This is a genomic window from Streptomyces sp. NPDC107538 (assembly GCF_055657445.1).
Genome location: NZ_JBVKAY010000009.1, coordinates 171,053 through 227,333, shown reverse-complemented (window position 1 = coordinate 227,333; position 56,281 = coordinate 171,053). Strand labels below are relative to the sequence as shown.

The following is a 56,281-nucleotide window of genomic DNA, read 5'->3' as shown; positions in this document are numbered from 1 at the left end:
CCTGTCAGCGCCCGTAAGCGCCTCCCCCGGCCCGCCTCCACCACCGGGCGGCGGTCACAGCAGAGACGGCACCTCCGTCGCCGAGACCTCTCGGGCCGCGCGGTCGAGGGCGCTGGCCAGCAGGGCCAGGTCCGTGGGGCCGTTGCCCAGTTCGCGGACGGGGCGGCGGGCGGGTGGGTCGCCCATGCGGGCCCAGTCGAGCGGGACGACGGTCGGCCGGAGGGTGGCCGTGCGCGGGATGCGCCCCGTGACCCGCCCCGCCTGGAACGCGGTCGTACGGTCCCCCTCGCCCAGCAACTCTCCCCGCCCGGGGGCCGGTTCGTCCGGCCCCGGCACGGGCGCGCTGAGCACGACGCGCCCTCCGGCCGCCCGCCCCAGCTCACCCTCGCCCGCACGCCCCCCGACGCCGGTCGTGGCGACGAGATGCACCCCGAGCCGCTCGCCCTCCCGGGCCACCGCCTCCAGGGCCCGTACGACCGACCCGGCGGCCGGCCGCCCGGTGGAACCCAGCGGCGGTGACAGCAGGGCGTCGAGGTCGTCGACGATGACGACGAGCCGGGGCAGCTCCGAGGCGGGGTTCTTCCCGGCCGCCCCCCTGCCGCCCTGCTCGGTGCCCCTGCGGCTCGCCGCCGGCCGCAGCCGCAGCGTGGAACTGGACGACGAGTCGAGATCGGCGGCCCCGGACCCCGAGGTCGCCGAACGCTGCGGGACGATGCGGCCCGACACCGCACGCCCCGTGTGCCACTCCACGAACCCCAGCCCGCCCAGCAGTTCGTACCGCCGCTTCAGCTCGGAGATCAGGGACTGGGCGAACTCCCGCATCCGGACGGGGTCGTTGGCCGTGAGATACGTCCCCACATGGGGCAGATCCGTACAGACCCCGAGTCCCTCCCCGGCCCGCCCCCCACCGGCTCCGCCGTCCCGCCCGTCCACCAGGGCGATGCCCAGCCGGTCGGGCCGCTCGGCGGCGGCGAGCGACGCGGCCACGGACCGCAGCAGCTCCGTACGGCCGCTGCCGGCCGGCCCCTCGATCAGCAGATGGGGGCCCTCGGCGACGAGGTCCACGGAGACCGGCCCGCGCGGCCCGGCGCCGAGCACGGCCCAGGCGCGCCCGCCGAGCGCCGTCGTGTCGTCGGCCGCGTCCGCCCACCGGGCCATCAGCGACGCCGGGGTGGCCCGCGCGAGACCCAGCTCGTCCAGCAGCCGCGCCGACTGCGGCAGCGGCGCCGACACCCGCGCCTGCCGGTCCCCGGCCGACCCGTCCGTCCGCAGCGGCGCCAGCGCCCGGGCGAACCGCTCCGCCCACGCCGCCGACACCGCGTCCAGCGTGGCCACGGTGCCGTGGTTCAGCAGGCCGGGTGCGTCGTCCGCGTCCAGCGTGGGGATGTTCCGCGTACCGGGGTGCGTCCGCTCGTCGGCGCCGGAGCGTCCGCCCCGCGCGAGGTCGATGTGGGTGTGCGTACGGCTCGACGAGGCGCCTGTGTCCGCCCCGCGCGCGTGGTCGGCGGAGGGGGCGGGGGAAGTGGCGCGCGCGGCCCCCGTACGGGCGGAGCCCGCCCGGCCCGGGGCCCCGGGGCCGCTTCCCGTGCCGTGTCCGGCGGAGGTGACCCGCAGCAGTCGTAGCGCCGTGGCGACGTCACCGCTGAGCAGGGCGACGGCCCCGCAGGCGCGGAACGCCGGCGAGACCTCGCAGGCCGCCGTGTACGTCTCCGTCACCGGCGAGGCGGGTGACGCGGACTCCGTCTCGGCGAGGCACACGACATGGATCCCGGCGAGCGGCCCCTCCTGCGCAAGCCGCACCACGGCCTCCCGCACATCGGCGCCCCCGGGGTCCCCGTCCACGATCACCACCGTGTACGGCCCCTCGAAGCCCCCACCCGCCGACTCGTCCTCCCGGGCCCACGAAGGCCGCCGCCCGGCCCGCCGCCCCGAGGCTCCGCCTTCACCCCCGGCCCCAGTCACAGAGAGGCCCCCGGCCCCGGCCACAGACCCACCCCCGCGCCCCGCCACGTCCCCGGCCCGCTGGCCCGCCACGTCTCCTGGCCGGTGGCCCGTCGCGTCCCCGGCCCGGTGGCCCGTCGCGTCCCCGGCCCGGTGGGCCGTCGCGTCGTCCGTCCGGCGCCCGGCCACGCCTGCGGCCCCGGCGCCCGACGCGTGACCGCCGTCGGCGCCCGCCGCGCGACTTCCGCCCGGCGTACGCCCGCCGCCCGCGCCCGGCGCATGTCCGCTGTCGGCGCCCGCCGTACGACTTCCGCCGCCCGCGCCCGGTGCATGCCCGCCCTCGGCGTACGCCGTACGACTGTCACCCGCCGCACGCCCGCCGCCCGCGCCCGCCGCGTGACCGCCGTCGGCGCCCGCCGCGCGATTGCCGCCCGGTGTACGCCCGCCGCCCGCGCCCGGCGCGTGTCCGCCCTCGGTGTACGCCGTACGACTTCCGCCCGCGCCCGGGGCGTGGTCGCCGTCCACGCCCGCCGTATGCCCGGCCCCTGGCGTTCGCGTGCCGCCCGGCGGGCGCCCGCTGCCCGTACCCGGTGTGCTCCCGGGGGCGTGGCCTGCCGTGTCCGCCGCGTGGTCCTCGACGCGGCGGAGCAGTTCGTCCAGGCGGGCCGTCGTCTGTTCGCGGTCGTAGGCGAGGAGGAGTCGGCAGTCCTGGCCGTGGGACGGGCGGAGGTGGGGGAGCCAGCCGAGCCAGGACCAGTCGGCGGCGCGCTCCTCGGCGGAGCGGGAGCGGTCCGCGCTGATCAGGACCAGTTCCAGGGCGTCGGGGGAGTGCAGCGCGGCGAGCTGGGCCACGACCGCGCGGGTCAGCCCCGTCAGCCGGGGGCGCGGTCCGGCCAGCCCCAGCGCGCCGACCTCGCGCAGCCCGGTGGTCACCGGCACCGCCGGCAGCAGCCCCGAGCCGTCCGGCGCCGCCCGGTCGGCCGTGCCCAGCCGCACCGTCAGCGCCTCCGGGTGCCCCGGCCCCCGCTCCCACAGCCGGGCGCCCGGCCCGAGCGCGGTGAGCAGCAGCGCCGCCGGATCCGGCCAGGTCTCCGGCAGCCGCTCGCCACCGGCCGGGAGCACCGAGGCGATCGCCCCGCGCTCGTCCTCGTCGTCCTCCGCGTCGTACTCGTACGGGTCGTACTCGGCCCCCGCCTGCCCCCGCCCCCCGGCCAGCCGCCGGGCCCAGGCCCCGAACCCACCCCGTTTACGCACCCCACGCGGTACCTCGGTCCCCCGGAGGGGCGTGCCCTTGCGGGTGCCGGAGTCGGCGGCCTCCCCGCCGTCTCCGGCATGGCCGTCACCGGGCAGGCCGTTCCCGGAACCGCTGGGGCCGCCGGGGCCGCGGACCTCACCCGTGCGCGCGGCCTCCGGATCGCCGTGGCCGCCGTCGCGCTGGTCACCGAACCCGTGCGCGGTGTCGGCGGCGCGGGAACCCTGGGCACCGCCGAGCGGGTCGTGGGCGTCGCGGGCACGGCCATGGGCCTCCGCTCCGGCCCCGCCGCCCGTCCCCCCGGCCGGGCCGGACCCCGCGCTCCCCGTCGTCCGCTCGATGCCGGGCACCCCGCCCTGCCCCGGCACCGTCCGCCGCTCGGCCCGCCCGGGCCCGGAACCTCCGGCCCCCGGCGCTCCCGTACCCCCGCGAGCCACTCCACCGGAACCCACACCGGAGCCGGTGCCGGAGCCCGAGCCGCTGTCACCCCCTGCTGCCCCGCCCCCCGCCGCGACCCGGACATGGCCCTCCCCGTCCGGTGCCGTCGTGATCCCCCGGGCCCCGGAGGAGGAGGCCAGGCGGAGGGTGGACTCGCCGATGCGGAGGAGGGCGCCCGGGGCCAGGCGGACCGGGCGGTCGCCGACGCGGGTGCCGTCGAGGGTGGTGCCGTTGGTGGAGCCGAGGTCGACGACGGAGACCCGGCCGTCGGCGGCGAGGGTGACCGCGCAGTGGAGGCGGGAGACGTCCGGGTCGTCGAGCGGGACGTCGGCGTCGGCGGAGCGGCCGATGTGGATCTTGCCGCCGTGCAGCAGATGGACACCGCCCGCGTCGGGGCCGGCCACGACATGCAGCTGCGCGGCGGCCTCGTCGACCTCGGGGCCCGCTTCGGAGGGGGCGCCCAGGGAGAGCACGGCGCCGTCGATGAGGGGCGGCTCGCCCAGGGTGCAGCGCTGGGCGTCGAGGCGCTCGGCACCGGCGTACAGCACGACCTGCCCGCCGCCGACCTCCCGGCTGCGTTCGAGACGCTCCGCGCCGCCGTCGCCGACGGCGGAGGCGAGGCCCGAGGCCACGGCCGCCAGCGCCGTACCGGCGGGCGCCGTGACCAGCACGTCGCAGGCCGTGGCTCGTCCTCGCTGCTCCGAGGGCGGTCCCAGCGGGTCTACGACGGTCAGCCGGATCTGCATCGCCGTCAGCGATCCCTTCCGCGCGGGCACCCGCGACGACGAGGACGAGACCGCGCGGTCCCCACCGCGGACTTCCCCCACCACGCACGGGCACGTCGGCCAGTAGCTGGAGGCATCCTCGCACCTGCCACTGACAACACGCCCGCCGCCCACCGTCAAGTGATCTTGATTGGTCGGCTCTGCCCCCAAAAGTGCCTGACCAGTGCCCGGTAGTTGATCACTTGAGATCGGTCACGTCCGTATCGCGGTCGCATTCGGGATCGGTCACGTCCGCATCCGGAACCCCGCCCACCCCCGCGCGGCAACCAACCGCCCACGGGTGAGCGTCTTTCCATCGAACGCGCATGGGTACCCGTACGTACTCGAGCCACAGCAAGCGGACAGAGTGGACAGGAAGAGTCAGGAAGACGAACAGCCCGGTCCTGCGGACGCCCGCACTACAGTGGTCGAAACGTCCGCAGAACCCCAGGGCGTGACCGGGCAAGCAAGCAGCAGGGAGCGCATGACGTGCGGCCGGTAGGCAGTAAGTACCTCCTTGAGGAGCCGATTGGACGCGGCGCCACAGGCACTGTCTGGCGCGCCCGCCAGCGGGAGACCGCGGGAGCGGAGGCGGCCGTACCGGGCCACCCCGGCGAGACCGTGGCGATCAAGGTCCTCAAGGAAGAACTCGCGAGCGACGCGGACATCGTGATGCGGTTCCTGCGGGAGCGCTCCGTGCTGCTCCGGCTCACCCACCCGAACGTCGTGCGGGTGCGGGACCTCGTCGTCGAGGGCGATCTGCTCGCCCTGGTCATGGACCTGGTCGAGGGCCCCGACCTGCACCGCTACCTCCGGGAGAACGGCCCCCTCTCGCCGGTCGGCGCGGCCCTGATGACCGCCCAGATCGCCGACGCGCTCGCCGCCAGCCACGCCGACGGCGTCGTCCACCGCGACCTGAAGCCCGCGAACGTGCTGCTCAAGCAGGACGGCGGCGAGATGCACCCGATGCTGACCGACTTCGGCATCGCCCGCCTCGCCGACTCCCCGGGCCTGACCCGGACCAGCGAGTTCGTCGGCACGCCCGCGTACGTCGCCCCCGAGTCCGCCGAGGGTCAGCCGCAGACCTCCGCCGTCGACATCTACGGCGCCGGCATCCTGATGTACGAACTGGTCACCGGACGCCCGCCGTTCAACGGCCAGTCCGCGCTGGAGGTGCTGCACCAGCACCTCAGCGCCGAGCCGCGCCGCCCCTCCACCGTCCCCGACCCGCTGTGGACGGTCATCGAGCGCTGTCTGCGCAAGAACCCGCGCGAGCGGCCCAGCGCCGTCAACCTCGCCCGCGCGCTGCGCATCGTCGCCGAGGGCATCGGGGTGCACGCGAACTCCATGCAGATCGCCGCCGCCGAGGGCGTGGGCCACATCCTCGCCCCCGACCCGGCGCCCGCGCAGGTGCCGGGCGCCCCGGAGCCGTTCGGCTCGGCCGACCCGACGCAGGTGCTGCCGCACGGCGCGGGCTCGTACGACCCGAACGGCGCGACCAGCGTGCTCCCGCACACCTCGGGCCCGGCGGGCGCGGGCGACCCCACGACCGTGCTCCCGCACACCTCCGGCGCCGACCCGACGTCCGTCATGCCGCCGGTGCCGTCGCACGACCCCGGCGGTCAGCCGCCCGAGCAGCCGCACCCCTGGCAGAACCAGCTCCGCGCGGCCCGCGACCGCAACGAGCAGACGCAGGTCCAGTACCTCGACCCGAACGAGGACCCGCTGCGCCGGCGTCCCCAGCGGCAGGTCAACCGGCCGCAGCAGGCTCCGCAGCCGCCGTCGCGCCAGCCGCAGCAGCAGCCGCGCCGGCAGCAGCGGGCGCCTCAGGGCGGCGGGCCCGGCGCCGGGTACGGCCAGCCGCAGCAGCAACAGCCGTACGCGCCCGCGCCGCAGCAGCCTCAGCGGCGGCAGCCGGAGCGGTATGCGCCCGCGCCGCAGCCGCAGCAGCCCGCGCCGCGGCCTCAGCGGGAGCCGCGGCCGCCGCGGGAGCCGCGGCAGCGCAGTGCGAATCCGATGCGGATTCCTGGGCTCGGGTGCCTCAAGGGGTGCCTGTTCATGATCGTCCTGCTCTTCGTGGGTGGTTGGCTCATCTGGGAGTTCACGCCGCTGCAGGGGTGGGTCGGTACGGGGAAGAGCTGGTGGGGTCAGCTTTCCGACTGGTTCGGCGAAGTGAGCAAGTGGGTGGGCGAATTGGGCAACGGCTCCGGTTCGGGGGGCTCGGGGCAGTAGGCGCCTGATAGCTCGGGGGGCGTGGGTTCGTCGGCGGGTGCGGCTCCGGTGGGGCTTCTCGCGCAGTTCCCCGCGCCCCTGGGTGACCCGGGCTCACCCCATGGCTTTTAAGGGGCGCGGGGAACTGCGCGATCAACCCCCACCGGGCCGGCGCCCGAAAACGCACCCCCAGCCACCCCCAACCCCGTCCGCGCGCCAAGGCGGAGCCCCACGTTGGGGACTTGTCGACATCTGAGGGGTGATTTCCGCCTCGGCGGTGAAGGTTGGGGCCCGGGGCGCGTAGCTTTGTCGCCAACACGCGGCCTGTAGGAGCAGTCTTGGGACGGAAGATCGGAAGCCGGTACACCGCGAACCAGATTCTGGGGCGGGGCAGCGCCGGCACGGTGTGGCTGGGTGAGGGCCCGGAGGGTCCCGTCGCCATCAAGCTGCTGCGCGAGGACCTCTCGTCCGACCAGGAACTCGTCAGCCGCTTCGTCCAGGAGCGCACCGCGCTGCTGGGCCTCGACCACCCGAACGTGGTCTCCGTCCGCGATCTCGTCGTCGACGGCAACGACCTCGCCCTCGTCATGGACCTCGTCCGGGGCACCGACCTGCGCACCCGCCTCGACCGGGAGCGGCGCATGGCCCCCGAAGCGGCGGTCGCCATAGTGGCCGACATCGCCGACGGCCTGGCGGCGGCGCACGCGGCCGGCGTCGTCCACCGGGACGTCAAGCCGGAGAACGTGCTGCTGGACATGCAGGGCCCGCTGGGCCCCGGCGGCGCCCACCCGGCCCTCCTCACCGACTTCGGCGTCGCCAAGCTGATCGACTCCCCGCGCCGCACCCGCGCCACGAAGATCATCGGTACGCCGGACTATCTCGCCCCCGAGATCGTCGAGGGCCTGCCGCCCCGCGCGGCCGTGGACATCTACGCCCTCGCGACCGTGCTCTACGAGCTGCTCGCCGGGTTCACGCCGTTCGGCGGGGGGCACCCCGGGGCCGTCCTGCGCCGCCATGTCACCGAGACCGTCGTCCCGCTGCCCGGTATCCCCGAGGAGCTGTGGCAGCTGCTCGTGCAGTGCCTCGCCAAGGCGCCGGCCTCCCGGCTGCGCGCGTCCGAGCTGGCGGCCCGGCTGCGGGAGCAGCTGCCGCTGCTGGCCGGGATGCCGCCGCTGGACGTCGACGAGCCCGGGACCGAGTCCGGCGACGGGTACGAGGAGGAGCCCGCCGAGGCGGCGGCCGCTCCGCGCGAGCGGGTACGGCGGGGGGCGGTGCCGCTGGTGCCGGGGGCCAAGCCGGACTCCAACCGGGACACCCACACGTCGATGCGGGTGCCGGGGCCCGATGAGCTGGCCGGGGGTGCGCGCGGGACCGCGCGGGTGCCGCGTGCCTCGGGGGCGCCGCGGCCCGGTTCCGCGCGGAACCGGGGGAGCGCGGTGCGGCGCCGCCGGATCACGTTGGGGGCGGCGGCGGTCGCGTTGATCGCCGCGGTGGGAGTGGGGACCTGGGCGGCGACCTCGGGGGACGACGATGGTGGGGCGCCGTCCGACACGAAGAATTCGGCCCCGGGGAATCCTTGAGGGGCGCCTCATAGCTCGGGGGGCGTGGGTTCGTCGGCGGGTGCGGGTGCGTCGTGGTTGCTCGCGCAGTTCCCCGCGCCCCTTAAAAACCTGGGGTGAGCCCGGGTTGCCAAGGGGCGCGGGGAACTGCGCGAGAAGCCCCACTCACCCGCGGCCGAAGAACCCACCCGGCGGAGCCGTTACGCTGGGGGCGTGGCAGTCGTCGATGTATCCGAAGAGCTGAAGTCCCTCTCCTCGACCATGGAGTCGATCGAGGCCGTTTTGGACCTCGACAAGCTGAGGGCAGACATCGCCGTGCTCGAGGAGCAGGCGGCCGCGCCGTCCCTGTGGGACGACCCGGACGAGGCGCAGAAGATCACCAGCAAGCTCTCCCACCTCCAGGCCGAGGTCAGGAAGGCGGAGGCGCTGCGCGGTCGCATCGACGACCTCGGTGTCCTCTTCGAGATGGCCGAGGAGGAGGACGACCCCGACACCCGCGCCGAGGCCGAGTCGGAGCTGACCTCCGTCAAGAAGGCGCTGGACGAGATGGAGGTCCGTACCCTCCTGTCCGGCGAGTACGACTCCCGTGAGGCCCTGGTCAACATCCGCGCCGAGGCCGGTGGCGTCGACGCCGCTGACTTCGCCGAGAAGCTGCAGCGGATGTATCTGCGCTGGGCCGAGCAGAAGGGCTACAAGACCGAGGTGTACGAGACCTCGTACGCGGAGGAGGCGGGCATCAAGTCCACCACCTTCGCCGTGCAGGTGCCGTACGCCTACGGCACGCTCTCCGTCGAGCAGGGCACCCACCGGCTCGTGCGTATCTCGCCGTTCGACAACCAGGGGCGCCGTCAGACGTCCTTCGCCGGTGTCGAGGTGCTCCCCGTGGTCGAGCGGACCGACCACATCGAGATCGACGAGTCCGAGCTGCGCGTGGACGTCTACCGGTCCTCAGGCCCCGGCGGCCAGGGCGTCAACACCACGGACTCCGCGGTCCGGTTGACCCACCTCCCCACCGGCATCGTCGTCTCCTGCCAGAACGAGCGCTCGCAGATCCAGAACAAGGCCACCGCCATGAACGTCCTCCAGGCGAAGCTGCTGGAGCGGCAGCGCCAGGAGGAGCGGGCCAAGATGGACGCCCTGAAGGACGGCGGCAGTTCCTGGGGCAACCAGATGCGTTCGTACGTCCTGCACCCGTACCAGATGGTCAAGGACCTCCGCACCGAGTACGAAGTCGGCAACCCCGAGGCCGTGTTCAATGGCGAGATCCAGGGCTTCCTGGAGGCCGGAATTCGCTGGCGCAAGCAGCAGGAGAAGTAGGGCCGCGGCGTCCGCCGCGTTGGGCGCTTTGTCGACAAGGCAACTGCCTTCCACTGGGAGGCAGTTGCCTTTGTTGTGTGGGACGTCTGGGGCTTACGTCACACTCACATGTCGGTGACGAGGTCAAATACGGTGAACGGGACATCGCGTACGCAACGACCTTGACGTTGCTGCGAAAACTGGGAAGGGTGGCGCGTGGCATGCGCATTACTGGGGCGCATGTGAACCGGGGGACTTCGACCCAACCGACTGCTCCCGTTGATCGCGGCCCCGGGCGCTCTGCTCCATTTACTGATGAGCTACTGGGGGTAGCAGCCAGATGACGAAGAAGACGCGGATCCGCGTGGCGCGAATAGCCGCGGGTGCCGTGATCGCCGCCGGTGCTTCGCTGACCGCCGCGGGCGCCGCTTCCGCGCTGGACCTCGGCGTCGGCGTCGGTGTCAGCACCGACGACGGCGGTTCGGTCGAGGCCGGTGTCTCGGTCCAGACCGGCAACGACACCGAGGGCAACACCATCATCGGTGCGACCACCGGCGAGACGACCGGTGAGACCACGGGCGAGACGACCGGTGAGACCACCACCACCAGCACGACCGGTGAGACCACCACTACGAGCACGACCGGGGACCCCACCACCACCAGCACCACGGGTGACCCGACCACCACGAGCACGACCGGGGACCCCACCACCACCAGCACCACGGGTGACCCGACCACCACCAGCACCACCGGTGACCCCACCACCACTACGACCACCAGCACCAGCACGACCGGTGACCCGGGCACCAGTGGCACCACCAGCACCACGGGTGACCCCAGCACCAGCACGACCAGCACCAGCACCACCGGCAACCCGGGCACCAGCGGCACCAGCACCACCGGTGACTCCAGCAGCACGGGCGGCGGCAGCTCCACCGACGGCGGCTCCACCTCCGGTGGTGCCGACCCCGACGGCGGCAACGACGAGAGCGTCCAGCAGGAGGGCTCCTCGGCCCTCACGGACACCGGCTCGGAGACCGAGGCCCAGGGCGCCGGCAGCGGCGAGCTGGCCGAGACGGGTGCCGCCGAGACCACGTTCCTGCTGGTCGGCGCGGCCACGATGATCGTCGGCGGTATCGGCTTCCGGCTGCTTCCCCGCCTGATGGTGGGCCGCGGCGCCACCGCCTGACCGTTCGCGGTGAGGCACAGCCACACGTAGTCACGACGAAGGCCCGGGGCAGCCAGCCCCGGGCCTTCGCTTCGTCGTACGTCCGCGCCGCTTATGCCGTCTGGTGCGCCAGCAGGGCCACCGCCGCTATCAGGATCGCCAGGAGGGCGATCAGCGTCATGGGGCTCAGGCCCGCGAAGGGGTTCTCCTGCTGGAGTCGCTCGCGGCTGGCCCGGCACACATGGCAGCGGCCCTCGGCTACGGGGGACGCGCAGTTCGCGCACACCAACCGGTCGTACGTCATGCGCCTCGCCCTCCTTGCAATGGCCTCACACATACCTCAACGTCTCGCGGAACCGGACCGTTCCTCTACACCACTGTGCCAGGTTCCTCCGGAGGTTGCGCGGGGGCCTCGGAAAGGGGTGGGTGCGGTTGTCGGAGGGCTGCGGGTGGGTGGGGGCTGGTCGCGCAGTTCCCCGCGCCCCTTGTTCGGGCTGCGCCCTCACCGGACCGCGGCCTCGTACGGCTCCATGGCCCTGCAGCGCGGTACAGTCTCGTCCATCCATTCCCGACGGCTTGTGGTGTATCCGTGATCCGATTCGACAACGTGTCCAAGGTCTACCCCAAGCAGACCCGCCCCGCACTCAGGGATGTGTCCCTGGAGGTCGAGAAGGGCGAGTTCGTGTTCCTCGTGGGGTCCTCCGGCTCCGGAAAGTCCACGTTTCTGCGGCTGATCCTGCGGGAGGAGCGGTGCAGCCAGGGGCAGGTGCACGTCCTCGGCAAGGATCTCGCGCGTCTGTCCAACTGGAAGGTGCCGCAGATGCGCCGCCAGCTCGGGACGGTGTTCCAGGACTTCCGGCTGCTGCCCAACAAGACGGTCGGCGAGAACGTCGCCTTCGCCCAGGAGGTCATCGGCAAGTCGCGCGGCGAGATCCGCAAGTCCGTGCCGCAGGTGCTGGAACTGGTCGGCCTCGGCGGCAAGGAGGAGCGCATGCCGGGCGAACTGTCCGGTGGTGAGCAGCAGCGCGTGGCCATCGCGCGGGCCTTCGTGAACCGGCCCAGGCTGCTGATCGCGGACGAGCCCACCGGCAACCTCGACCCGCAGACCTCCGTCGGCATCATGAAGCTGCTCGACCGGATCAACCGGACGGGCACCACCGTGGTGATGGCGACCCACGACCAGAACATCGTGGACCAGATGCGCAAGCGCGTCATCGAGCTGGAGAAGGGCCGCCTCGTCCGCGACCAGGCACGCGGCGTCTACGGCTACCAGCACTGACCGCCCCCGTCCACGAAAGGCTCAGCGAGACGCCATGCAGGCCCAGTTCGTCCTGTCGGAGATCGGTGTCGGTCTCCGCCGCAACCTCACGATGACCTTCGCGGTCGTCGTCTCCGTCGCCCTCTCCCTCGCCCTGTTCGGCGGATCGCTGTTGATGAGCGACCAGGTCAGCCAGATGAAGGGCTACTGGTACGACAAGGTCAACGTCTCGATCTTCCTCTGCAACAAGAGCGACGCGGAGTCCGACCCCAACTGCGCCAAGGGCGCCGTCACGACCGAGCAGAAGAACCAGATCAAGTCCGACCTGGGCAAGATGGCGGTCGTCGAGAACGTCGCCCACGAGTCCCAGGACGAGGCGTACAAGCACTACAAGGAGCAGTTCGGCGACTCGCCGCTGGCCAGCAGCCTCACCCCGGACCAGATGCAGGAGTCGTACCGCATCAAGCTGAAGGACCCGGAGAAGTACCAGGTCATCGCGAGCGCCTTCAACGGGCGTGACGGTGTGCAGTCCGTGCAGGACCAGAAGGGCATCCTGGACAACCTCTTCCGGCTCCTCGGGTACCTGAACCTCGCGGCGCGCGGTGTGATGGCCGTCATGCTCGTCGTCGCGCTGCTGCTGATCGTCAACACGGTGCGTGTGTCGGCGTTCAGCCGTCGTCGTGAGATCGGGATCATGCGGCTGGTGGGCGCCTCGGGCTTCTACATCCAGGCGCCGTTCATCATGGAGGCGGCGGTCGCCGGTGTCATCGGCGGGGTGATCGCCTGCGCCTTCCTCGCGCTCGGCCAGTACTTCGTGATCGACAACGGCGTAGCGCTGTCCCAGAACCTGCCGTTGATCAATTTCGTCGGCTGGGACGCGGTCCTCGTCAAGCTCCCGCTCATCCTCACCGTGAGCTTCCTGATGCCGGCGTTGGCCGCTTTTGTCGCGCTGCGCAAGTACCTGAAGGTGTGACGCATGCCCCTGGGGCCGTACCGGCAAGGGCCGGTACGGCCCTTCGCGTTGTCCTAGACTCGCCGACATGTCAGGCCGCGACCTGTTCTCACCGCCCCGCCGCATCCGCCGCGGGGCCGCCCTGACATTGGTCTTCGCGAGCGTCCTCGCCACCGGCGCCGCGACCGGCTCCTTCGACGCGCCGCGCGGCACGACCGCCGCCGCGAAGCCGTCCCGCTCCGCCCCTGCCTCCGCCTCAGCCGACAAGGAACAGGACGTCGCCGACGCCGCCGCCGAGGCCATGGCCGAGGGCGAGTCCCCCGTGGAGGCCGCCGAGCGCGCCGTCAGCCGCAGCGGCGACCGCTGGGGCGCGGTCTACTCCGAGGGCGAGTACGAGCAGTTCGAGGAGGCCCTCGACGGCGAGTACACCGGCGTCGGCCTCTGGGCCCGGCTGCGCCGCGACGGCCATGTCGAGGTGACCCGGGTGCAGGACGGCTCGCCCGCCGCCGGTGCCGGGATCCGCGCGGGCGACCGGCTCGTCGGTGTCGACGGCGAGAAGGTCGACGGCCGCCCGGTCACCGAGGTCGTCTCCTTACTCCGCGGCGACGCGATCGACGAGGGCACCGGGGACACCGGCACCCCCGAGAGCGCGGCCGCCGGTACGAAGGTGTCGCTGGAGCTGCGCCGCGGCTCCCGGACCTGGCACCAGACCCTGCGCCGGGCCCGCCTCTCCACCGAGGACGTGACCGTGAGCCGTACCGCGAGCGGGGTCGGCGTCATCACGGTCGACGCGTTCACCAAGGGCTCCGGCGATCTCGTACGCGCCGCCGTCGAGCAGTCCGCCGACGCCGCCGGCTTCGTCCTCGACCTGCGGGGCAACTCCGGCGGTCTGGTCTCCGAGGCCGTCACCGCCGCCTCCGCCTTCCTCGACGGCGGCCTCGTCGCCACGTACGACGTCAAGGGCGAGCAGCGGGCGCTGCACGCGGAACCCGGCGGCGACACCACCAGACCCCTGGTCGCGCTCGTCGACGGCGGCACGATGAGCGCGGCCGAGCTGCTCACCGGGGCCCTCCAGGACCGGGGGCGCGCGGTGGTCGTGGGCTCCCGCACCTTCGGCAAGGGCTCGGTGCAGATGCCGAGCCGGCTGCCCGGCGGTTCCGTCGCCGAACTGACCGTCGGCCACTACCGCACCCCCTCCGGCCGGGGCGTCGACGGCCGTGGCATCACCCCCGACCTCGAAGCCGACGAGGACGCCCTGAGCCGGGCCGAGACGGTGCTGACCGGCCTCGGGCGGTGACCGGGCCCCGGCCCCCTTCGCCGCACCCGTTAATCGGCTTCCCCCGCACCCCCTCCGTAGTGCGAAAATGGACGGCACTATGAGCAAGGGAATGTACGTACCGAAGGAGTCCCAGCCCAAGCAGGGCGGGGCGGCCGCCAAGGCCAGGGACGGCGAGAAGGGCGGCAGGAAGAAGATCGTCGCCCAGAACAAGAAGGCCCGGCACGACTACGCGATCATCGACACCTTTGAGGCCGGGCTCGTCCTCATGGGGACCGAGGTCAAGTCGCTGCGTGAGGGACGGACCTCGCTGACCGACGGCTTCGTCCAGATCGACCGGGGTGAGGCGTGGCTGCACAACGCCCACATCCCCGAGTACCACCAGGGCAGCTGGACCAACCACTCCGCGCGCCGCAAGCGGAAGCTGCTGCTGCACCGCGAGGAGATCGACAAGCTGGAGGCCAAGGCGCAGGAGACGGGTCACACGATCGTGCCCCTCGCCCTGTACTTCAAGGACGGCCGGGCCAAGGCGGAGATCGCCCTCGCACGCGGCAAGAAGGAGTTCGACAAGCGGCAGACGCTGCGGGAGCAGCAGGACCGGAGGGAGTCGGACCGCGCGATCGCGGCGGCCAAGCGGAAGCAGCGCGCGTAGCCGCGCGTGACCTCCGGCCCGGCCGGGAGGAATACGGTGGCATGCGCTCGCGTTGGTCCCGTACGATGGCTCTGCACCTCACAGCGGGTGCGCGACCCCCTCTTCGGAGGGATTGAAAACACAACATGGGGATGATCGGTTTCGACAGCGGATGTCGAGGCAGGGGAAGCGTGTCGAGGAAGCGGCCATGATCTCGTAAACCACAGGCCGAAAAAAATAATCGCCACTATCAAGAGCGATTCTCCGCAGCAGCAGTTCTCCCTCGCCGCCTGATCTCAGGTAGCTAAGAGACTGCTCCTGCACTAAGGAGTGTCAGCCCGGGGCTGTTCCCGACCCGGATCCTGGCATCAGCTAGGGGACTAAACCTTGATCCCGGTCACGGGGTGAAGAGGGAAATCAAACAGTGACTGAGCCCGTCGGCGACTTGTTCGCGTGATCGCCGGGGCTGAGAAAATCACAGCGAACTGCACACGGAGAAGCCCTGGTTCCGCACCGTTGGACGCGGGTTCGATTCCCGCCATCTCCACAATTCCCATGTGGGCGAAGGCCCCGCTGCCGTACGGCAGCGGGGCCTTCGTCATGTCTCACCCGGCGGCCCGGCGGGCCGTGCTCGCGCGGACCGTCAGTCGCGGTGGGAGGAGGGTGGACCCGGGTACGGGGGCGCCGTCCAGTTTCCTCATCAGGAGCGCGACCGCCTGGTCGCCGATCTCCGTCGCCGGGATGGCGATCGAGGTGAGGGGGACGCGCAGGCCCGTGGCGTGGGTGTCCGGGCAGAGGGCCGTGAGGGAGAGGTCGGCCGGGACGCGCAGGCCCAGCTGTTCGAAGGCGTCGACCAGGGGGCCCAGGATCGCCTCGTTGTGGATCACCACACCGGTCAGGGCCGGCTGTTCGCGCAGCAGGCGTTCCGCCACGGCGCGGGCCGCCGCCGGGGTGGCCTCGCAGGGGTGGACCGTGGAGGACATGCCGTTGCGGGTGGCGGCGGAGGTGAAGCCCTGGACGACCCGCTGGGCGAAGGAGGTCCGGCGGACGTAGACCTCGGGCGGGGAGCCGATCAGCCCCACCACACGGTGGCCCAGACCGGCGAGATGCTCCACGCACAGCTCGCCCGCCGTCCTGAAGTCCAGGTCGATGCAGGTCAGACCGGTGGGGTCGGCCGGGAAACCGATCAGCACCGAGGGCCGGTCCAGGGCGCGCAGCAACGGCAGCCTGGGGTCGTGGAGTTGGACGTCCATCACGATCAGCGCGTCCACCAGGGCCGAGTCGACCACCCGCCGCAGCCCCTCCTCGCCCTCCTCCTGCGTCAACAGCAGGACATCGTGGTCGTGTTCACGGGCCGAGGTGACCGCCGAGACCGCGAACTGCATCACCACCGGCACCTCGATGCCCGGTCGTAAGGGCACGACCATCGCCAGCACGTTCGATTTGCGGCCGGCCAGGGCGCGGGCGCCCGCGTGCGGACGGTAGCCCAGCTCTCGGATGGACGCCTCGACCCGGGCCCGCGTCTCCGCCGAGATCGGCCGCTTGCCGCTCAGCGCGTAGGAGACGGTGCTCGGGGAGACACCCGCGTGCCGGGCCACATCCGTGATCTTGACCGTCACACCGACCTCATTCCCGGGGGATCCGACTCCCCGTCCAGGTTCATCGTGAGAAAGCCCGTGCCCGCCGCCGCGCGGACCTCCCGCCCGTCGGCCGCCAGGCCCCACGGCGCCCTCGGGGCGTCGCACGAGGCCCGCAGTACGTTCCCCTCCCGGACGACCGTGAAGGTCACGTCGGCCACCGGTACCGTCACCCGGTCGCCGTGGGCGAGGCGGTACGCGTGCAGGGTGACGTCGTCGGCGTGGTCGTAGTCCGGGCGGTCCGTGACCGCGCCGACCGGGACGACCGCGCCGGGGCGGACCAGCAGGGGCACGCTGTGGAAGTCGTGGCGCTCACGGACCCAGCGGGGGCCGGTGACCGTACCGCCGTCACCGTTCCCGTCACCGTTGCCGTCGCCGCCGTCCGGGAAGCGGGTCCAGGTTCCCTCGGGGACGTAGTACGTGACGTCGCCCTCGTCGCTGAGGACGGGGGCCACGAGGAGGTCCGGGCCGAGCATGTACTGCCGTTCCAGATGCGCGCAGCCGGGGTCGTCCGGGAACTCCAGCACCATCGCCCGCATCACCGGCACGCCCTCGGTGTGCGCCGTGCGCGCGGCCCCGTACAGGTAGGGCATCAGGCTCAGCTTGAGCCGGGTGAACCTCCGCAGGACGTCCACCGATTCGTCGTCGAAGAGCCAGGGGACCCGGTACGACGACGAGCCGTGCAGGCGGCTGTGGGAGGAGAGCAGACCGAAGGCGATCCACCGTTTGAAGAGTGCGGGCGTCGGGGTGCCCTCGAAGCCGCCGATGTCATGGCTCCAGAACCCGAAGCCCGACAGCCCCAGGGAGAGCCCGCCGCGCAGCGACTCGGCCATCGCCTCGTACGTCGACTCGCAGTCGCCGCCCCAGTGCACGGGGAAGCGCTGCCCGCCGGCCGTCGCCGAGCGGGCGAAGAGCACCGCCTCGCCCTCGCCCCGGTGTTTGCGCAGGACGTCGAAGACCGTGCGGTTGTAGAGGTGGGTGTAGTAGTTGTGCATCCGCTCCGGGTCCGTGCCGTCGGACCAGGCCACGTCCAGGGGCACCCGCTCCCCGAAGTCGGTCTTGAAGCAGTCGACGCCCTGGGCGAGCAGCGCCTCCAGCTTCGACGCGTACCACTCGCGGGCCGCCGGGCTGGTGAAGTCGACCAGCGCCATACCGGGCTGCCACAGGTCCCACTGCCACACGTCGCCGCCCGGCCGGCGCAGCAGATGACCGAGGGCCTTCCCCTCCGCGAAGAGCGGGGAGCGCTGGGCGATGTACGGGTTGATCCACACGGAGATCCGCAGGCCCCGGCGTTTGAGGCGGGCCAGCATGCCTTCCGGGTCCGGGAAGACACGGGCGTCCCAGGTGAAGTCGCACCACTGGAACTCGCGCATCCAGAAGCAGTCGAAGTGGAAGACGGAGAGGGGCAGCCGGCGTTCCCGCATGCCCTCGATGAAGGAGGTCACCGTCTCCTCGTCGTAGGAGGTGGTGAAGGAGGTCGACAGCCACAGGCCGAACGACCAGGCGGGCGGCAGCGCCGGGCGGCCGGTGAGGGCCGTGTACTTGCGGAGGATCTCCTTCGGGGTGGGGCCGTAGACGACGTAGTACGTCAACCGCTGGGTCTCCGCGCTGAACTGGACCTTCGACACGGCCTCCGAGCCGACCTCGAAGGAGACCTTGCCGGGGTGGTCGACGAAGACGCCGTAGCCCGCGTCGGTGAGATAGAACGGCACGTTCTTGTAGGCCTGTTCGGTGGCCGTGCCGCCGTCGGCGTTCCAGATGTCCACCACCTGGCCGTTCTTGACCAGCGGGCCGAAGCGTTCGCCGAGGCCGTAGACGGAGGTGCCGACGCCGAGGGCGAGCTGTTCGCGGAGGTGGTGGGCGCCGGACGCCTCGCGCATGATGCCCATCGACTTCGGGCCGCTGGAGGTGAGGGTGCGGCCGTGGGCGAGGAAGTCGACCTGCCAGGGGCCGGTGCGGGCGACACGGACCGACAGGTCCCCGGCGGTGAGGGTGGCGTGGTCGTCGTCGTAGGAGGTGTGCGGGGTGAACTCCTGGGTGGCCAGCTCGAATCGGGGGCCGCGCGGCCGTTCGCCCTCGAAGTGGGTGAAGGTGACGCCGATGACGTCGGGCATCGGGGCGTGGGCGTCGATCGTCACGACCGGTCCCTTCAGCAGGTCGCCGCGGTGGCGGACGGGCCGGGTGGGGGCGTGGATCCGCAGGGTGCCGCCGTCCGTGGCGGTGACGTCGAGGACCTCGGCCGGATACGCCGCGGTGACGCCCTCGCGGAGCAGCCAGTAGCCGTCGGTGAACTTCATGGGGGAGTCCTCCCGGCCGCGGCGGTCGAATCGTTTCGACGAGGAGTGTCGAAGCGCTTCGACGGAAGGTAGGGGTGAGGTGACGGTGCGTCAATGGGTGGGACGGGAATTCGTGCGGTGTTCGACGGGGCGGACGGGTGGGTGTCGGAGGGTGGTGGGCAGCGAGGCGATCAGGAGTGCGAGTGCCGCGGCGGCCACCGGGACCGCGAAGCCCGTGGTGCCGGTACCGGCGGTCGCGCTGGATCCCGGGCCGTGTTCCGCCACCCAGCCGCCCAGGGCCGAGCCGGCCGCTATCCCGCCGAGGAGGCCGGTCACCGCGAGGGTCATGCCCTCGTTCAACTGGCCCTCGGGGGTGCGCTGTTGGACCAGTGACATGGCGGTGACCATCGTGGGGGCGGTGGCCATGCCGGCGAGGAGGAGGGCCGGGGCGAGCAGCACGAGCGAGCCGGTGGTGGTGGCGGCCAGCCAGGGGAGGGTCATCAGGGCGGTCATCGCTGCCAGACAGCGGCGGAAGCGGCGCTCGGCGGGGCCCGTCACCCGGAGCGCGCCGTAGGCGAGGCCCGCCGCGCAGGAACCGGCCGCCTGGAGGCCGAGGATCGCACCGGCCGCGGAGGCGTGGCCCCGGGCGTCGGCGTAGGCGACGGTGACGACCTCCAGGGAGCCGAAGACCGCGCCGGTGGCGAGGAAGACGGTGAGGAGGGGCGGGAGGCCCGGGCTGCGGAGGGGGGACCTCGTGGTCGTACGGCCGGTGGGCGGTGGCTCGGTGGCGCGCTGGGCGGCGAGGACCAGGACGCCGGTCATGCAGAGGAGGCCGCCGATCAGGGTGCCGGCCTCGGGGAACAGGGTGGTGCACAGGAAGGCGGCGGCGACCGGGCCGAGCATGAAGCAGAGCTCGTCCACCGCCTGTTCGAAGGAGTTGGCGGTGTGCAGGGCGGCCGGGTCGTCCTTCAGCAGGTGGGCCCAGCGGGCGCGGGCCATACCGCCGGTGTTGGGGGTCGTGGCGGTGGCCGCGTAGGAGGCGAACAGGGTCCAGTCGGGGGCGTTCCAGTGGACGCAGGCGATCAGGGAGAGGGTGCCGAGGAGGGCGGCGGCGGTGGCGGGTACGGCGATCCTGGCCTGGCCGTGGCGGTCCACCAGGCGGGCGGTCCAGGGGGCGACGAGGGCGGTGGCGGCGAGGCCGGTCGCCACGACGGCGCCTGCGAGGGCGTAGGAGTCTCGGGAGCGGGAGATCATCAGGATGGCGCTGATGCCGAACATTCCCATGGGGAGGCGGGACAGTAGGGCGCCGGCGGTGAAGGCGCGGGTGCCGGGGTGGTGGAACAGGGCGCGGTAGGGGTTGGGGGTGGTTGTGCGTCGGCGGGTGCGGGTGGAGTGTGGCTGGTCGCGCAGTTCCCCGCGCCCCTTGAAAGCAGGGGCTGCGCCCCTGCGGCTTCTTGTGAGCGGCATGGTTCAAGCCTCGCCGCGCTCAAGATCCACCGTCCAACACCTGCTCCGTCGTCATTCACGCGCTCCGGTTGTAAATTCGCCGGATGGTCAGTGCGTCGTATGCCGTTGATCCGCGGCTGCTTCAGGGGTTTCTCGCTGTTGCCGAGGAGTTGCACTTCACTCGGGCCGCCGCTCGGCTTCATGTCGCTCAGCAGGCGTTGAGCCGGGATGTGCGGCGGCTGGAGCGGGAGTTGGGGGTGGAGCTGTTCGTGCGGAGCACCCGGCAGGTGGGGTTGACGGGGGACGGGGAGCGGCTGGTGCCCCATGCGCGGCGGGTGCTGGAGGCGCAGGAGGAGTTGGTGGCCGCGTTCCGGCAGGCGCGGCCCCTGCTGGTGGATCTGAACTCGCCGGGGCTGGCCACGGGGGCGCGGGTGCTGCGGCGGGCCCGGGAGATCGTGCCCGAGCTGGAGCTGATGGCGCGGTACGAGAGCGGGCTGACGTACGCGGCGGCCGAGATCCTCGCGGGGCGGCTGGACGTGTCGTTCGGCAGGTTCGCGGGGCTCGAACCCGGGGTGCGGGCGGGGCTCGCGCAGCAGCCGGTGCGGTACGAGCCGATGACGGTGATCCTGCCCGAGGACCACCGGCTGGCCGCGCTGGACGCCGTACCGCTGGCGGAACTCGCCGGCGAGCGGGTGTACGCGGGCGCCGGGAACCCCCGTACGCCGGAGTGGACGGAGCTGGCGGCGCGGCTGTTCGAGGGGCGGGGGATCGAGGTCGCGGCGCCCGCCCCGCTGGCCGTGGGGGAGGAGGAGTTCCGGCGGATCATGGCGAAGACCAGGTCGCCGGTGCTGGCGGTGGTGGACTTCCCGGCCATGCCGGGCACGGTGGCGCGGCCGATCGTCGACCCCGTCCCGCTGTCGCCCGTGTCGCTGGTGTGGCGGAAGGGGCTCAGGCATCCCGGACTCGACGCGTTGCGGCGGGCCGCCGTCGAGCTGGCGAAGGCGGAAGTATGGCTATCACATCCGGAGGACGGGTGGATTCCGGCCAGAGATGCACTCATCATGATGACCTTCACCTGACATCCCACACGTAGACATCTCTCCCACCCCTACATTCGGGGCCCGGGTGCGTGTGAGGGGCGGAGCGCCCCGGATCGGGTGGGGGCCCGGTCCGGTACAGGAAAGTGCGACCGCCCGGCATCGAACACGCACCCGGAACGATCCCGTGGGGGGAAGTGCGTGCACGTCGAGAACTGGCCCAACGGCAGTCGGCCGGAGGGCATTCAGCCGCAGGGCTCTGTCCCGCAGGGCTTGGAGTCGCAGGGCTTCGAGCCGCAGGGCTTGGAGTCGCAGGGCTTCGAGCCGCAGGGCTTCGGGTCGCGAGGCTTGTCGCAGCGGACCGGTGGCGAAGGTGAAGGCCCCGGTCGAGGCCGTGGTGGTGGCGGCAGGGGCATGGGGGGCGAGGTGGTCTGGCCCGAGGCCGCCGGCAGAACGGGAGCGGTACCGCGGCAGCCGGGGGCCGTTCCGGCGGCGCCCTGGGAGCAGCCCGATCAGCCGGGCCGTAATCACGATCCGCACGAGGTGACCGTGCAACTCGACGGTGTGGGGCGCGAAGTGGACGAGGGAACGGGCCGGCACGCCGGCAAGGACGGCGACGCGGCCGGTGCCGGGCAGGACTCCGACGGGCCGGTGTTCGTCGACGAGTCGGGCCGGCGCCGGAACCTCTACCGCAAGCTCGGTATCGCCGTGGGCACCGCCTGCGCCGCGTACGCCGTGGTCATCGTCGGCACCCTGGTGTCCGGCAACTCGGACGCGCCCTGGCTGCCGGTGCCGATGCAGAAGGACGACAAGCCGGCGGGCAAGGTGGACACGCCTCCGCTGCCGGACGAGTCGGAGGACCGGACCGACGAGGCCGACGGCTTCGTACCGGACTCCGGTCCGGGCGGGGGTCGTACGGGGGCCTCGTCCTCGCCCGGCGGCAAGTCGCCGACCGGCTCCTCGGGCCGGGCCAAGCAGCCGGAGAAGTCCGCGAGCGCCGAGCCGTCGGCCCGGCCCAGCGCCGGTGCGACGCCGGGGCCGAAGCCGACCACCGGGGTGAAGGACCCGGAGCCGTCCGCCTCGACGCCCGAGCCGCCGAAGGTCGACCCCAGCCCCTCGGCCTCGCCGCCCGCCTCGCCCACGCCCTCCGAGACCGGGTCCGCCGGCCCCGCTCCGGGCTCCGGCGGCTCGGACAACGTCGCCGGCGGACCGGCGTCCCCGGCGCCCGTCCAGACCGTCGAGCCCGCGCCGTCCACACCGGACGGCTCGCCGAGCGCGCAGGAGCCGTCGGGCCCGTCGAGCCCGCAGAACCCGGAGAGCCCCGCCTGATGACCCGCTCCAAGCGCGGCGGCACGCCCTCGCGTGCCGCCGCCGGCCGCCGTACCCGCACCCCGCGTTCGACGCCCGCCACCGAGGGTGGCCCCACCGGCAGTCCGTCCGGCGACACCACCGGCAGTCCGGTGGGCGGCTCCGCGAAGCGTTCGCGCAAGAGCGCGAAGAAGCGATCCGGACGGCGTCGGGTGCCGTTGCGCCAGGTGCTGCCCTGTGTGCTGCTGCTCGCCCTGATGGCCATGCTGATGCTGCGCGGATACGTGCACAGCGAGATCCTCGCGGACCACCGGGTCGGGCCGCTCGTCTCGAACGACCGGGTGCCGAAGAAGATACTGAAGGGCGGGCCCGTGATCGACACCCGCTCCGGGCGGCAGCTCGCCCTCGACGTCCCTGACTACGAGCTGGTGCTGACCTTCGACGACGGGCCGGACCCCAAGTGGACCCCCAAGGTCCTCGACATGCTGAAGAAGCACGACGCCAAGGCCGTCTTCTTCATCACCGGCACCATGGCCTCCCGCTACCCGGACCTGGTCCAGCGGATGGTCGACGAGGGCCACGAGATCGGCCTGCACACCTTCAACCACCCTGATCTCTCGCTCCAGTCCAAGGACCGCATCGACTGGGAGCTGTCCCAGAACCAGCTCGCCCTCGCGGGCGCGGCCGGCATCCGGACCTCGCTGTTCCGGCCGCCGTACTCGTCGTTCTCGGCGCGCATGGACAACCGGACCTGGCCGGTGACGCAGTACATCGGCAACCGCGGCTACATCACCGTCGTCAGCGACACCGACAGCCAGGACTGGAAGCGGCCGGGGGTCGACGAGATCATCCGCCGGTCCACGCCCGAGCGCGGTGAGGGCGCGATCGTGCTGATGCACGACTCCGGCGGCGACCGCGCGCAGACCGTCGCCGCGCTGGACCGGTACATCGCCGGGCTCCAGGTCAAGGGCTACAAGTTCGACACCCTGACCGGCGCCCTGAAGGCCCCCAGCGCGCACACCCGGGTCACCGGCCTCGGCCTGGTGAAGGGCAAGGTGTGGGTGACGCTGGTGCAGGTCTCCGAGAAGACGACGAGCGTGCTCGTCGTCGCCCTCGCGGTCGTCGGTGTCCTCGTCCTGGCCCGCTTCGGTCTGATGCTGGTCCTGTCGCTCGTCCACGCCCGCAAGGTCAGGCGGCGCGGCTTCCGCTGGGGGCCGGACGGGCCCGTCACCGAACCGGTGTCGGTGCTCGTCCCGGCGTACAACGAGGCCAAGTGCATCGAGAAGACGGTCCGTTCGCTGGTGGCGAGCGACCATCCCATCGAGGTGCTGGTCATCGACGACGGCTCCAGCGACGGCACGGCGGGCATCGTCGAGGAACTGGGCAAGGACCTGCCGGGCGTCCGTGTCGTACGGCAGCTCAACGCGGGCAAGCCCGCCGCCCTCAACCGGGGCATCGCCAACGCGCGGCACGAGATCATCGTCATGATGGACGGCGACACGGTCTTCGAGCCGTCCACCGTCCGTGAGCTGGTCCAGCCCTTCGCCGACCCCCGTGTCGGCGCGGTCGCGGGCAACGCCAAGGTCGGCAACCGGGACACCATGATCGGGGCCTGGCAGCACATCGAGTACGTGATGGGCTTCAACCTCGACCGCCGGATGTACGACGTCCTGCGCTGTATGCCGACGATCCCCGGCGCGGTCGGGGCGTTCCGCCGCACGGCCCTCGAACGCGTCGGGGGGATGAGCGAGGACACGCTCGCCGAGGACACCGACATCACCATGGCCATGCACCGCGACGGCTGGCACGTCGTCTACGCCGAGAACGCGCGCGCCTGGACCGAGGCCCCGGAATCCGTCCAGCAGCTGTGGTCCCAGCGCTACCGCTGGTCGTACGGCACGATGCAGGCGATCTGGAAGCACCGGGGCTCCCTCTTCGACCGGGGCGCCTCCGGCCGCTTCGGCCGTGTGGGCCTGCCGCTGGTCTCCCTCTTCATGGTCGTGGCGCCCCTGCTGGCCCCGCTCATCGACGTGTTCCTGCTCTACGGGCTGGTCTTCGGGCCGACCGAGAAGACGATCGGCGCCTGGCTGGGCGTGCTGGCCGTCCAAGTGGTGTGCGCGGCACTGGCGTTCCGCCTCGACAAGGAACGCATGACCCATCTGATCTCGCTCCCGCTCCAGCAGATCCTGTACCGCCAGCTCATGTACGTCGTGCTGCTCCAGTCGTGGATCACCGCCCTCACCGGCGGCCGGCTGCGCTGGCAGAAGCTGCGGCGGACGGGGGCGGTGGGGCTGCCGGGCGCGCCGCAGGAGCCGTCACTGCCCAAGCAGCAGTCGGGCGAGCGGAGGCCGGTCGGATGAGCACGCTGACGCAGGACTCCGCGCCCCAGACCCCGTCGGCCCCTCAAGTCGCGGGCCGGGACCGGTACTTCGACCTCCTCCGGGGCCTCGCCATCTTCCGGGTGGTGCTCTACCATCTCGCCGGCTGGAGCTGGCTGCCGCTCGTCTTCCCGTCCATGGGCGTGATGTTCGCGCTCGGCGGCAACCTCATGGCGCGCTCGCTCAAGCGTCCGGCGGCGGACGTCATCAGGGGCCGGCTGCGCCGGCTGCTGCCGCCGGTGTGGCTGCTGGGCGTCGTCGGCGTGACGGGGATGCTGCTCCAGGGCTGGGGCCCGGACCCGTACTGGCATCCCCTGTGGTGGTGGTTCCACCTCGCGTTCTGGATCTTCCCGATCAGCGAACCGCCGTACGCCGACGGCCTGCCCGGCGTCCAGGGCCTCATCGGCGCCGACTGGGCCGTACAACTGGCCGGACCCCTCTGGTACGTCCGCACGTACATCTGGTTCGTCGTGCTCTCCCCGCTGCTGCTGCGCGCGCTGCGGAAGCTGCCGGTGGTGACGGTCCTCGCGCCGCTCGCGCTGGCCGGACTGTTCGAGCTGGGCCTGGTGGAGCTGCTGCCGGGCGAGCGGCTCGCCTCGGGGCTGACGGACTTCACCACCTTCGGCGCCTGCTGGATCCTCGGCATGGCCCACCGGGAGGGCATCCTGCAGCGCCTCCCGAGGTACGTCGTGCCGTCCGTGGCCCCGGTCATCGCCCTGGTCGGCCTCTGGTACGCGCTGCGCCACGACTACGGCCAGGACCACGACCTCGACGACATGCCGTTCGCCCAGTCCCTGTGGTCCGTCGCCGTGGTGGCGCTGCTGCTGCACTTCAGCCCGTCGTGGGCGGAGTGGCCGCCCCGGCTGCGGCGCTTCGACGGGGTGATCACCTTCCTCAACTCCCGTGCGGTGACGATCTATCTCTGGCACACCACCTGCATCGTGATCGCCTCGACCCAGTGGGACCGGCTGTGGGACGTGGCGTTCCTGGAACAGAACACCCCCTGGCTCCTGGAGAGCGTCTGGCCGGTGCTGGTCCTGACCTGGCTGCTGGTCGTCGCCTGCGTCGTCGCGTTCGGCTGGGCGGAGGATCTGGCGGCGCGGCGCAGGCCGCGGCTGTGGCCGGGCCGTCGGGCATCGGTCCGGTGACGGCTGTCGTGTACTGACCTGGTAACCAACCGGGATACGCACTTGCGTACGACTGAGTGCGTGGTGGATGTTGGGCTCGCTTGAGGCAGGTGTCCCGCGCACGTCTCGCCTCGCCTCGCCGAAGCGACTCAAGGAGTGACACCCGCCGATGACTCAGCCTCCCGGCCAGCCGCCCTACGACGGGTACGGCGCCCAGCCGCCGCAGCAGCCGCCGTACCCGGGGCCGTATCCGGGGTCCTACCCGGCCCCGGCCCCGGGCCAGGTCCCCGGCCAGCCGCCGAACCCGTACGCGACGGCACCGCAGCAGCCGTACGGGGCGCCGGGTGCGCCGGGGGCTCCTGGCGCGCCCAACTATGGTCCCCAGTACGGGGGTTACCCGCCGCCGCCCCCGCCCTCCGGTGGTAACGGAGGCAAAGTCGCGCTGATCGTCGTGGCCGCGGTGGCGGCGCTCGCGGTGATCGGCGGGGGCGTCTTCCTGCTCGCGAGTAATTCGGACGACTCGGACACGGCCAAGCCCGGGCCGAGCGTGTCGGCGTCGGCGAGCGATTCCGGGAGCCCGTCCGAGGAAGCGTCGGACGAGGCCACGGAGGAGGCCACCGACACCCCCGACGGCGGTCTGGACGACGGCGGTTCGAGCGTCGCGCCCGCCAAGGGCGTCGAGGGCCAGTGGCAGGACGACGAGGCCCGCACCCTGACGATCGGCGCCGAGCAGACCGCCGGCGAGGCCAAGGGTCAGCACCCGCTGTCGTACATCGACATGGTCGGCGGCAAGGGCATCATGACCGGCGTCGGCAAGTACCGCGACGACAACAACTTCCGCATGGCCCTCACCCCCATGGCCTCCAAGGACGTCAGCGACGACGACATCACCTTCGCCACGGTCCGCCGCTCCGGCAACGACGTCGTCATCACCTGGGAAGAGGGCGGCACGGACACGCTCAGCTATGTAGGGGAGTCGTCGAGCTGACCTCTCTTGAGGGTGCGTATGAGGGAGTGGAGGGGGCGCGGTGTGGTGGTGAGAGTGGTGGCGGGTTCGTCGCTCTCACGGAGGAGTATGTGTCCGGTGGGGGCGGCGGCGAGGTTGACGCAGTTGGAGGCGTCGCCGCTGTAGGTGGACTTCTGCCAGTGGATGGTGGGCATGCCGGGGCCTCTCAGAGGTCGTGCGCGATGCGGTGGATGAAGTCGCGCGATGCTTCGGGGCTCAATGCGCTCACCTCCATGTGATCCACCACCGCTCGGTACTTGCTCAACTGGGCCTCGCCGTCGAGGAACTCGCAGCCGTGATGTGCGTCCAGTTGCACGGTGTCGAGTTGGCGTACCGCTCCCGCCACGTAGTCGATGCCCTGGCCGGTGCCGTGGAAGCTCTCCCTGCCGAAGGGGATGACCCGGACGGTGACATGGGCGAGTTCGCTCGTGTCCACGATGTGCCGGAGTTGCTTGGCGGCCACGTCTCGGCCGCCGAACCCCATTCTCAGCGCCGCCTCGTGGATCGTCGCCGTGTACGGAATGGGGTCCGCCCGGTGGAGGAGGCCCTGCCGCTTGATGCGGTGGGTGAGCCGGTGCTCGATCTCGTACTGCTGCAGGGGAGGGAACACCCCTCGGAAGAGGGCGCGGGCATGGTCCGTGGTCTGCAGGAGCGCGGGGATGTGAATGACCAGGGCCACACGCAACTCGGCGGCGTAGTGCTCCAGTTCGGCCAGGTCGATCAGGCCGACCGGCAGGTGCTCCCGGTACTCGTCCCACCAGCCGCGTGTGCGGCCGCCGGTCATCGCCGCCAAGGCGTCCACGAGTGCCGGGTCGGCGCAGCTGTACGTGCGGGCGAAGGTGCGCACGCGGTCGGCGCTCACGGCGTAGCGGCCGGACTCGATGCTGCTGATCTGCGCCTGCTTGACACCGAGCAGCCCTGCGGCGGCGCTGGACGTCAGCCCCGCGTGCTCCCTCAGTTTGCGCAGTTCGGCACCCAGGCGCTGCTGGCGCAGGGTGGGTGTGCTGGGCGGCACTGGGCCCTCTCTCGTCTATGCCATGCCTCTGTGGTCACCCACAGGAGGTAATTGTGAACTCTGGCGCTCGATCGATGTTAATTCTTACATCGCCTCCGCTACGGTGAAGCCGTACCGCTCAACTCGCCCCGCCCATAAGCCGGAAGCGCACCTCCCCAGGCATGCCACCGCTGGGCCACGGCCGTTGAGTGAACCGACTCCTCTCCCTCCCGGAGGTATCCGTGGTCACCGTATCGCCGCTCGACTCCCCTTCGCCGCCGTGCTGGGACTACGTCCTGCGCCTGCCCCGGGACCCGCGGGCCGCCCGCGTCGCCCGGCTGACCGTGCGGGCCGCGCTCACCACGCACGGGATGGGGGAACTCCTCGACGTCACCGAGCTGTTGACCTGCGAGCTGGTCACCAACGCGTACCGGCACACCTACGGGCCGTCCTCCCTGCGTCTGGTCGCGCTCGGAGACGACTGGCTGAGGGTCTTCGTCTGGGACTCCAGCCCGCACGTCCCGCCCCCACCCCCGCCCCCCTCCCCGACGGCCGCCGAGGGTGGACGCGGTCTCCTCCTGGTCGAGCGGTGCGCCGATCGGTGGGGGTGCTGGCCGATGGAGGGCGGGAGCCTCGGGACCGGGGGAGGGAAGCTGATGTGGTTCGAGCTGGGCGGGACGGGGGGCCAGCCCTCGCGTGCAGCCGTCTGATCACAGGATGGCCAGTAGCACGAATTCGTTCAGGCTGATGGGAGTCCGGCTAACGCGATGTCGTCGCCGACCAGAGAGTGACCGCCAGCGCCGCGCACGACGTCAGGGCGGCCAGGGACGGGAGGGGCCAGCGGGAGCGTTCCAGGGTGTCGAGGCGGTCCTCGTGGTCGGAGAGGGTTTTGTCCGTCTGGTCGGCTCGTTGGAGGAGGAGGGCGAGGTCGCCGCGGGTGGTGGCGAAGCCTACGTCCACGGCGCGGCGCAGGCGTTCCAACTCCAGGGCGACCGTGGCCCGTTCGTCACTGCTCACCATCGGCGCTCCCTTCCGGCCCGGCCTTGAGCCACGGGGGGAGCAGGCGTTCCACCGCCGGCAGGGACATCAGCCGGCTCAGTGCCGTCGCCGCTGCCACGAGGGTGGCGTAGAAGGGGAGTTCGGCCACCCCGGGGGTGTCGGCCAGCAGGGGCAGGGCGGTCGCCACCGCCAACAGCGCCTGGAACGCCGTACGCAGTGCTCTGCGGTTCGAGTCGGTCATGGTGCACGGGTCCTTTCAGGTGCGGGGGACGCGGAGCTTCGCCCAGCTCGTGGCGCCCGGGATGCCGTCCGCGTCGGTGCCGGAGTAGCCGAGCTTGTGCTGCCAGGCGGCGTACGAGCGGCGGTCGGCGCCGGTCCAGGACGGGCCGGGGCCCACCTCGTACCGGCCGCAGCCCTCGGCGACCAGCCGCCTGCCCATGGCGGTGACGATCGCGCTGCGGCGGCCGGTGGTGAAGAACGCGGCCCCCGGGAAGGGTTCGTAGGAGACCGGGGCCGGGTTCGTCTGGGTGCCTCCGGTCGGGGGCGCGGCCAGGCGGGTCGCGATTCTCGTGCGCATGCCCGCCATCGAGAACGTCGGGTCGATCTTGCGGGTCGTCCACTCCTTGTGGCCGATGACCCGGCCCGCGCTCCAGCCGTGGGCGCGGCACACCGCCGCCGCTACCTTCTCCACGGCCGCCAGCTGGGCGTCGGGGTACGGGTCGCGGCCGTTGCCGAGGTTCTCGATCTCGAAGCCGTAGAAGTGGGCGTTGCCGTCGACCGCGTCCGCGCCGGGGCGGGAGGGGATCGTCGTCGTGTTCCGTACGGCGTTGTAGGTGGCCGTCGCGCCGCGGCCGGCGTGGTTGGTGCGGCCGTAGCCGACCAGGTGGACCGTGCCGTCCTTCGCGATGACCGCGATGCACAGGGGGCCGGGGAGGTTCGTCATGCCGGTGCGGCACAGGGCGACGCTGTTCGAGCCGGCCGTGTGGTGCAGCATGACGCCCTGCGCCGGGCCCCAGGCGCCGACGCCGTTGCGGTTGTGGGTGGACCAGGCGCCGTGCTTCTTGAGCGTGACGCCTTCGGCGCGCAGGGCCGCCTCGAACGCGGCGGCGGAAAGGGGTGTGGCCATGGGGTCGGGTCCTTTCGGGCATATGCGGAAGCCCCGGTGCGCCGCGCGGAGCGAGAGCGGCGTACCGGGGCTTCCGTGAACGGGATCAGTGCATCGGCTTCAGTGGATCGGGTCGACCCTGATGAAGCGGTTGTCGTAGGCGACCGTGTTGGCGGGGGTGGCGACGGACGACCAGTAGGTCGGGGTCGCCGAGTACACCGTGCCCGGGGTGAGACCCGTGACTAGGAACTGGCTGGAGACCGAGGAACGGTCGGTGTTGTAGACGTTCGCCGCCCGGTCGATGGTGGACGCCAGGTACACCGAGGCGTCCGAGACCTTTTTGATCGTCGCGCCCATGTACCCGTTGGCGGCGACCGAGTTGTGCATCCAGCAGCCCACGGTGACGATCACCCGGCCCGTCGGGGGCGCCGTGAACGCGGCCACCACCGGGTCACCGGTCGCGCCCGACAGGGTCTCGGCCGGGGTCGTGGACGCCGTCGTACCGGCGTCGTTGTTGAAGAGGAACACCGGGACGGCGGCCACCGGCAGCCACCCCGCGCCGGTGTAGTGGGTGAGCTGGCCGGGGGTGTCGAGCCAGGCGACCATCCCGCGGACGGGGGTGGTGACCGCCGCGTCGCGGGCGGCGGCGGTCGCGTACTGCAGGATCGTGCGGCCGTCCACGGCCTCCGCCAGGGACCGGACGTGCAGGGGGATGTCGGCCGTGTCCGTGGGCTGGGGGTAGGGGAGGCTGTTGAGGGGTGTGTAGGCGGTCATGCCGTCTCCGTCTCCGTTTCGGGTTCCGTCTCGGTCGCGCGTTCCGTGTCGCCTTCCGTGCCCGCCGGGCCGGTCGCGGGCGTCGGCTCGGCGGCGACCTCCTCGGGCTCGGTCGGAGGCTCGGGGGTCTCCGGCTCGTCCGGCTGCTCCTCCGGCTCACCCGGGTCCGGCACGGTCACCGTCACCTCGGCGGGCCAGGCGATGCCCGGCCCGGGGGTGGAGTCGTCGACCGGCTCCGGCTCCGGCGTGGGCTCCGGTGTCGTCTCAGACATACGCGGACTCCTTGATCTCGCCGTAGGTGAACCCGGCGGCGGTGAGCGCGCCCAGGGTCGGGAAGGCCGCCGTGACCTGCGCGTACGTCGACAGGGTGACCACGACCGGGTCGGCCGGGGCGTCCGGGGTGAGACCGGTGTCGGACGGGGTCCCGTTGGGCTGGGTTCCGCGCAGGGTGAGCGTCTGGCGTACGCCACCGTCCGCGGCGGCCGTGGTGTTCACGCCGATCACCCAGGCCAGGGTGTCCAGCCGGGTGCCCGAGGTGTCGGTGAGCCGGACGACGTCGCCGAGCTGCACGCGCGGGTCGTACAGCACCTCGACGTCGCCGATGACCGGCACCGGGAGGAGCCCGGCGTCGTAGAGCGCGTCGGCGATGTCCTGGGCCGCGGCCAGGTCCTGGATCCAGTCCGTGGTCTCTCCGGTGTGCTCCTGACGGCCGTAGAACCGCTCGCTGTCGGTGCCCGGCGTGTAGGCCGTGGCCGGCCGTTCGACGGGGTCGGCCTTCGGCTTCAGGGTCATCAGGAAGACGGACGGGGTGCCGGTCTTGGTGGCCGTGTAGAGCGGCTGGGCGGTGCGGTTGCTGAACCGTACGACCAGATAGCCGTCCTCACGGCGGGTCAGTACGTCGACCGCGCCCTTGACCGCCGTCGTACCGGCCGCGGTGGTCGCGAAGCGGACCTGGGAGCCCGCGGTGACCACCGAGTCGTCGTCCGAGGTGGGCGGGCCGATGTCGAACTCCTCCTCCGCCATCACGTACGACACGGTCAGCGTGCCGTTCGCCGGGATCTTGCGGACGACGGTGTCGGTGTACGTGGTGCCGGCCGCGGCTCCGAAGTCCTCCCACACCTTGGCGGGCTGGACGACGTAGTTGCGGCAGGCGTCGATCTCCTCCGTGAGGGTGAGCGAGGCGATGTCCCGCACCGAGGTGAGCGTGAGGTCGGCCTCGGTGGGCGGCTCGCTGAACCGGGTGTGGTTCCGCCACCGGAAGATCCCGCGCTCATCGAACTCGGCCGTCGACATACCGGCCTTGGCGATCTGCCCGATGGCCTCCCACTGCGACCCGGAGACCCGGGGGATCGCGTACAGCGGGAGGATCGCGTCGTCGAGTTCGGCGCCCTTGGTCCAGGTGCCGGTCTGCGCGAAGACCGCCGACGTGGGCATGCCGGACAGCCCGCCGGTGAGCTGGACACCCTCCACGGCCATGTCGGTGGTGAGCTTCAACTCCCGCAGCTCGGAAGCGTATTGCAGCCCATAGGTCTCGACGTACGTGCCGACGCCGCCCAGGTAGTGGGTGCCGTCGGGGCCGGTCAGCCGGGGCTGCACGGTCGGGTAGACCGAGCTGCCGGTGGAGCCGGTGGTGTCGAACAGGGCGCCGATGTGCCACGGGCCCTTGAGACCGCGCACTCCGGGCCAGTACCACTGGAAGTACCAGTAGGCGCCGTCGACGGTCGCCGAGACCATCCGTACGGTGCCCTCCGCGAAGTTGACCTCCATGCGCAGCGAGCCGCGCGCGGTGCCGGTGCGGTCCAGGAGGAGTTCCAGGGTGACCGTGTCGCCGGGGCCGAGGGCGGGGTTGACCCAGGCCTCCGCGAACAGCCTGGTGCCGGGCACGGTGACCCGGGAGCGCGGGAACCAGCTCGCGGTGACACCGGTCTGCTTCGGCAGCAGCGCCATCTCGTGCGGGGCACCGTCCCGGGTCCAGGCGTACGACGACGCGGCCGGCAGCGCCTCCGGCTGGCCGTACGGCGCGGCGAAGCCGCCGTGCAGACTCGCGTGGACCAGCGTGAGGGGCTGCCCCTCGACGAAGCCGGGGTAGCGGGCCGGCGGGGCGGTGAGCACGCCCGCCTGGCGCAACAGCTCGTCCACGCACCAGGTGGCGGTGGCGACCGGCCGCCCGTAGTTGAACCCGGCGTACGGCTTGGGCAGTTGGGCCGGGCCGCGCAGGCGCTCGGCGCCGTCGAGCGCCGTGAGCTGCACCGTGTCGGTGCCGGCCTGCGCCGAGCGGGAGCGGACGGTGCCTCGGAAGGCCGGCAGGGTGGTCGTGCCGACCCCGCCCCGGTGCACCACGGACTGCCCCGGGCGGGCGAGGTCGCCGGTGGTGTGCAGCGCCCAGGGGGCGTACAGCTCGGGCGCCGACACCCCGCCCTGGCCGGACAGCTGCACCTGGAGCTGGGCGGCGGACGAGCCGGAGAAGGCCCGCATCGCGGCCGGCAGGTCGGTCGCGTACGTCCGCTCCAGCTGCCACGACTGGACCTGCGCGGAGACGTCCCGGCCGCCGAGCCGGGTGGTGTGGGTGGTGGTGCGGGCACCGGCCGCGAGGGCGGTTTCGGTGGCGTCGTCAGCCTGCTGCACCGGACACCTCCACGAGGTCGAGGCTGAAATTGCGGAACGGGAGCGGGCGGCCGGGCGTGTCGCTGTACCCGGTCACGGCCATCGGCGGCAGCCCGTCGCCCGGGACGCCGTCCGCCGCCGTACCGCCGTACGTGAGGCAGGCACCGGCGAGGGAGTACGTGCCCGCCGTGCCCGGCTTGCAGGTGGGCGTGACGAACGCGGCGCCGGCCGGGACGGTGCCCGTGACCAGGGGGCCGGTGGCGGAGACCGTGCTGAGGTAGCTGCCGGTGGGCCCCTTGAAGTCCAGGCCGACGCTCTCCGTGGCGAGCGCGGCGAGCGCGGTCGGCGCCTGGAACGAGACCTGGAGGCCGGGGGCGACCGGGAAGTTGCCGACGGTGCCGGCGCAGCGCCAGGCCAGCGCGCTGTTGACGTCCGCCGCGGTGAAGGTGAACGTGCCGGGGGCCGTGAGGCTCTCGGTGACCGCGCCGGTCGAGGTGGTGAACCACTGGGCGAGCCCGGTGATGTCGGTGGCCTTGGCCGCGCCCCGGCCGAGGGCCTGACCGGCGGTGAGGACGTTGCCGGAGGCCGGGTCCACGAGGAACACGGTCGGCGCGAGCGAGCTGTCCACGCGCCGGGCGATCCGGTCGAGCGCGCGGGCGTGCGCCGGCGGCAGCAGGTCCCAGGCCAGCTTGATACGGCGTACGGGCGCGAGGTTGCGGGTGACGGTGACGCGGCCGCCGAGCGACTTGAACTCGCTGACGCCCAGGTCGGCGGTGCGGTCGAAGGACTTGGCTGCCTGATCGATCTCGTACATGGAACCGGGCGGGCCGATCCACAGGTTTCCCATGATGTCCCCTGGTCTTCCTTGGTGTTGGCGTACGCGGGCATGAAAAAGCCGACGGCGCGGATCGCGGACCGTCGACGGTGAAGGCGGGGAGGCGGCGTTACCGCCGGGCGAGCTGCCGCTGGCCGAGGAACACCGCGCGGGCGATCTCCTGGGAGTCGACCTGGATGACGACGGGCCGGTCGGCGAGCCGCTCCACGGCGGAGGCGAGGGTGCGCAGGCCCCCGCCGGAGCCGAGCATCCGCTCCAGCTTGGACAGCGGGATCACCGCCTCGTGCTCCCCGGCCTCACCGAGCAGCGCGAGCGTGCCGCCGGAACGGGCCTGCACGATGCCGCCCTTGGCGAGCTGCGGGACGGGGAGCGTCGGCAGGTTGAACTGGAACCCCTTGCCACCGATCACCGGCACCCAGTCCGGCACCTTGATCTTGACCCGGTTCAGTGAGCCGATCAGCGCGTTCAGCCCCCGGATCAGCATCCGCGACGGCAGCATGAACCCGTTGACGACGCCCTTGAACAGCGGCCCGAGCATCTTCGCGGCGGACGAGGAGGCGCTCTTGATGGCACTCCAGGCTGCGACGAGCCCGCGCTTCACCAGGGCGGCGACCTTGTCCATGTTGACGAACTGGGCGATGAGCGGCCCGAGCAGGGTCATGATCAGCCCGAACGGGCTCGCCGCCATGGCCAGGTTCAGCCCCTTCTGAGCGAGCGAGGCCCCCTTCAGCCCCTTGCCCAGACTCCCCATCGACTTCCCGCCCTTGTCGGCGTTCTTCCCTGCCCTGCCGACGGACTTCTCGACGGCGTCGGCCTGCTTCTTGACGCCCTGGAGCGCCGTCTTGGTGCTGTTGGCCGAGGACTTGAGCTTGTCGAGGGAGGACTTGAACTTGTCAGTCCCGCCCTTGGCCTTGCCGACCCCGGTGTTGAGCCCGCCGGCCTCGGACCTGAGCTTGCCGAGATTGCCGCCGCTCTGGGAGGCGGAGGTCCTGAGCTTGCCGAAGGAGGTGTTCAGTTGATCCGAACCGGTCTTGACCTTGGTCAGCGACGGGGAGATCTGCCCCGCCGCCGTCTTCATCCTGTCCACGGAGGTGGACGTGGTGCCGGTCGCCTGCCGCATGCTGTTCAGACTTCCGGAAGTCTGGGAAAGGGCGGAGCGAAATCTGCCGATTCCGGCGGTCGCCTGGTCCAGAGAACTCTTGAGACTCATGGCTCTGCTTCCTTTCTACTCGGCGGATGACGCCGCATGTGCTGCGGCGGCCAGTGCTTCCTCGAAATTTCGAAGTTTCTCCACGGCCGCGTCGAACTGCTTGTCCGGCTTCACCCGCGCGATGTCGCTCGTCAGGGTCTCGACCCGCCGGGTCAGCGTTCCCACCTGACCCCGGAGGCGCGTGTAGTTCGTCTGCGCCTTCTCGTACGCGGTCTCGGCACTGCGGAGATCGTTTCCGCTGCGGGCCTGCGCCTGGATCCGGGCGGCCGGATCCTGGATACTCCTCGCGGACGCGAGTCGCTGCCTGGCTCCTTGCAGGCCGGCAAGCTTCCTGTCCTGCTCCTCCTTGGCCAGTTCGAACTTGGTGACCACCTTGTGGAACTCCCGGTTGGTCCGGTCGAGCTTGGTCTGGAAGTGCTTGACGTCGTCGGCGTACTTGGTCGCGTAGATCTGCCGGCCGCGCCAGCTCACTCCCTTCTCGTCGACCTTGAACAGGGTGTAGTCGAACTTGATGGCGGCGGCTCCGGCCGAGAAAAGCGCGAGACCGGCGATCTCGGCCTTGAGGACGGTGAGGTCTCCCTTGATGGCGGCCACCGTGCTCGAAAACCCGTAGGCTTTCTCCTGCGCCCTCTTGTAGTCGTTCTTCTCGGCCCATGTGAAAGCGTCCACCAAGGACGCGTCCCAGCCAGTTGCCATGGCTTTCTCCTCTCGGTGCGTATATCTTCTGCGGTGTCCACGACGGTTTTCGCTGCGGGGCGGATGCGACTACGAAAGCGGGATGGAATTCATGGTCGAGAGCGAGGGCTCCTGGTACGTCCTGATCGAAGAGGGCGGGCTCGACAGCGGTTTGGCGGCCACCTATGTGCAGCATGTGGAAGGCGGCGTCGACCAGGCCAGGGAGAAAGCTCTGGAATTGACCAGAGAACACCTGACGCAAGGCCGTTTCGGAGATCTCCGGCGAACCGTCTTCCGGGTGGACGAGAACACTTTTATGGTGGTTCTGGGTGAAAGGTGGCGAGCCGAGGGTTTCCGCGTCACGGTCGCCGAACTTATTCATATGCAGGAGGCGCAGGCCCGGCCGGAGGACGCCGTCGGTGATTCCCCGGAAAAGGGGGGCGTGCTGCGGAGAGCCTTCCGCAGGGACAAGTAGGAACCGGATTCCCTCTTGCGGTGAAATGTTCCCTCTTCGCAAGTTTCATGCGTGACGGACACAGCCTCGTCGAGAAGAGCGCTCGATCGAAGTCGCCGACCATCCCGAAGCTCGAACGTGGATCATCCCGGCGGCCGGACCGCCGGGATTTTTTTGACCATGGACACGTGTGCCCGCCGTCGGACCGTGGACGCGTGTACGTCCTTGTCCCGCGGCGGGCCGGTGGTGCGCGAGCTGTCTCCTACGGGCCGTCGTCCTACAGGTCTTCGTTCTACAGGTCGTCGTCCGAGGGGTGGGGGCGGGCGGACGGCGGGTGCGGATGCGGGTGCGCGACCGGCGGAGGTGTTTGCTGGGGGAACGGGAGGATCTTGCCGCCGGGGTCGCGGCGGGGAGACGAGGGCTGCCCCTGCGCCTGCCCCTGCCCCTGGCTCTGACTGCGCAGGGCGGCCGCGGACCGGCGCCGCTGCTCCTCGTGTTCGCCGCGGTCCCGCCAGCCCTGTCCGTACGCCTTGAACTCGCGCTTCTCGATCTCGGTGCGGGTGGTGACGACCAGGTCTGCCGGGACGGCCCGCTGCATGCGTACGGCGAGGACCTGCCTCAGTTCGGCCTCGGCCCTGTCCAGATCGACGCCGCCCCACGCCTCGCCCTCGTTGTTCGTCACTCGGCCCCCACTCCCGCAGATTTCACACATGTGCTTCGAACATATGCTCGATTGCACCTCGCAGGATACCCGAAGTGCCTGTGGTGGCCAGGGCAAAACGGAGGCGGTTCCCGGCCACCTCACGCACTCCGGCCATGGCTCACGCGACCTCGTACGAGCCTCCGACGCGGATGACGTTGCCGTTCGCCCAGGCCGCGCCGAACAGTCCGCCGCCGCCGAGCTGGCCGAGGTGCGAGGTCGACGTCGAGGCCGGACCCCACAGCGTGTACGTCGTCGCGTTGCTGCTCGCGGTCGGCTGGCAGCTCACCACCGCGCGCCCGTTGGGGCTGGTCGCCACCCCGAGGTGCTGGGGCAGTCCGCCGAGGGACCCGGTCTGGACCGGGTAGGAGAGGTAGTAGCTGCCGCTGCCGTACGTCGTGGTCGAGCCGAACTGCATCAGCAGCGTGAAGTGGCAGGTCTTGCCCACGATGGCGTACTTGCCGGTCAGGCTGCCGTTGCCGATCGCCGGGTTGGTCGTCTCGGCCGTCCAGACCGGGGTGTACGTGTTCCAGGCTCCCATCGCCACCCACGCCGAGCCCGTGTAGTAGCTGAGCGTGCCGGGTGCCGAGAGCCAGGCGACCATGCCGGCCACCGGAGTGGTGACCGCCGCGTCCCGTTCGGTGGCGTTCGCGTACCGCAGGACGGTACGGCCGTCGACGCCCTCGGCGAGGCCCTGGAGATGCAGTGGAAGGTTGGCGATGTCGGTGGGCTGCGGATACGGCAGCCCACCGAGGGGCGTGTGGAGGGTCATGGGACGGGATCACTCCTCAACTCAGCGGAAGAACTGGACGAGTTCGATCGCCGACGGGTTCCGTACGGGCCCGGCGACCGGGGCCGGGGCCGAGGCCGGGGCTGGAGACGGTGGTGGCGGTGGCGGGGCCCCGTCGGCCGGTGGCTCCGGGTCTCCCGACAGTGGGCGCGGCACCGGCGTCGGATAGTCCAGCGGGTCCGCGTCCTCGTCCCGGTTCACCGTGGCGAACATCCAGTTCGCCTCCGCGAGCTGGTCGACGACGGAGGCCAGCAGATGGTCGGCGACGGACCAGTCGGCGGCCTCGCCATGGAGTTCCCGAAGGGTCGCGCTGTCGCGTGGCAGATGCTTGACCAGCACCGCGAGCCGGCGGGAGGAGAGCCGGCCGCGGTGCCAGTCGAGCAGGTCCACGCCGTAGTGGCGGAGCAGGTCCGCTTCGAGGGCCTCGGCGTGTTCGTCGACGAACTCGCCGAGGCTCAGCCTTCCCCCAGGCCGAGCCCGGTCTCCTTGCCGTACGCCTCCATGATCGCGGCGATGTCCTGCATGGTGACGTCGAGGCGGTCGAAGCGCTCGTACTGGGCGTCGCCCAGCAGTGCGCGCAGCAGACCGTCCACGTCGTTGTCGTCGAGGTCGCGCAGGGTGCGCGCGGTCTTGCGGATCAGCTCGGTGGGGAGCGTGAACGTGTCCCCCTCGACGGTGAAGGACCAGGCGCGGCCGAGCGCCTCCTGCCGCTGCGCACGGGCGGCGCCGACGTCGAATGCCATGGAGCTACTCCTCAGGTCGTGGTGAAGAAGGGTGTGCGAGAGGTACCGGGCGGGGCCGGGGGAGGGGGAGGTCCCGGCCCCGCCCGGTGGGGGAGGGTGGATCAGGAGGCCGTGCCGTACGACGGGTCCTTCATCAGGAAGGTGGCCAGCGGCTTGGTGTTGTCGACGGCCAGCGCGGTGAAGGTGACACCGAGCTTGATGGAGGCCGTACGGGTCAGCGACAGCTCCTCGGTCTCGGTGACCTGGCCGCGCGAGACGACGAAGCGGTACGTGATGTCCGTACCGTCGCTGAACTCGATGCCCATCGCCTTCTCGTTGAACTTCGGGTCGGCGGCCAGCTCGTACTTGTAGACGCCGGAGCCGGTGGTGGTCTCCGCGACGGCGTCACCGCCCATGAAGAACGGCAGGGTGTCCTCGTTGAGCTGGAGCAGCTGGAACTTCACCGTCAGGTCACGGTCCGAGTAGATGAACCGGGCCGGGGAGACGGACTGCCAGGTCTCGACCGGGTCGAGCTTGTCCTTCTTGGCCAGCTTGATGCCGTCCTGCGAGGTGAAGCCGAGGTCCTTCCAGCCGGACCCCCACGCGGAGGTGACATCGGTCGGCGCGGTCGTCCCGACCGGCGCGACCAGAATCCGCCCGGTCCCGGCGACACGGATCTCGTTGGCGTTGCTGCCTGCCATGCGTAACTCCTTGAGAGAGGTGAGATGAAGCGCCCCGAAGGGGGCGCGGGGCTGTGTTTGATATGCGGCTCCGCCGCGTGGGCGCGATCAGCCACATCGGACCCGCACACGCGAACCGACCTGACGGACCGAGCTCTTGGGTGCGACGGCTCCCGAGGCGGAGCCCTACGCGGAGCCCCACGCGGAGCCTTACGCGGGACGGATGTGCAGCCGGACCGTCGCGTAGTAGCGATTGGCCGCGGCCCGGTTCCAGTCCGGCAGCCAGCGGGGCCCATCCGCCTCGACCACGTCGGAGACGCTCGCGCCGCCGTACGTCGTCCCCCGCAGCGCGAGCACCGCGGAACGAACCGTCAGGGCCAGCGTGTGCGCCGCCGTCTTGGTCGGCCCGTAGACCTCCAGGTCCACGAGCGGCTGGTCGAGATGCAGGTCGTCCACCCAGGCCCCGCCGGCGCGGGAGACCAGGACGACCTGCTGGGTGCCGTCGAACCCGCCGGGCGGCACGTTGTCCACGGTCGCGGTGGAGAGTTCGGGGCGGTCGGTCAGGAAGTCGACGACGAGTCGTTCGACATCCGGGAAGGTGACCGTCTGATCGGCCACGGTGAGACCTCCCTTCTTTGTCGGAGGTGTACGTCGTAGTGATGTGTCGGAGGAATGCGAAACGGCGGGGCCGTGTCCCTGGGGGCACAGCTCCGCCGCTGCACCAACTGTGACACGTTGCGAGCGCGCGCGCAACTACGAGTTTCGAGAGGGGTGCCGAAACGCGGATCGCCCCGCCACACCAGTGGTGTGACGGGGCGATCGGTGGACGGGAAGCATTCAGCCGCGACGCTCACGACGTTCGCGACGTTCGTTACGCCCACGCCCCCGCGTGGCCCGCTCCGCCGCGAACACGTCCTCCAGCCGGTAGAGATGGGTCCGCCCCTGCCGCCCGGCGGCCTCCAGGTGACCCAGCTGCACCCATTTCCGTACGGTCGCGGGGGCCACCCCCGCCTCGGCCGCCGCGGCGGCGCCGGTCACCAGCGTGGGGGACGAACCCGTCGGCCCCGCCAGGGAGTTGCCCATCAGGCGGCCCCCGCCTCGGCCGTACCGCCGACCCGGCCCGCATCGCGCACGCCGCCCAAGTCGTCGACCTCGTCCACGTCGTCGACCAGCGCGGCGATCTCGTCCGCGTCGGCCCCCGCGTCCGCCGCGAGCTGCGCCCAGCCGGTCTCCGTCCAGCTGTGCCGGTGGGCGGCGTTGTCCGCGCACGGGCACTCCTCGTCGGCGCACCGGCACCCGGGGTTGACGCACAGGACCGTACGCCAGGCCGGCATGGCCCGCAGCGACACCGAATCGCACCACGGGCAACGGCCGTTGACGCGAACCAGGGTCTCGGGATCGCCGAGCGTACGGCCGCAGCGGCGGGCCATCCGACGGCACTCGTCGAGGACGTGCCGGGCGAGCACCGGATGCCCGGCGACGTCGTCGAGCAGGGCGGCGATCCGGCCCAGCCGCCGCGGCACGTCCGCGCGCGGGGGCCGGCCGAGCCCGAGCCTCTCCCACACCGCCTCCTCCAGCTCGACCACCCCGTCGGTGATGTCCCGTACGGCGTCGGAGACATGGAGGCGGATCGGGGCGGCGCTCGCGCCCAGCGGGGCGAGACCGTGCTGCTCGCCGAGCAGGGCCTCGGCGCGCTCCGCGGCGTCCCGCTCGCCGAGGGCGCGGAGCGCGGCCGGGCCGAGCGGCGGGCGGGAACGGGTTCCGGCGCCCGGCCGGCCCGGGGCCAACTCCCGCAGCAGTTCGGGGAACTGGCGGCGCAGGATGTCGATCCAGCGGGCGGCGCGGGCGGTGTGCTGGGCGGCGAGGCCTGAGGACATGGTGGACACACTCCGATCTGGGGCCATCAGGAGCCCTTCGACGGCAACCAAGAGCTGGGGCGGCGGCAACTGAAGGGAAAGAAGAGTCTCCTGTTGTTGCGAGCCCGCACACAGCTTTACATGTTGCGATCCCGCGCGCAACGGAGATCGAGGATCACCTCGCCGGAGGGGAGGGGGTTGCGTCGAGAATCGGCCAAGGGCCGGTTCGAGGCGGGAGCGGGGTGAGAGCGAGGTCGGAACAAGGCCGGATTGACGAAGGGCCCTCACCGAACGTTTACTCGTGCGTGCGCGCAACTGCATAGTTCGCGTGCGCGCGACCGTTAAGGTGGGGGTGTAGCCGAGGGGAGCGTCCACGACATGAAGAGCGATGCCGAACACATCGACGAGTTCGCAGCCTGGATCGAAGGCGTGATGCGGGCGCGCGGGTACGACATCGACAGCCCGCGCGGCGGCGGCAAGACCAAGCTCGCCGAGGACGCGGGGGTGCACCGGGCGGCCATCACCCGGCTGCTGCAGCGCCAGAGCATGCCCGACCTGGAGACGATGCGGGGCCTGTCCCGGGCGCTCGGCATCCCCGTGCGGGATGTCCTGATCCGGTCGGGCAAGCTGACCGAGCAGGACCTGCCGCAGACCCCGGCGCCACCCGAGACCGGCACGGTTCCCGCCGGACACACGCTCTCCGCCGACCAGGCGGCGAGCGCGCTCGGTATCCCGGACCACCTCCGGGCGGCCTTCGTCCAGATCACCGAACAGCTCAGACTCGGCGCGACCGCCGGCCCCGCGATCCCCGAGACGGGCGCGGACGGCCAGGCGGGCACCTGAGACACCTCCGGTACGCGAGATGAGGGGCGGTGCACCGCACCGCCCCTCATTCGTGTGTCCGGGCCGGTTGCGGTGCGCGCGGGCTCACAGGCCCGTGCCGCCGGACGCGTCGATGCACTGGCCCGTGATCCAGCGGGCGTCGTCCGAGGCGAGGAAGGCGACGATGTCCGCGACGTCCGCCGGCTGTCCCATGCGGCCGAACACGGACAGCGACGCGTGGGAGGCCTCGTTCTCGGGTGTGGACCAGCGCTGCCTGTTCAGGTCCGTCTTGACGAAGCCCGGTGCCACGGAGTTCACCGTGATCTGCCGGGCCCCCAACTCCTTGGCGAGCGTGCGGGTGAGGGCGTCGAGCGCGCTCTTGGCCATGGAGTACGCGAGGGAGGACGGGAAGCTCACACGGGTGGCCGCCGAACTGATGTTGATGATGCGGCCTGCCTCCCGTAGCCGTGGCAGACCCTGCTGCACCAGGAACAGGGGTGCCTTGGCGTGTACGGCCATGAGCCGGTCGAAGTCCTCCGGGACCACGTCGGCCACGCCGCCCCGGATGTTGAAGCCCGCGTTGTTGACCAGGATGTCCAGGGCTGTCGGCTCGCCCAGTTCCTCAAGACCGGCGTCGAAGCGCTCGTAGAGCGTGCGGACGTCATGGGGCACTCCGAACGGGGCGTGCACGGGGAAGGCGCGCCCACCGGCGTCGGTGATCTGTTCGACGGTTCTTCGCGCCGAGGTCTCGTCGCTTCCGTAGTGCACGGCGACGAGCGCGCCGTCCGCGGCCAGACGGCAGGCGGTGGCCCGGCCGATGCCTCGCCCCGCACCCGTGACCAGAGCCGTTCTGCCCTTCAATGCAGCCATTGTCTCCCCCCGTGTTCCCTGTGACAGCGGTGTCTCCATCGGACTCGTCAGGAAGTTTCCCGTACGGCCTTTGCGCGCGGGGGCGGGGGCCGACGTACTCGACGAGCTTTCTCCAGCATGGTGTTGAAAAAACCGCATGACCGGTTTAATAATGAGCCAGGTGATGCTCCCGTCACCCGACATCCTCAGGCCCGCATCCGTGCGGCTCGACCCAAGGTGGTCCCAGTGGCCTTTCGGCATGTGCGTCTGATCGCGGTGAACATCGACGGGGTTCTGCTGAACGACACCTTCAGTCCGGTCTTCCACCGGATCGTGGTCGGCCGTGGCGGCGTCTACACCGCCGACCTGGAACGGACCGTGCTGTCGCAGTCGCAACTCCGGGCCGCCGCGGCGCTGGGCGGGCCCGGGGCGGTGCCCGAGGAGGTCGTGGAGGCGTACTTCCAGGAGCGGGAGGAGTACCTCCGGGAGCATCCCGTGCGGGTCCTCCCGGGGGCCGGCGGGCTGCTTGAGCGGCTGCGCGCCACCGGGGCGTCCCTGGTCTGTTATGGCGGCCTGGAGCGGGCCCACTTCGACCGGTACCTGGCCCCGTTCGCCGCGTACTTCGACGGCCCCGGGTACGTGTGCACCAACGGATTCCGTCCGGGGGTGCGGGAGATCGCCGAGGACATCTTCGGACTGCCCTGCGACGAGACGCTGTTCATCGACGACGTGGCGCGGGTGGCCGAGGTCGCCCAGACGCTGGGCGCGGCCTTCATCGGGCACCCGACCACCTACGTCCACAGCTTCCAGCGGCAGTTGATGCGCGAGGCCGGGGTACGGCACGTGGTCGGGTCGCTCGACGGGATCGACGAACGGCTGCTGAGGACCGTGGACGCCGAGGCCGCGGCCTGCCGACCCCGGCTCCCGGGCACCGGGCGTGCCGACAGCCGTGTCCCCGCGATGGCGTGACACGGCGGGGGAGCGATCGCCGACCAGGTACGGAAACCAGCACTCCGGACGCTTTTGTGCGCTTCGCGGTTTCCTCTGCCGCGGAGGGCACGTGAGGTGCCGAAAGGCACCGCTGCAACCTACTTGACCAGCATGTTTCCCCTGCCGAGGGGAGGGTTCGGGCATCAGGGGCCGTGGAGCGGGAGGCGGGAAGAATCGCCGGTAGCACTGGTGAAGACCTTGACCAATGGGTACAGTACCTTCTGGACGGTTTTTTCTTCGCTGACGCGTGTCACGCGGCGAAGCAGGCTTGAGGGAAGGGGAGATCCAGTGGCCCAGCAAGAGCGAGCGGTCAGGACGCGCCGTGCCGTGCTGGAGGCCGCCGCCACGGTCTTCGCGGATAACGGGTACACGGCGGCGACGGTCGCGGACATCCTCAAGACCGCGGGAGTGACCAAGGGCGCGCTCTACTTCCACTTCGATTCGAAGGAAGCGCTGGCGCGAGGGGTTCTGGAGGTCCAGACCGACCAGCCGCTGCCCGCACAGGAGATCAAACTCCAGGAGATGGTGGACGTCGCCATGTCGGTGGCCCACCGGCTGCGGCTCGATCCCGTTCTGCGGGCCGGGGCCCGGCTCTCCGCGGACCCCACCGGCCGCAAGCACTACGGGAGCGCCTGGCCGCTGTGGGTCGACGTGCTGACCGAGATCGTGACCCGAGCCCATGAACGCGGCGAGACCCTGTCGCACGTGGTGCCGCGCGAGGTCGCCGAAATGGTGGTCGGCTCGTTCAACGGGGTGCAGCTCTATGCCCAGTTGGAGACCGACCTGGAGGATGTCGAGTACCGCGTCTCGGTACTGCTGCAGCACCTGCTGCCCTCCATCGCCTCGCCCGCGGTGCTGATGCGTCTGGACGTCGCCGCAGACCGCGGGGAACGCCTCATCCGTGAAGCGGCGGCCCTCGTGCCCACCTCGGTCTGACGCGCCCGACAGCGGCCCGGCTCACCTGGGCTGCTGTCGGTCAGGGCGTCCCCACCCTCATCCGGCCCCGTGCCACGGGGCCGGATGAGGGTGGTCGGCTGCCGGTATCCGCAGTAGTCGTAGGTCACTGCTGCCGACGGTGGGGTCAAGGTGCCGCCCGAAGACGGGGAGCGGCCGACCGTTCAGGCCGAGGCCGGTGCCACGGTCACGGCGGAGGTGAAGACGATCTTGCCGTTCTGGCGGCCGGTCACGAGCACGCGCTCCGCGCCGTCCGGGTGCCGCGGAAGGGAACACGCCTCGATCAGGCAGGGGGCGTCGAGTTCCGCGTAGCAGAGGAACTCGGTGGTGATGCCGACCGGCAGGCAGGCGCGTCCCAGGAACGCCGACGTGGCCTGGCGGGCGGCTTCCAGCAGCGCCATGCCCGGTACGTGGTCGACGGGGTGGTCGAAGAGCACCGGATGCCGGGTGTCCACTCGCAACTGCCAGCAGCCCGGCTCCGGCACCGGGGACAGGACGACATCCGTGGGTGAGAGCCGGCCGACGGTCTGCGGTGCCGTCGGGCTCGTCAGCGCGAGAGGAGTGGGGACACCGTCCTTGATCCTGGCGGCACGAAGGCGCCGGTAGACGGCCGGAGACGTACAGGTGAAGGTGGCGGACCCGGTCGCGGCCACCTGCCCGTCACGGTGGATCACGGCCGTGAAGTGAAGCCCCGAAAGATTCGAGCCCCGGCGCTTGATGTCCGTGCAGGCGATCGCGATGTCGAGAGAGGCCGGTGTGGCCTCGACGCGCAGGTGCTCGGGTGTGACGTCGACTTCGAGGTCCCACATCAGGAAGTGGTGGTCGATGGGGACGTCGAACTCCGCGTGCGCCAGCAGGATCCCGGTCTGACGGACCGTTTCCGCTATGAGAAGCGGGTCGTGGCAGTCGTCGATGGTGTCGAAGAAGCCGTGCCGGCGGGGCCACTGTGCGGCCACGGTGAAATGAGTGTCGTCCTTGCGGTCCCAGTCCGTGAGCATCACCTCGGCGACGCTGGCACGGTGCACCAGTTCCTTGGGAACGGTGCTGGTCAGGGACGGGAAACGGGGCAGGGCGATACGTGCCGTCGTCGCGTTGCCCTGTTCGGTGGATCGAGCGTCGGTGATGGGATGTTCGACGCGGAAGGTGCTCGCAGACATGTCTCTCCCCCTGAGCCAAGAAGCGTGACGTCGATGTGTAGGGTCCCTCAGATCTGTGAAGATACATACCACCCGGTTTAATTCCTAGCGGTATGTTTCATTCCGGCCGGACGGGCCGGCGAACGGCTGGTTTCCCGTCTGCGGCACTCCGGTCCCTCTGGTCGCAGGTGGGCGGCTGACCTGGGGCTCCTCCCTGGGACGCGGGTGGGTCCAGGGGTGCCTGTGGTGCTGCGGAACGTGCGTTTTCAGCCGTGCGGCGGGTCTGCTCCGTCCAGTACGCGGTCATGCGAGCGAAGAGGAACGACCTGGCCGCTCTATGCGGCGGTGTTGGTGACGCTGCGGCGGAGCGGCCGAGGTGAGGGGCGGTCGGTGCTGATGCGCCCGCCGAGTGGGCGCCCCCAGCCCCCGTAAACCACGCGCATGGTTTGTTTTGCTTCACGGGTTCGGGGGCGTCGACCATGACCATCTTGATGACGCCGGTCGTGGCCGGCGCGTGCCCGATGTTCGACTTCCGCGGGCGAGGGCCCGGCGGATGACCCGCTGCTGGGAGGGGCCGTTGGGGGCGGTCAGGCCGTTGAGCGCGCCGTCCTGGTTGACGGCCGAGCCGCGGACCGCGGCGAGCACGGGGTGGCCGTCGCGGCGCGCGTCGGACGGTTCTGCAGGAGGACCACGGCGACGCCCTCGGGCCGGGCGGTGCCGTCGGGCCGGGCGGTGCCGTCGGTGGCGGCCGAGAAGTCAGAACCCTTGATCCCGGCCGCTCCCCGGCACGAACCCGGCCGGGCTGAAGTGGTGCCGCGCGGCGCTGCCCACGATGCGGGGCAGCAGCAGTGCCCAGAACCGCGTCAGCACGACCCGCTCCAGCCAGCGGACGTCGCTCTCTCCCCGGGCCTGCAGGCCGGCCCCCACGGCAACCACGACGGCCGCCAACTCCTCGGGCGAGGCGTCGGACACCAGGGCCCCCTCGCCGTCCGCCCGCGCGAGCGTGGCCTCGACCCAGCGCTGCCAGTTACCCCACAGGTCCGGCGCCGCCGCGGAGTGCTCGCCGCGGCCGCTGAGCCGGAAGCCGACCCGCAGCACCACGTTGCGCCCGAGCTCCTGCACGAGGTCGTGGCTGGCGTCGATGAGTGCCTGCACGGTGTGGAGGTCGCGCGGGCGCGTGATGCGGCGCAGCTGCGCCTCCGCCTGGACGACGACTGTGTCCAGGAGCGCCGTCCTGTTGGGGAAGTGGAAGTGCAACGCCCCGTTGCTGACACCGGCCTTGGCGCTGATGGCGGCCAGCGAGACCGAGGCCGGGCCTTCCTGGTCCAGCAGTTCGGCCGCAGCCTTGATGAGGGCGTTGCGCGTACGGATCGCGCGTTCCTGCGTGGCCATGGGCTCCGTCACTCTCCGGGTTACCATCGAAGAACCAGGCTAACAAACCGACGATGCGGTTTTCAGGTGCGCGGGGCCTGTGCGCGGTAATCGGCTGGGAACGGACGTCTGTCGCGTACCCGGATCCGACCCGTACACGCACAAGGGGCTTGCCTGCGGGGAAAGGGGTGCACGGCAGTGCTCAGGCTCGGCGCGGCACGGGCACGGGCACGGCGGTGGCGGTGGCGGCGGAGGCGGGCGCGGGAACGGACGGCCGCGGGCGCCTCAGCAGCCCCGCCCCGGGGGTGTCGGCGCGGGAAGTCCTGTTGTCGGCGAGCAGCCCCGCCCGCGCCGCCTCCGTGAGGAGCCAGTGCGCGCGCGGGCCCACCACTCCCGGCCCGGATCCATGTCCGGATGCGAGAGGCGGGCCTCGTCGTCGGCCGGCCGCGAGTCGGCCCGGGCCACCATGTGGCGTAACCGCTCCGCCCGGGCCGCCATGTGGCGTAACCGCTCCGCCCGGGCCGCCATGTGGCGTAACCGCTCCGCCAGTCATGGTGTGACCGGGCGGCCAGGGCGTGCGAGGTGTCCGTCAGGCGTTGCAGGGGATCGGCGTCAGGGCGTCGGGCCGCCGTGCGGGCAGGGCGGCGCAGACTCTCGGGGCCGCCGGTCCGGGGCCGGTGCGGCGGCGGTATTGCAAACCGCTAGAGCGGTATGTTTGCCTGGAGCGAAGTTGACCGGGCGAGAGTGAGCCCCCGAGAGGGGAACGTCCCGTTTCTCGACAAAATGGACTCCCGCAGCCGTGCCTACATCCCCCGGGGCACGGTTGCGGGCTGTTTTATGTGCGTTGGTCGGAATTTTCGATGGCGTCGGGCTGTCGGGCCCTGTTGCGGAAAACCGGCCAACGGACGGGGTGAAAAAACCCGCACGCCTGGTATGTTTCTGGCACGGTTGAGAGGGCCACGGGGGAAAGCAGAGCTGTGGCCCGCCCGTAACGGGGAGGAGCGATCAACGTCATGAACGTCTCAGGCGCTCACGCCGAGTCCACTGACCACCGGGAAGGGCCCAGGCCGGGCCTGCGCCTGGCCGTCGCGGGCGGCACCGCGGGCGAGGAGGGGCGGGCGCGGCGGACCGCGGTGGTGGACATCGACTCGCTCCGCGCGTCCGACTCACCGCGTCTCGGCGGCGAGAACCGTGACCATGTGCGGATGCTCGCCGAGCAGGAGGACGCGCTGCCGCCGGTCCTGGTGCACCACCCGACGATGCGGGTCATCGACGGTATGCACCGGCTCGCCGCGGCCCGGCTGCGCGGGGCCACCACCATCGAGGTCGAGTACTTCGACGGCGACGAGGGCGAGGTCTTCGCCCTCTCCGTCGAACTGAACATCGCGCACGGCCTCCCGCTCTCCCAGGCCGACCGCGCCGCCGCCGCCGAACGCATCCTCGACAGCCACCCCTACTGGTCCGACCGCCGCATCGCCACCAACGCGGGGCTCGCGCCCAGCACGGTCGCGGCGATCCGACGCCGTTCAACGAGCCGAAGCGACCAGTTGAACGCGCCCCGGGTCGGCCGGGACGGCCGGGTACGGCCGTTGCAGGCGACCGAGGGGCGGCTGCGGGCCAGCCAGGTCATCGCCGCGAACCCCACCGCGTCGCTCCGGGAGATCGCCGAGCGGGCCGGAATCGCCACCGCCACGGCGAAGGACGTACGGGACCGGCTGCGCCGGGGGCAGGACCCGCTGCCGCAGGCGCAGCCGGCCAAGCGGGCCGCTCCACCGGCCGCCGCACAGGAGGAGCCGGGGAAGGGCGCCGCCGCCGCAGGCGGCCGGAGCACCGCGCACATGTCGGCGGCGGCGATCGGGCTGATCCTGCCGAACCTGCGGAAGGACCCCTCGCTGCGCACGGAGGCGGGGCGGATGCTGCTGCAGATGCTCAGCGTGCACGCGATCGGGGACGAGGCGCGGTGGCGGCGGTTGGCACGGAGTGTGCCGGGGCATCGGGCGCCGGTGCTGGCGCAGGCGGCGCGGCGTTGTGCGGACCATTGGCTGCGGCTCGCCAATGAGCTGGAAATGCGACGGGGCTGAATTTCTTTTCGCCGGGCCGCCATGTGGGTTCCTTTCAGGACGGCGGCTGCGGGTTTGTTTGTGGATGGTCGCGCAGTTCACCGCGCCCCTTTGGGGCGCGTCTACCGAAGCTTTTCCTACGGAGGAGACCCATGAGTCAGCACAGTCCCGATCTCAATGTCGAGACTCCTTGGATATGGCGGGCCCGGCGGCCCCGGGCGCGGCGGCGGCTGATCTGTTTTCCGCATGCGGGGGCCGGGGCGGGGGCCTATGGGGAGTGGGCGCGGCTGCTGCCGGCGGAGGTCGAGCTGGCGGCCGTGCAGTTGCCGGGGCGGCAGAACCGGATCGCCGAGGACCCGGTGACCGAGGTGGGGCCGCTGGTGAGGGTGCTGACGCAGGCGCTGCGGCCGGTGCTCGACGGCGACTTCGCCTTCTTCGGGCACTCGGGCGGCGCGGCCCTCGCGTACGAGGTCGCCAAGGCCCTGCGGGAGCGGGGCGGCCCCGCGCCCAGTCATCTCTTCCTGTCCGCGCAGCCCGCGCCCGGCACCGTCGGCCGCGTCCCGCTGATGCACACGCTCTCCGACGCGGAACTCGGTGCCGAAGTCGTACGGCTGGGCGGGATCGAGCCCGAGATCGCCGAGGACGAGGAGGTCATGGAGGGGCTGCTGCCGACGCTCCGGGCCGACTTCACCCTCTGGGAACGGCACCGGGTGGAGGCGGGGGAGCCGCTGGACACCCCCATCACCGTGCTCAGCGGCGACGCGGACCCGCGGGCGCCCAAGGACACGCTCTACGGGTGGGCCGCGCACACCACCGGCGCCTTCCACACCCGGTTCTACCCGGGCGGCCACTTCTACTTCCTCGCCGACCCGGCCGACCTGGTCTCCTACCTGGGCCACGCCCTCACCGGCCACGCCGGCGCGTCCGAGCCGGCGCCCGAACTCGCGGGGAGCGCGCGATGACCTTCACACCCGACCACAGGCCCGACCGCACTCCCGACCGCACGCCCGAGTCCGCAGGCGACTCCACGCCTGACGCCACACCCGAGTTCACGCCCGGCCTCGACCCCGCCGTAGCCGCCCGCCTCGCCGCCGCGACCCGGGCGATACCCGGGGTGCGCGATGCCGCCGTCGTCGTACGGCAGGGGGCCCGCACCCTCGACGGCGACGGGACCGGTGACGGGACCGGCGACGGGAACGGTGAGGGACCCGGTACGCCGGCGGCACCCGTCGAAGCGCCCGCCGCCGACCTCGCATCCGCACCCGCCTCCGCCGCCTCCTCCTCTTCCTCCAATCCGTCCGCCGGACCGTCCGCCGACCGTCCCTCCTCCGAGACCTTCGGGGGCGAGCTGCTCGTCCCGGCCGGTGCGCCCATGACGCTCCAGGAGGGGCTGCGGCAGGCCGCCGCACTCGCCCCGGAGAAGGGGACGCGGTACCTGCGCACAGGCAGCGACCCGGACCTCCAGACGTACGCGGAGCTGCTCGCGGACGCCGAGCGTGTCCTCGCCGGACTGCGGGCCGCGGGGCTCGCGCCCGGGGACGCGGCGCTCTTCCAGTTCGGGGACCACCGCGCGTACATGACCGCGTTCTGGGCCTGTGTGCTGGGCGGCTTCGTGCCGACGCCGGTGGCCGTGGCGACGACGTACGGCAGTCACAACGAGACCAACCGCAAGCTGCGCAACGCGTGGGAGCTGCTCGACCGGCCGGTGATCCTCACCGACCGGGAGACCGCGCCGGCGCTCGGCGGGCCGCACGGGCTGGACGGGCTGTGGGAGGAGCCGGACCCCGCTGTCCTCAGGATCCTCCGGGTCGACGAACTGATCGCGCACGAGCGGGACTCCGACTGGTTCCCGACCACCCCGGACTCGCCGGTGATCAACCTCCTCACCTCGGGCAGCACCGGTGTCCCGAAGTGCGTGCAGCACACCAACGCCTCCGTCGCCGCGCGGGAGTGGGCGGTGATCCAGGCGCGCGGCTACACCGCCGAGGACGTCAGCCTCATCTGGATGCCGCTCGACCACGTCACGATGGTCTACTACAACGTCCGCGACGTGTTCCTGCGCTGCGACCACGTCAACGGGCGCATCGACGACGTGCTCGGCGACCCGCTGCTCTGGCTGGACTGGATCGAGCGGTACGGCGTGACCAACACCTGGGCGCCGAACTTCGCGTACAACCTGGTCAACGAGTGCGCCGAGGAGATCGGCCGACGGAGCTGGGACCTGTCCCGGATGCGGGAGTTCGTCAACGCGGGCGAGCCCGTGGTCGCCGCCGCCAGCCACCGCTTCCTGGAACTGCTCGCCCCGCACGGGCTGCGGGCGGACGCGATGGTGCCGTGCTGGGGGATGTCGGAGACCTGCTCGGGGGTGACGTACACCCGGCAGAGCAGGGACGACCGTGAGCTGGGGACGGTCGTGGTGGCGCAGGCGTCCCTCGAAGGGGAGCTGGTCTACCAAACGTTTGGCCAACAAAGTGTCGCCACCGTCGCGTTCACCGAGGTCGGCGGCCCCATCCCCGGCGTCACCCTGCGCGTCGTCGACGCCGAGGGGCGGACGCTGCCGCAGGACCGGGTCGGGGAGCTGCAGATCCGTGGCGTGACGATGCTGCGGCACTACCACGGCAACGCCGAGGCCAACCGGGAGGCGTTCACCGAGGACGGCTGGTTCCGCACCGGTGACCTCGCCTTCGTGCGGGACGGGTCCCTGGTGATCGCCGGGCGGAAGAAGGACCAGATCATCGTGCGCGGCGCCAACTTCGTCGCGCACGAACTGGAGAGCGTCGTCGAGCAGGTCGAGGGCGTACGCGTCACGTTCTCGGCGGCGGCCGGGGTGCGCGAGCCGGGCGAGGGATCCGACCGGCTGGTCATCTTCTTCGTACCGGCGCGCTGGGACGCCGACGCGCTCGCGCGGACCTTCCAGGACGTACGGGCCGCGCTGGTCCGGGAGGCGGGGATCGCCCCGGACCTGGTCGTGCCGGTCACCGACGCCGAGTTCCCGAAGACGGCCAGCGGGAAGATCCAGCGGGCCGCGCTCGTCGCCGACCTGCGGGCCGGCCGGTACGCCGACCGCGTCGCCGGCGACGAGGAAGAGGAGGCGGAGGAGTCCGGGACCTGGTTCTTCCGGCGGCAGTGGTCGCGGCTGCCCGCCGCGCAGACCCCGGCCGACAGCGGGTCCTCCCGGCTGGTGTTCTCCGCCGACTGCGGTACGCGCGTGGTCTTCGCCGAGGAGGGCCGACTGGCCGTGCTCGGGCTCGACGACGAGGGCGCGGTGCTCGTCGGCAAGGGCCGCTCCTTCGCCGAGGTCGACCTCGACCGCTACCGGGTCGCGCCCGGCGACCCCGAGGACCTGCGGCGGGTCCTGACCGATGTCACCGCGCACTACGGGCCCATCGACTCGGTGGTGTTCGCCTGGCCGCTGGACGACGAGGACCCCGACCCGGCCCGCCGGTTCACCGCGGCCAGTGTCCAGCTCACCGCTCTGATGGGTGCGCTGGACGAGTTCGGCGCCCCGCTGCTGCTCGTCCTCACCGAGGGCGCGGCCCATGTCCGGCCCGGCGACCGCGTCGACCTCGGTGTGTGCGGCCTGCCGGGACTGATCCGTACGGCCGCCGCCGAGAACCCGCTGATCACCGTGCGCCAGCTCGATCTGCCCGCCGACCGGGCGCAGTGGGCGCGTGCCGTGCGCACCGAACTCGCCGACCCCACCCACACCGGAGTGGTCGCGGCCCGGGACGGGCTGCGCTGGCAGCCGAGGCTGCGCCCGGTCCACGAGGAGACCGAGGAGCAGGGGCCGCCGCCGCTGGTGGCGGGCGGGCTGTACCTGGTCACCGGCGGTCTCGGCGGTATCGCGAGCGACCTCGCCGGATATCTGCTGGCCGCGTACGGCGCCCGGCTGCTGCTGGTGGGCCGCTCGCCCGCCGAGGGTGCCAGGGCGGCCCGGCTGAAGGACCTCACCGACCTCGGCGAGGTCACCTACCGGCAGGCCGACATCACCGACCGGGCGCAGCTGGAGGCGGTCGTGGCCGCCGCCGAGCAGCGCTGGGGGCGGCCGCTGGACGGGGTTCTGCATCTGGCCGCCGCCGATGTCTCCGACCAGTGGGAGAACCTCGAACGGCACACGCTGGCCCGGGAGTCCGAGGACGGGTTCCGCGCGCAGTACGCGGCCAAGGTCGAGGGCACCCTCGCGCTCGCCGACGTCCTGGAGCGCCGGCCCGCCGCCTCGCTGGTGCTGTTCGGGTCGGTCAACGGCGAGTTCGGCGGCCACTCCTTCGGCGCCTACTCCGCCGCCAACACCTTCCTCGTGGGCTTCGCCGACCACTGGCACCACGAGCGCGGGCGGGAGGTGCGCGCTCTGGCCTGGAGCATGTGGGACGACATCGGCATGAGCCGGGGCCGGTCCACGGCACCGGCCCGGCTGCGCGGCTTCCGGGCGATCGACGCCGAGCGGGGTCTGCGCTGCTTCCTCACGGCCACGGCGCTGCCGTACCACTACCAGCTCATCGGCCTCGACGCCCGGAACCCGGTCGTCGTGGACGAACTGGCGCCGGACGAGCTGAGCGTGCGCGAGGTGCTGGTGGCCTACACCTCGGACGGCGCCGACCCGGCCGCCGTGCACGCGGCGCTCGCCCCCGCCCTGGCCGAACTCGCGGTCCCGGTACGGCTGATGGAGGTCACCCGTATCCCCAAGGACGGCACCGGGGCCATCGACACGACCCAGCTGCTGCTCGACATGGCGCCGCGCCGGGCCGCCCTCGGCGCCCGGCGGCCCACCCCGCCGGAAGGGGAGCTGGAGCGACGGATCGCCGCGATCTGGTGCGACGTCCTCGGCCAGCAGGACGTCGGCCGCGACGAGTCCTTCTTCGACCTCGGCGGCAACTCCCTACGCGCCACCCGGCTGCTGTCCCGGGTCGGCACCGAACTCGCCGTCCGGCTCAGCACGCACGAGCTGTACGAGAGCCCCACGGTTGAGGGGATGGCGACGAAGGTGACGGCGGCGACGGCGACCACGGGGGCTACGGCAGCCACGGGGGCCGGCCGGTGACCCGGCCCGGCACCGCCCCCGCGCCGGTGCCCCCGCCCAGGTCGGCCCCGTCCAGGTCCGCCGCGTCGGCCCCGGCCCCGCCTCCCACCCTGCTCACCGCCCCCGCTACCGGGCCGCTGCAGCTTGTGGTGCATCTGGCCGGGTGGGTTGATCCGGTGCGGATGCGTGGGGCCGTGAAGGCGCTGCTCGACCGGGGCGGGCGCAAGCCGCTCTGGCGGGAGCTGGACCTCGGGGTTCTGACGGTCGGTGAGCGCACCGAGGCCCTGGATGCCCTGCTGGATGCGGACCGTCGGAGCTTCGGCGCCCCCGGTCCGGCGGTGCGGGCCGCGCTCGTCCGGCTGGCCTGGGAACGGCATCTGCTGGTCTTCACCGCCCGGCATCCGCACCTCGACGAGGACACCCTGCGCTCGCTGCTGCGGGACCTGCTGCGCTCCTACGCGGGCGCGGGCACCGTCCGCGCCCGTGGCGGGGGCCCGCCGGTGGAGGAGGCCGCGGTGCCGCTGACCACGGCGGACGCCGCACGGCTCACCCTGCGCGCGCTCGGACTCGGCGTGGACCTGGAGACGGTCGTGCGCGGAGCCTGGACGGTGGTCCTCGCCGGCGCGGCCGGCCGCCGGGAGACGGTCCTCGGTCTGCCCGGCCTCGGTACGCCGGGCCCGGGCCCCGGCGGACGGGTCACGGTGACCGGGGCCCGGGCCGTCCAGCACGGACAGCCGCCGCTGACGCTCGCCCTGCGCGCCGACCCGGGCCCCCTGGAACTGCGGGTGCGCGGCCGGCGGGGACTGTTCGGCCCCGGGGCGACACAGGACACGGCGGAGCGGCTGGCCGGTGTACTGCGGCGGATCGCGATGGATTCCGGCGCGAACTCCGCAGTGAGTTCAGGGGTGACTTCCGGGGCGACTTCCGGGGGGAATTCCGGAGCGGCCATTGTTGGGAAAAGCCGGTGACCTTAGAGTCGTTGTCGAATTGCTTTTCTAATTCTTCCCTTTCGTTCGTGAAAACGCCGGACGATATCCAGCGAGAGAAGAGGTGTTGAAATTGACGGAGTTCACGCTCGTCGCGCCCATCGAGGAGCAGGTCCGGCGCACTCCGGACGCGACGGCCCTGGTCTTCGGCACCGAGACACTGACGTACGCCGAGTTCAACGCCCGCGCCAACCGGCTGGCCCACCATTTGACCGCGCTCGGCGTCCGCCCCGGCTCCCCGGTCGCCGTGGCCGTACCGCGCTCCCTGGAGCTGCTGGTCACCCTGGTCGCCGTGGTGAAGGCGGGCGGCGCCTATCTGCCGCTGGACCCCGACTACCCGGCCGACCGGCTCGCCTACATGCTGGAGCACACGGGCCCGGCCTGTGTGGTCGCGGACACCGCCGGCCGGGTCCCGGTGCCGGCGGGCGTCCCGGTCGTCGTGCTCGACGAGGACGGGCCCGCCGTCGAGGCCCGCCCGGCCACCGACCCGGAGCCCCCGGTCACCCCCGGGCACCCGGCGTACATCATCTTCACCTCGGGCTCCACCGGCCGCCCCAAGGGCGTCGTCGTCCCGCACTCGGCGATCGACAACCGGCTGCGGTGGATGCAGGCGGAGTACCCGCTCACCGCCGCCGACCGGGTGCTGCAGAAGACCCCGTCCGGGTTCGACGTGTCCGTGTGGGAGTTCTTCTGGGCGCTGCGCGAGGGCGCGGCGATCGTCGTCGCGGAGCCCGGCG

Annotated in this window: 50 protein-coding genes, 1 other RNA gene and 2 pseudogenes (1 of these 53 only partly in view); 24 read left to right on the top strand and 29 right to left on the bottom strand. The window is 71.8% G+C overall.

The annotated features are described in order from the left end of the window. Window positions 1-54: 54 nt before the first annotated feature. The gene (locus tag ACZ7MG_RS30110) at window positions 55-4,377 is read right to left on the bottom strand and encodes an FHA domain-containing protein (protein ID WP_471392933.1); all 4,323 of its coding nucleotides are present in this window, start codon (window positions 4,375-4,377) and stop codon (window positions 55-57) included. Window positions 4,378-4,884: 507 nt separating this feature from the next. On the opposite strand from ACZ7MG_RS30110, the gene ACZ7MG_RS30105 reads away from it, so the two are divergent. From ACZ7MG_RS30105 to ACZ7MG_RS30090, 4 genes are all read left to right on the top strand, one after another. Then, window positions 4,885-6,627 (top strand): protein kinase domain-containing protein, encoded by a 1,743-nt coding sequence (locus tag ACZ7MG_RS30105; RefSeq protein ID WP_471392936.1) that lies wholly within the window; start codon window positions 4,885-4,887, stop codon window positions 6,625-6,627. Between the two features lie 317 nt (window positions 6,628-6,944). Next, complete coding sequence (locus ACZ7MG_RS30100; RefSeq protein WP_471392938.1) at window positions 6,945-8,186, top strand: serine/threonine-protein kinase; 1,242 nt, start codon at window positions 6,945-6,947, stop codon at window positions 8,184-8,186. A 192-nt stretch (window positions 8,187-8,378) separates the two neighbouring features. Then, a complete protein-coding gene (prfB, locus tag ACZ7MG_RS30095) occupies window positions 8,379-9,482 on the top strand; it encodes a peptide chain release factor 2 (RefSeq protein ID WP_471392940.1) in 1,104 nt (367 codons plus the stop codon). Between the two features lie 319 nt (window positions 9,483-9,801). Next, on the top strand, window positions 9,802-10,650 hold the full coding sequence (locus tag ACZ7MG_RS30090) for a hypothetical protein (RefSeq protein WP_471392943.1): 849 nt from the start codon (window positions 9,802-9,804) through the stop codon (window positions 10,648-10,650). A gap of 91 nt (window positions 10,651-10,741) precedes the next feature. On the opposite strand, the gene ACZ7MG_RS30085 is transcribed toward ACZ7MG_RS30090, so the two are convergent. Continuing rightward, window positions 10,742-10,933, bottom strand: coding sequence for a hypothetical protein (locus ACZ7MG_RS30085; protein ID WP_033524968.1), 192 nt, complete (start codon window positions 10,931-10,933; stop codon window positions 10,742-10,744). A gap of 285 nt (window positions 10,934-11,218) precedes the next feature. Between ACZ7MG_RS30085 and ftsE the strand changes: the two genes are divergently transcribed. The 5 genes from ftsE (at window position 11,219) to ssrA (ending at window position 15,296) form a co-directional block, all read left to right on the top strand. Next, window positions 11,219-11,908, top strand: coding sequence for a cell division ATP-binding protein FtsE (ftsE, locus tag ACZ7MG_RS30080; protein ID WP_152169312.1), 690 nt, complete (start codon window positions 11,219-11,221; stop codon window positions 11,906-11,908). A 34-nt stretch (window positions 11,909-11,942) separates the two neighbouring features. Next, entirely contained in the window at window positions 11,943-12,860 is a 918-nt protein-coding gene (gene ftsX / locus ACZ7MG_RS30075; protein ID WP_471392947.1) for a permease-like cell division protein FtsX, read from the top strand. Window positions 12,861-12,927: 67 nt separating this feature from the next. Continuing rightward, window positions 12,928-14,136: a S41 family peptidase gene (locus ACZ7MG_RS30070; protein ID WP_471392949.1), complete on the top strand. Its 1,209-nt coding sequence runs from the start codon at window positions 12,928-12,930 to the stop codon at window positions 14,134-14,136. A 91-nt stretch (window positions 14,137-14,227) separates the two neighbouring features. Then, entirely contained in the window at window positions 14,228-14,767 is a 540-nt protein-coding gene (gene smpB, locus ACZ7MG_RS30065) for an SsrA-binding protein SmpB (protein ID WP_471393373.1), read from the top strand. Window positions 14,768-14,894: 127 nt separating this feature from the next. Further along, window positions 14,895-15,296: a transfer-messenger RNA gene (ssrA, locus tag ACZ7MG_RS30060) on the top strand. A 55-nt stretch (window positions 15,297-15,351) separates the two neighbouring features. On the opposite strand, the gene ACZ7MG_RS30055 is transcribed toward ssrA, so the two are convergent. From ACZ7MG_RS30055 to ACZ7MG_RS30045, 3 genes are all read right to left on the bottom strand, one after another. Continuing rightward, window positions 15,352-16,365, bottom strand: a complete 1,014-nt coding sequence (locus ACZ7MG_RS30055; RefSeq protein WP_471392952.1) for a LacI family DNA-binding transcriptional regulator — start codon at window positions 16,363-16,365, stop codon at window positions 15,352-15,354. Next, window positions 16,362-18,680 carry an alpha-xylosidase gene (gene yicI / locus ACZ7MG_RS30050; RefSeq protein WP_471392955.1) on the bottom strand — a complete coding sequence of 773 codons (2,319 nt, stop codon included), beginning with the start codon at window positions 18,678-18,680 and terminating at the stop codon, window positions 16,362-16,364. The genes ACZ7MG_RS30055 and yicI overlap by 4 nt, the downstream gene beginning before the upstream one ends. A gap of 90 nt (window positions 18,681-18,770) precedes the next feature. Then, a complete protein-coding gene (locus ACZ7MG_RS30045; RefSeq protein ID WP_471392957.1) occupies window positions 18,771-20,126 on the bottom strand; it encodes an MFS transporter in 1,356 nt (451 codons plus the stop codon). An 83-nt stretch (window positions 20,127-20,209) separates the two neighbouring features. On the opposite strand from ACZ7MG_RS30045, the gene ACZ7MG_RS30040 reads away from it, so the two are divergent. From ACZ7MG_RS30040 to ACZ7MG_RS30020, 5 genes are all read left to right on the top strand, one after another. Further along, window positions 20,210-21,184 carry a LysR family transcriptional regulator gene (locus tag ACZ7MG_RS30040; protein ID WP_471392960.1) on the top strand — a complete coding sequence of 325 codons (975 nt, stop codon included), beginning with the start codon at window positions 20,210-20,212 and terminating at the stop codon, window positions 21,182-21,184. A 372-nt stretch (window positions 21,185-21,556) separates the two neighbouring features. Next, complete coding sequence (locus ACZ7MG_RS30035) at window positions 21,557-22,471, top strand: hypothetical protein (protein ID WP_471392962.1); 915 nt, start codon at window positions 21,557-21,559, stop codon at window positions 22,469-22,471. After that, on the top strand, window positions 22,471-24,810 hold the full coding sequence (locus ACZ7MG_RS30030) for a glycosyltransferase (protein ID WP_471392965.1): 2,340 nt from the start codon (window positions 22,471-22,473) through the stop codon (window positions 24,808-24,810). The genes ACZ7MG_RS30035 and ACZ7MG_RS30030 overlap by 1 nt, the downstream gene beginning before the upstream one ends. After that, a complete protein-coding gene (locus ACZ7MG_RS30025; protein WP_471392967.1) occupies window positions 24,807-25,976 on the top strand; it encodes an acyltransferase family protein in 1,170 nt (389 codons plus the stop codon). The genes ACZ7MG_RS30030 and ACZ7MG_RS30025 overlap by 4 nt, the downstream gene beginning before the upstream one ends. 148 nt (window positions 25,977-26,124) lie before the next feature. Next, the gene (locus ACZ7MG_RS30020) at window positions 26,125-26,943 is read left to right on the top strand and encodes a hypothetical protein (RefSeq protein WP_471392969.1); all 819 of its coding nucleotides are present in this window, start codon (window positions 26,125-26,127) and stop codon (window positions 26,941-26,943) included. Here ACZ7MG_RS30020 and ACZ7MG_RS30015 read toward each other — a convergent pair. Both ACZ7MG_RS30015 and ACZ7MG_RS30010 read right to left on the bottom strand, forming a co-directional pair. Further along, a complete protein-coding gene (locus tag ACZ7MG_RS30015; protein WP_471392971.1) occupies window positions 26,919-27,116 on the bottom strand; it encodes a DUF397 domain-containing protein in 198 nt (65 codons plus the stop codon). The genes ACZ7MG_RS30020 and ACZ7MG_RS30015 overlap by 25 nt on opposite strands. Before the next feature lie 11 nt (window positions 27,117-27,127). Further along, window positions 27,128-27,976 (bottom strand): helix-turn-helix domain-containing protein, encoded by an 849-nt coding sequence (locus ACZ7MG_RS30010; RefSeq protein WP_471392974.1) that lies wholly within the window; start codon window positions 27,974-27,976, stop codon window positions 27,128-27,130. Between the two features lie 221 nt (window positions 27,977-28,197). Between ACZ7MG_RS30010 and ACZ7MG_RS30005 the strand changes: the two genes are divergently transcribed. Then, window positions 28,198-28,665, top strand: a complete 468-nt coding sequence (locus ACZ7MG_RS30005; RefSeq protein ID WP_471392977.1) for an ATP-binding protein — start codon at window positions 28,198-28,200, stop codon at window positions 28,663-28,665. A gap of 49 nt (window positions 28,666-28,714) precedes the next feature. On the opposite strand, the gene ACZ7MG_RS30000 is transcribed toward ACZ7MG_RS30005, so the two are convergent. The 9 genes from ACZ7MG_RS30000 to ACZ7MG_RS29960 all read right to left on the bottom strand — a co-directional run bounded on the left by ACZ7MG_RS30000 (window position 28,715) and on the right by ACZ7MG_RS29960 (window position 36,178). Continuing rightward, on the bottom strand, window positions 28,715-28,975 hold the full coding sequence (locus tag ACZ7MG_RS30000; protein WP_471392980.1) for a hypothetical protein: 261 nt from the start codon (window positions 28,973-28,975) through the stop codon (window positions 28,715-28,717). Next, a complete protein-coding gene (locus ACZ7MG_RS29995) occupies window positions 28,962-29,195 on the bottom strand; it encodes a hypothetical protein (RefSeq protein WP_471392983.1) in 234 nt (77 codons plus the stop codon). The genes ACZ7MG_RS30000 and ACZ7MG_RS29995 overlap by 14 nt, the downstream gene beginning before the upstream one ends. Before the next feature lie 15 nt (window positions 29,196-29,210). Then, entirely contained in the window at window positions 29,211-30,080 is an 870-nt protein-coding gene (locus ACZ7MG_RS29990) for a peptidoglycan-binding protein (protein WP_471392985.1), read from the bottom strand. Between the two features lie 99 nt (window positions 30,081-30,179). After that, window positions 30,180-30,833 (bottom strand): hypothetical protein, encoded by a 654-nt coding sequence (locus ACZ7MG_RS29985; RefSeq protein ID WP_471392987.1) that lies wholly within the window; start codon window positions 30,831-30,833, stop codon window positions 30,180-30,182. Beyond that, entirely contained in the window at window positions 30,830-31,105 is a 276-nt protein-coding gene (locus ACZ7MG_RS29980) for a hypothetical protein (protein WP_471392989.1), read from the bottom strand. Before ACZ7MG_RS29980 ends, ACZ7MG_RS29985 begins: the two co-directional genes overlap by 4 nt. After that, complete coding sequence (locus ACZ7MG_RS29975; RefSeq protein WP_471392991.1) at window positions 31,098-33,458, bottom strand: hypothetical protein; 2,361 nt, start codon at window positions 33,456-33,458, stop codon at window positions 31,098-31,100. Before ACZ7MG_RS29975 ends, ACZ7MG_RS29980 begins: the two co-directional genes overlap by 8 nt. Then, a complete protein-coding gene (locus tag ACZ7MG_RS29970; protein ID WP_471392993.1) occupies window positions 33,445-34,284 on the bottom strand; it encodes a hypothetical protein in 840 nt (279 codons plus the stop codon). Before ACZ7MG_RS29970 ends, ACZ7MG_RS29975 begins: the two co-directional genes overlap by 14 nt. Before the next feature lie 97 nt (window positions 34,285-34,381). Further along, window positions 34,382-35,392 (bottom strand): hypothetical protein, encoded by a 1,011-nt coding sequence (locus tag ACZ7MG_RS29965; RefSeq protein WP_471392996.1) that lies wholly within the window; start codon window positions 35,390-35,392, stop codon window positions 34,382-34,384. Window positions 35,393-35,497: 105 nt separating this feature from the next. After that, window positions 35,498-36,178 carry a hypothetical protein gene (locus tag ACZ7MG_RS29960; RefSeq protein WP_471392999.1) on the bottom strand — a complete coding sequence of 227 codons (681 nt, stop codon included), beginning with the start codon at window positions 36,176-36,178 and terminating at the stop codon, window positions 35,498-35,500. Window positions 36,179-36,260: 82 nt separating this feature from the next. On the opposite strand from ACZ7MG_RS29960, the gene ACZ7MG_RS29955 reads away from it, so the two are divergent. After that, window positions 36,261-36,632: a hypothetical protein gene (locus ACZ7MG_RS29955; RefSeq protein ID WP_471393002.1), complete on the top strand. Its 372-nt coding sequence runs from the start codon at window positions 36,261-36,263 to the stop codon at window positions 36,630-36,632. Between the two features lie 271 nt (window positions 36,633-36,903). On the opposite strand, the gene ACZ7MG_RS29950 is transcribed toward ACZ7MG_RS29955, so the two are convergent. From ACZ7MG_RS29950 to ACZ7MG_RS29915, 8 genes are all read right to left on the bottom strand, one after another. Further along, a complete protein-coding gene (locus ACZ7MG_RS29950; RefSeq protein WP_471393005.1) occupies window positions 36,904-37,293 on the bottom strand; it encodes a hypothetical protein in 390 nt (129 codons plus the stop codon). A 139-nt stretch (window positions 37,294-37,432) separates the two neighbouring features. Beyond that, on the bottom strand, window positions 37,433-38,083 hold the full coding sequence (locus tag ACZ7MG_RS29945) for a hypothetical protein (protein ID WP_471393007.1): 651 nt from the start codon (window positions 38,081-38,083) through the stop codon (window positions 37,433-37,435). Window positions 38,084-38,104: 21 nt separating this feature from the next. Beyond that, window positions 38,105-38,491 carry a hypothetical protein gene (locus ACZ7MG_RS29940; RefSeq protein WP_471393009.1) on the bottom strand — a complete coding sequence of 129 codons (387 nt, stop codon included), beginning with the start codon at window positions 38,489-38,491 and terminating at the stop codon, window positions 38,105-38,107. A 65-nt stretch (window positions 38,492-38,556) separates the two neighbouring features. Then, on the bottom strand, window positions 38,557-38,844 hold the full coding sequence (locus ACZ7MG_RS29935) for a hypothetical protein (protein WP_471393012.1): 288 nt from the start codon (window positions 38,842-38,844) through the stop codon (window positions 38,557-38,559). A gap of 101 nt (window positions 38,845-38,945) precedes the next feature. Next, complete coding sequence (locus ACZ7MG_RS29930; protein ID WP_471393015.1) at window positions 38,946-39,524, bottom strand: phage tail tube protein; 579 nt, start codon at window positions 39,522-39,524, stop codon at window positions 38,946-38,948. Between the two features lie 189 nt (window positions 39,525-39,713). Beyond that, entirely contained in the window at window positions 39,714-40,121 is a 408-nt protein-coding gene (locus tag ACZ7MG_RS29925) for a hypothetical protein (protein ID WP_471393017.1), read from the bottom strand. A 219-nt stretch (window positions 40,122-40,340) separates the two neighbouring features. After that, window positions 40,341-40,586, bottom strand: coding sequence for a hypothetical protein (locus ACZ7MG_RS29920; protein ID WP_471393019.1), 246 nt, complete (start codon window positions 40,584-40,586; stop codon window positions 40,341-40,343). Continuing rightward, entirely contained in the window at window positions 40,586-41,380 is a 795-nt protein-coding gene (locus ACZ7MG_RS29915) for a hypothetical protein (RefSeq protein ID WP_471393022.1), read from the bottom strand. The genes ACZ7MG_RS29920 and ACZ7MG_RS29915 overlap by 1 nt, the downstream gene beginning before the upstream one ends. A 357-nt stretch (window positions 41,381-41,737) precedes the next feature. Between ACZ7MG_RS29915 and ACZ7MG_RS29910 the strand changes: the two genes are divergently transcribed. Further along, entirely contained in the window at window positions 41,738-42,202 is a 465-nt protein-coding gene (locus ACZ7MG_RS29910; protein WP_471393024.1) for a helix-turn-helix domain-containing protein, read from the top strand. A gap of 84 nt (window positions 42,203-42,286) precedes the next feature. Here ACZ7MG_RS29910 and ACZ7MG_RS29905 read toward each other — a convergent pair whose 3' ends face one another. Then, the gene (locus ACZ7MG_RS29905; protein ID WP_471393026.1) at window positions 42,287-43,051 is read right to left on the bottom strand and encodes an SDR family oxidoreductase; all 765 of its coding nucleotides are present in this window, start codon (window positions 43,049-43,051) and stop codon (window positions 42,287-42,289) included. 225 nt (window positions 43,052-43,276) lie between these two features. Between ACZ7MG_RS29905 and ACZ7MG_RS29900 the strand changes: the two genes are divergently transcribed. Both ACZ7MG_RS29900 and ACZ7MG_RS29895 read left to right on the top strand, forming a co-directional pair. Next, entirely contained in the window at window positions 43,277-43,999 is a 723-nt protein-coding gene (locus ACZ7MG_RS29900; RefSeq protein ID WP_471393027.1) for an HAD family phosphatase, read from the top strand. A gap of 309 nt (window positions 44,000-44,308) precedes the next feature. Further along, on the top strand, window positions 44,309-44,956 hold the full coding sequence (locus ACZ7MG_RS29895; protein ID WP_471393029.1) for a ScbR family autoregulator-binding transcription factor: 648 nt from the start codon (window positions 44,309-44,311) through the stop codon (window positions 44,954-44,956). A gap of 182 nt (window positions 44,957-45,138) precedes the next feature. Here the strand turns inward: ACZ7MG_RS29895 and ACZ7MG_RS29890 are convergent, their stop codons facing one another. The 4 genes and pseudogenes from ACZ7MG_RS29890 to ACZ7MG_RS29875 all read right to left on the bottom strand — a co-directional run bounded on the left by ACZ7MG_RS29890 (window position 45,139) and on the right by ACZ7MG_RS29875 (window position 47,872). Continuing rightward, window positions 45,139-46,131: a ScbA/BarX family gamma-butyrolactone biosynthesis protein gene (locus ACZ7MG_RS29890; protein WP_471393032.1), complete on the bottom strand. Its 993-nt coding sequence runs from the start codon at window positions 46,129-46,131 to the stop codon at window positions 45,139-45,141. A gap of 498 nt (window positions 46,132-46,629) precedes the next feature. Next, window positions 46,630-46,832 (bottom strand): annotated as a pseudogene (locus ACZ7MG_RS29885) (hypothetical protein); the annotation flags it as partial. 34 nt (window positions 46,833-46,866) lie between these two features. Continuing rightward, complete coding sequence (locus tag ACZ7MG_RS29880; protein WP_471393034.1) at window positions 46,867-47,502, bottom strand: TetR family transcriptional regulator; 636 nt, start codon at window positions 47,500-47,502, stop codon at window positions 46,867-46,869. 181 nt (window positions 47,503-47,683) lie between these two features. Beyond that, complete coding sequence (locus ACZ7MG_RS29875; protein WP_471393036.1) at window positions 47,684-47,872, bottom strand: hypothetical protein; 189 nt, start codon at window positions 47,870-47,872, stop codon at window positions 47,684-47,686. A gap of 622 nt (window positions 47,873-48,494) precedes the next feature. Here ACZ7MG_RS29875 and ACZ7MG_RS29870 point away from each other — a divergent pair. The 5 genes and pseudogenes from ACZ7MG_RS29870 to ACZ7MG_RS29850 form a co-directional block, all read left to right on the top strand. Further along, window positions 48,495-49,562, top strand: a complete 1,068-nt coding sequence (locus ACZ7MG_RS29870) for a ParB/RepB/Spo0J family partition protein (protein WP_471393038.1) — start codon at window positions 48,495-48,497, stop codon at window positions 49,560-49,562. Window positions 49,563-49,693: 131 nt separating this feature from the next. Beyond that, the gene (locus tag ACZ7MG_RS29865; RefSeq protein ID WP_471393041.1) at window positions 49,694-50,503 is read left to right on the top strand and encodes a thioesterase II family protein; all 810 of its coding nucleotides are present in this window, start codon (window positions 49,694-49,696) and stop codon (window positions 50,501-50,503) included. After that, entirely contained in the window at window positions 50,500-54,579 is a 4,080-nt protein-coding gene (locus tag ACZ7MG_RS29860; RefSeq protein ID WP_471393043.1) for an SDR family NAD(P)-dependent oxidoreductase, read from the top strand. Before ACZ7MG_RS29865 ends, ACZ7MG_RS29860 begins: the two co-directional genes overlap by 4 nt. 161 nt (window positions 54,580-54,740) lie before the next feature. After that, window positions 54,741-55,526, top strand: a complete 786-nt coding sequence (locus tag ACZ7MG_RS29855; RefSeq protein ID WP_471393045.1) for a hypothetical protein — start codon at window positions 54,741-54,743, stop codon at window positions 55,524-55,526. Between the two features lie 97 nt (window positions 55,527-55,623). Next, window positions 55,624-56,281, top strand: a pseudogene (locus tag ACZ7MG_RS29850) (amino acid adenylation domain-containing protein) (its annotated part continues 2,939 nt past the right edge of the window); the annotation flags it as partial.

Excerpts from the sequence above, each read along its gene's own strand:
- ACZ7MG_RS30110 (WP_471392933.1), bottom strand. The coding sequence starts at position 4,377 with ATGCAGATCCGGCTGACCGTCGTAGACCCGCTGGGACCGCCCTCGGAG.
- ACZ7MG_RS30090 (WP_471392943.1), top strand. The coding sequence starts at position 9,802 with ATGACGAAGAAGACGCGGATCCGCGTGGCGCGAATAGCCGCGGGTGCC.
- ACZ7MG_RS30085 (WP_033524968.1), bottom strand. The coding sequence starts at position 10,933 with ATGACGTACGACCGGTTGGTGTGCGCGAACTGCGCGTCCCCCGTAGCC.
- ftsX (WP_471392947.1), top strand. The coding sequence starts at position 11,943 with ATGCAGGCCCAGTTCGTCCTGTCGGAGATCGGTGTCGGTCTCCGCCGC.
- ACZ7MG_RS30070 (WP_471392949.1), top strand. The coding sequence starts at position 12,928 with ATGTCAGGCCGCGACCTGTTCTCACCGCCCCGCCGCATCCGCCGCGGG.
- smpB (WP_471393373.1), top strand. The coding sequence starts at position 14,228 with ATGTACGTACCGAAGGAGTCCCAGCCCAAGCAGGGCGGGGCGGCCGCC.
- yicI (WP_471392955.1), bottom strand. The coding sequence starts at position 18,680 with ATGAAGTTCACCGACGGCTACTGGCTGCTCCGCGAGGGCGTCACCGCG.
- ACZ7MG_RS30045 (WP_471392957.1), bottom strand. The coding sequence starts at position 20,126 with ATGCCGCTCACAAGAAGCCGCAGGGGCGCAGCCCCTGCTTTCAAGGGG.
- ACZ7MG_RS30040 (WP_471392960.1), top strand. The coding sequence starts at position 20,210 with ATGGTCAGTGCGTCGTATGCCGTTGATCCGCGGCTGCTTCAGGGGTTT.
- ACZ7MG_RS30035 (WP_471392962.1), top strand. The coding sequence starts at position 21,557 with ATGGGGGGCGAGGTGGTCTGGCCCGAGGCCGCCGGCAGAACGGGAGCG.
- ACZ7MG_RS30030 (WP_471392965.1), top strand. The coding sequence starts at position 22,471 with ATGACCCGCTCCAAGCGCGGCGGCACGCCCTCGCGTGCCGCCGCCGGC.
- ACZ7MG_RS30025 (WP_471392967.1), top strand. The coding sequence starts at position 24,807 with ATGAGCACGCTGACGCAGGACTCCGCGCCCCAGACCCCGTCGGCCCCT.
- ACZ7MG_RS30020 (WP_471392969.1), top strand. The coding sequence starts at position 26,125 with ATGACTCAGCCTCCCGGCCAGCCGCCCTACGACGGGTACGGCGCCCAG.
- ACZ7MG_RS30015 (WP_471392971.1), bottom strand. The coding sequence starts at position 27,116 with ATGCCCACCATCCACTGGCAGAAGTCCACCTACAGCGGCGACGCCTCC.
- ACZ7MG_RS30000 (WP_471392980.1), bottom strand. The coding sequence starts at position 28,975 with ATGGTGAGCAGTGACGAACGGGCCACGGTCGCCCTGGAGTTGGAACGC.
- ACZ7MG_RS29995 (WP_471392983.1), bottom strand. The coding sequence starts at position 29,195 with ATGACCGACTCGAACCGCAGAGCACTGCGTACGGCGTTCCAGGCGCTG.
- ACZ7MG_RS29990 (WP_471392985.1), bottom strand. The coding sequence starts at position 30,080 with ATGGCCACACCCCTTTCCGCCGCCGCGTTCGAGGCGGCCCTGCGCGCC.
- ACZ7MG_RS29985 (WP_471392987.1), bottom strand. The coding sequence starts at position 30,833 with ATGACCGCCTACACACCCCTCAACAGCCTCCCCTACCCCCAGCCCACG.
- ACZ7MG_RS29980 (WP_471392989.1), bottom strand. The coding sequence starts at position 31,105 with ATGTCTGAGACGACACCGGAGCCCACGCCGGAGCCGGAGCCGGTCGAC.
- ACZ7MG_RS29970 (WP_471392993.1), bottom strand. The coding sequence starts at position 34,284 with ATGGGAAACCTGTGGATCGGCCCGCCCGGTTCCATGTACGAGATCGAT.
- ACZ7MG_RS29965 (WP_471392996.1), bottom strand. The coding sequence starts at position 35,392 with ATGCGGCAGGCGACCGGCACCACGTCCACCTCCGTGGACAGGATGAAG.
- ACZ7MG_RS29960 (WP_471392999.1), bottom strand. The coding sequence starts at position 36,178 with ATGGCAACTGGCTGGGACGCGTCCTTGGTGGACGCTTTCACATGGGCC.
- ACZ7MG_RS29955 (WP_471393002.1), top strand. The coding sequence starts at position 36,261 with ATGGAATTCATGGTCGAGAGCGAGGGCTCCTGGTACGTCCTGATCGAA.
- ACZ7MG_RS29945 (WP_471393007.1), bottom strand. The coding sequence starts at position 38,083 with ATGACCCTCCACACGCCCCTCGGTGGGCTGCCGTATCCGCAGCCCACC.
- ACZ7MG_RS29935 (WP_471393012.1), bottom strand. The coding sequence starts at position 38,844 with ATGGCATTCGACGTCGGCGCCGCCCGTGCGCAGCGGCAGGAGGCGCTC.
- ACZ7MG_RS29930 (WP_471393015.1), bottom strand. The coding sequence starts at position 39,524 with ATGGCAGGCAGCAACGCCAACGAGATCCGTGTCGCCGGGACCGGGCGG.
- ACZ7MG_RS29920 (WP_471393019.1), bottom strand. The coding sequence starts at position 40,586 with ATGGGCAACTCCCTGGCGGGGCCGACGGGTTCGTCCCCCACGCTGGTG.
- ACZ7MG_RS29915 (WP_471393022.1), bottom strand. The coding sequence starts at position 41,380 with ATGTCCTCAGGCCTCGCCGCCCAGCACACCGCCCGCGCCGCCCGCTGG.
- ACZ7MG_RS29910 (WP_471393024.1), top strand. The coding sequence starts at position 41,738 with ATGAAGAGCGATGCCGAACACATCGACGAGTTCGCAGCCTGGATCGAA.
- ACZ7MG_RS29905 (WP_471393026.1), bottom strand. The coding sequence starts at position 43,051 with ATGGCTGCATTGAAGGGCAGAACGGCTCTGGTCACGGGTGCGGGGCGA.
- ACZ7MG_RS29890 (WP_471393032.1), bottom strand. The coding sequence starts at position 46,131 with ATGTCTGCGAGCACCTTCCGCGTCGAACATCCCATCACCGACGCTCGA.
- ACZ7MG_RS29880 (WP_471393034.1), bottom strand. The coding sequence starts at position 47,502 with ATGGCCACGCAGGAACGCGCGATCCGTACGCGCAACGCCCTCATCAAG.
- ACZ7MG_RS29870 (WP_471393038.1), top strand. The coding sequence starts at position 48,495 with ATGAACGTCTCAGGCGCTCACGCCGAGTCCACTGACCACCGGGAAGGG.
- ACZ7MG_RS29865 (WP_471393041.1), top strand. The coding sequence starts at position 49,694 with ATGAGTCAGCACAGTCCCGATCTCAATGTCGAGACTCCTTGGATATGG.
- ACZ7MG_RS29860 (WP_471393043.1), top strand. The coding sequence starts at position 50,500 with ATGACCTTCACACCCGACCACAGGCCCGACCGCACTCCCGACCGCACG.
- ACZ7MG_RS29855 (WP_471393045.1), top strand. The coding sequence starts at position 54,741 with ATGCGTGGGGCCGTGAAGGCGCTGCTCGACCGGGGCGGGCGCAAGCCG.